Source organism: Novosphingobium sp. BL-S-24 (genome assembly GCF_055521575.1).
In genome coordinates this window covers 815,001-872,671 of sequence record NZ_CM145487.1, presented here as the reverse complement: position 1 = coordinate 872,671, position 57,671 = coordinate 815,001, and the positions used below count along the sequence as shown (strand labels likewise).

General features: G+C 63.2%; 47 protein-coding genes and 1 riboswitch (2 of these 48 cut by a window edge). Of the genes, 22 read left to right on the top strand and 25 right to left on the bottom strand.

What is annotated here, in order from left to right:
• Together ACZ1JM_RS03920 and ACZ1JM_RS03915 are read right to left on the bottom strand one after the other, a co-directional pair.
• Positions 1-802: the 5' portion of a DUF535 family protein gene (locus ACZ1JM_RS03920; protein ID WP_465131823.1), read on the bottom strand. It extends 188 nt beyond the left edge of the window; the window shows 802 of its 990 coding nt (coding positions 1-802); it begins with the start codon at positions 800-802; the stop codon falls past the left edge of the window.
• A gap of 436 nt (positions 803-1,238) precedes the next feature.
• Positions 1,239-1,457: a response regulator transcription factor gene (locus tag ACZ1JM_RS03915; RefSeq protein WP_465131822.1), complete on the bottom strand. Its 219-nt coding sequence runs from the start codon at positions 1,455-1,457 to the stop codon at positions 1,239-1,241.
• Positions 1,458-1,730: 273 nt separating this feature from the next.
• Here ACZ1JM_RS03915 and ACZ1JM_RS03910 point away from each other — a divergent pair, with 273 nt between their 5' ends.
• The 3 genes from ACZ1JM_RS03910 to ACZ1JM_RS03900 all read left to right on the top strand — a co-directional run bounded on the left by ACZ1JM_RS03910 (position 1,731) and on the right by ACZ1JM_RS03900 (position 5,097).
• Positions 1,731-1,976 carry a response regulator transcription factor gene (locus ACZ1JM_RS03910; protein WP_465131821.1) on the top strand — a complete coding sequence of 82 codons (246 nt, stop codon included), beginning with the start codon at positions 1,731-1,733 and terminating at the stop codon, positions 1,974-1,976.
• Positions 1,977-2,445: 469 nt separating this feature from the next.
• A complete protein-coding gene (locus tag ACZ1JM_RS03905) occupies positions 2,446-3,510 on the top strand; it encodes a choice-of-anchor A family protein (RefSeq protein ID WP_465132574.1) in 1,065 nt (354 codons plus the stop codon).
• 90 nt (positions 3,511-3,600) lie between these two features.
• Positions 3,601-3,842: riboswitch (cobalamin riboswitch) on the top strand.
• Between the two features lie 256 nt (positions 3,843-4,098).
• Complete coding sequence (locus tag ACZ1JM_RS03900) at positions 4,099-5,097, top strand: HoxN/HupN/NixA family nickel/cobalt transporter (RefSeq protein WP_465132573.1); 999 nt, start codon at positions 4,099-4,101, stop codon at positions 5,095-5,097.
• Positions 5,098-5,107: 10 nt separating this feature from the next.
• Here ACZ1JM_RS03900 and ACZ1JM_RS03895 read toward each other — a convergent pair whose 3' ends face one another.
• From ACZ1JM_RS03895 to ACZ1JM_RS03885, 3 genes are all read right to left on the bottom strand, one after another.
• A complete protein-coding gene (locus ACZ1JM_RS03895; RefSeq protein WP_465131820.1) occupies positions 5,108-6,121 on the bottom strand; it encodes a nitrilase-related carbon-nitrogen hydrolase in 1,014 nt (337 codons plus the stop codon).
• A 43-nt stretch (positions 6,122-6,164) separates the two neighbouring features.
• Entirely contained in the window at positions 6,165-7,631 is a 1,467-nt protein-coding gene (locus tag ACZ1JM_RS03890) for an MFS transporter (RefSeq protein WP_465131819.1), read from the bottom strand.
• A gap of 106 nt (positions 7,632-7,737) precedes the next feature.
• Positions 7,738-10,110: a TonB-dependent receptor gene (locus ACZ1JM_RS03885; RefSeq protein ID WP_465131818.1), complete on the bottom strand. Its 2,373-nt coding sequence runs from the start codon at positions 10,108-10,110 to the stop codon at positions 7,738-7,740.
• Between the two features lie 280 nt (positions 10,111-10,390).
• Here ACZ1JM_RS03885 and ACZ1JM_RS03880 point away from each other — a divergent pair, with 280 nt between their 5' ends.
• A complete protein-coding gene (locus ACZ1JM_RS03880) occupies positions 10,391-11,341 on the top strand; it encodes a LysR family transcriptional regulator (protein WP_465131817.1) in 951 nt (316 codons plus the stop codon).
• Between the two features lie 24 nt (positions 11,342-11,365).
• Here ACZ1JM_RS03880 and ACZ1JM_RS03875 read toward each other — a convergent pair whose 3' ends face one another.
• Positions 11,366-12,361, bottom strand: coding sequence for an alpha/beta fold hydrolase (locus ACZ1JM_RS03875; RefSeq protein ID WP_465131816.1), 996 nt, complete (start codon positions 12,359-12,361; stop codon positions 11,366-11,368).
• Positions 12,362-12,611: 250 nt separating this feature from the next.
• Here ACZ1JM_RS03875 and ACZ1JM_RS03870 point away from each other — a divergent pair, with 250 nt between their 5' ends.
• The 3 genes from ACZ1JM_RS03870 to ACZ1JM_RS03860 all read left to right on the top strand — a co-directional run bounded on the left by ACZ1JM_RS03870 (position 12,612) and on the right by ACZ1JM_RS03860 (position 15,040).
• A complete protein-coding gene (locus tag ACZ1JM_RS03870) occupies positions 12,612-13,697 on the top strand; it encodes an LLM class flavin-dependent oxidoreductase (RefSeq protein WP_465131815.1) in 1,086 nt (361 codons plus the stop codon).
• A 93-nt stretch (positions 13,698-13,790) separates the two neighbouring features.
• Complete coding sequence (gene gntA / locus ACZ1JM_RS03865) at positions 13,791-14,450, top strand: guanitoxin biosynthesis heme-dependent pre-guanitoxin N-hydroxylase GntA (protein ID WP_465131814.1); 660 nt, start codon at positions 13,791-13,793, stop codon at positions 14,448-14,450.
• Entirely contained in the window at positions 14,447-15,040 is a 594-nt protein-coding gene (locus ACZ1JM_RS03860; protein WP_465131813.1) for a DUF1989 domain-containing protein, read from the top strand. Before gntA ends, ACZ1JM_RS03860 begins: the two co-directional genes overlap by 4 nt.
• A gap of 15 nt (positions 15,041-15,055) precedes the next feature.
• Here the strand turns inward: ACZ1JM_RS03860 and ACZ1JM_RS03855 are convergent, their stop codons facing one another.
• From ACZ1JM_RS03855 to ACZ1JM_RS03840, 4 genes are all read right to left on the bottom strand, one after another.
• Positions 15,056-16,696 (bottom strand): FMN-binding glutamate synthase family protein, encoded by a 1,641-nt coding sequence (locus tag ACZ1JM_RS03855; RefSeq protein WP_465131812.1) that lies wholly within the window; start codon positions 16,694-16,696, stop codon positions 15,056-15,058.
• On the bottom strand, positions 16,693-18,402 hold the full coding sequence (locus tag ACZ1JM_RS03850; RefSeq protein ID WP_465131811.1) for a thiamine pyrophosphate-dependent enzyme: 1,710 nt from the start codon (positions 18,400-18,402) through the stop codon (positions 16,693-16,695). The genes ACZ1JM_RS03855 and ACZ1JM_RS03850 overlap by 4 nt, the downstream gene beginning before the upstream one ends.
• A 104-nt stretch (positions 18,403-18,506) precedes the next feature.
• On the bottom strand, positions 18,507-20,237 hold the full coding sequence (locus ACZ1JM_RS03845; RefSeq protein ID WP_465131810.1) for a DUF4153 domain-containing protein: 1,731 nt from the start codon (positions 20,235-20,237) through the stop codon (positions 18,507-18,509).
• 28 nt (positions 20,238-20,265) lie between these two features.
• The gene (locus tag ACZ1JM_RS03840) at positions 20,266-20,679 is read right to left on the bottom strand and encodes a nuclear transport factor 2 family protein (protein WP_465131809.1); all 414 of its coding nucleotides are present in this window, start codon (positions 20,677-20,679) and stop codon (positions 20,266-20,268) included.
• A gap of 110 nt (positions 20,680-20,789) precedes the next feature.
• Between ACZ1JM_RS03840 and ACZ1JM_RS03835 the strand changes: the two genes are divergently transcribed.
• The 3 genes from ACZ1JM_RS03835 to ACZ1JM_RS03825 all read left to right on the top strand — a co-directional run bounded on the left by ACZ1JM_RS03835 (position 20,790) and on the right by ACZ1JM_RS03825 (position 22,692).
• The gene (locus tag ACZ1JM_RS03835) at positions 20,790-21,797 is read left to right on the top strand and encodes an NADP-dependent oxidoreductase (protein WP_465131808.1); all 1,008 of its coding nucleotides are present in this window, start codon (positions 20,790-20,792) and stop codon (positions 21,795-21,797) included.
• 28 nt (positions 21,798-21,825) lie between these two features.
• A complete protein-coding gene (locus ACZ1JM_RS03830) occupies positions 21,826-22,176 on the top strand; it encodes a Rieske (2Fe-2S) protein (RefSeq protein ID WP_465131807.1) in 351 nt (116 codons plus the stop codon).
• Between the two features lie 87 nt (positions 22,177-22,263).
• Positions 22,264-22,692, top strand: coding sequence for a nuclear transport factor 2 family protein (locus ACZ1JM_RS03825; RefSeq protein ID WP_465131806.1), 429 nt, complete (start codon positions 22,264-22,266; stop codon positions 22,690-22,692).
• 49 nt (positions 22,693-22,741) lie between these two features.
• Here the strand turns inward: ACZ1JM_RS03825 and ACZ1JM_RS03820 are convergent, their stop codons facing one another.
• Together ACZ1JM_RS03820 and ACZ1JM_RS03815 are read right to left on the bottom strand one after the other, a co-directional pair.
• On the bottom strand, positions 22,742-24,817 hold the full coding sequence (locus ACZ1JM_RS03820) for a M13 family metallopeptidase (RefSeq protein WP_465131805.1): 2,076 nt from the start codon (positions 24,815-24,817) through the stop codon (positions 22,742-22,744).
• Positions 24,818-24,994: 177 nt separating this feature from the next.
• On the bottom strand, positions 24,995-27,472 hold the full coding sequence (locus ACZ1JM_RS03815) for a TonB-dependent receptor (protein WP_465131804.1): 2,478 nt from the start codon (positions 27,470-27,472) through the stop codon (positions 24,995-24,997).
• A 150-nt stretch (positions 27,473-27,622) separates the two neighbouring features.
• Between ACZ1JM_RS03815 and ACZ1JM_RS03810 the strand changes: the two genes are divergently transcribed.
• The 6 genes from ACZ1JM_RS03810 (at position 27,623) to ACZ1JM_RS03785 (ending at position 33,930) form a co-directional block, all read left to right on the top strand.
• Complete coding sequence (locus ACZ1JM_RS03810) at positions 27,623-28,630, top strand: NADP-dependent oxidoreductase (protein ID WP_465131803.1); 1,008 nt, start codon at positions 27,623-27,625, stop codon at positions 28,628-28,630.
• A complete protein-coding gene (locus ACZ1JM_RS03805) occupies positions 28,630-29,421 on the top strand; it encodes a ThuA domain-containing protein (protein WP_465131802.1) in 792 nt (263 codons plus the stop codon). The genes ACZ1JM_RS03810 and ACZ1JM_RS03805 overlap by 1 nt, the downstream gene beginning before the upstream one ends.
• Before the next feature lie 129 nt (positions 29,422-29,550).
• Positions 29,551-29,889 carry a hypothetical protein gene (locus tag ACZ1JM_RS03800; RefSeq protein WP_465131801.1) on the top strand — a complete coding sequence of 113 codons (339 nt, stop codon included), beginning with the start codon at positions 29,551-29,553 and terminating at the stop codon, positions 29,887-29,889.
• Complete coding sequence (locus tag ACZ1JM_RS03795) at positions 29,886-31,040, top strand: class I SAM-dependent methyltransferase (protein WP_465131800.1); 1,155 nt, start codon at positions 29,886-29,888, stop codon at positions 31,038-31,040. The genes ACZ1JM_RS03800 and ACZ1JM_RS03795 overlap by 4 nt, the downstream gene beginning before the upstream one ends.
• Positions 31,041-31,228: 188 nt before the next feature.
• Positions 31,229-32,983: a copper resistance system multicopper oxidase gene (locus ACZ1JM_RS03790; RefSeq protein WP_465131799.1), complete on the top strand. Its 1,755-nt coding sequence runs from the start codon at positions 31,229-31,231 to the stop codon at positions 32,981-32,983.
• Positions 32,980-33,930, top strand: a complete 951-nt coding sequence (locus ACZ1JM_RS03785) for a copper resistance protein B (RefSeq protein WP_465131798.1) — start codon at positions 32,980-32,982, stop codon at positions 33,928-33,930. Before ACZ1JM_RS03790 ends, ACZ1JM_RS03785 begins: the two co-directional genes overlap by 4 nt.
• A gap of 15 nt (positions 33,931-33,945) precedes the next feature.
• Here the strand turns inward: ACZ1JM_RS03785 and ACZ1JM_RS03780 are convergent, their stop codons facing one another.
• From ACZ1JM_RS03780 to ACZ1JM_RS03750, 7 genes are all read right to left on the bottom strand, one after another.
• A complete protein-coding gene (locus ACZ1JM_RS03780) occupies positions 33,946-34,371 on the bottom strand; it encodes an acyl-CoA thioesterase (RefSeq protein WP_465131797.1) in 426 nt (141 codons plus the stop codon).
• A 50-nt stretch (positions 34,372-34,421) separates the two neighbouring features.
• The gene (locus tag ACZ1JM_RS03775; RefSeq protein ID WP_465131796.1) at positions 34,422-34,739 is read right to left on the bottom strand and encodes a hypothetical protein; all 318 of its coding nucleotides are present in this window, start codon (positions 34,737-34,739) and stop codon (positions 34,422-34,424) included.
• A gap of 119 nt (positions 34,740-34,858) precedes the next feature.
• Positions 34,859-37,006 carry a M3 family metallopeptidase gene (locus tag ACZ1JM_RS03770; RefSeq protein WP_465131795.1) on the bottom strand — a complete coding sequence of 716 codons (2,148 nt, stop codon included), beginning with the start codon at positions 37,004-37,006 and terminating at the stop codon, positions 34,859-34,861.
• A gap of 180 nt (positions 37,007-37,186) precedes the next feature.
• Positions 37,187-37,570: a reverse transcriptase-like protein gene (locus ACZ1JM_RS03765; RefSeq protein WP_465131794.1), complete on the bottom strand. Its 384-nt coding sequence runs from the start codon at positions 37,568-37,570 to the stop codon at positions 37,187-37,189.
• Positions 37,567-39,030, bottom strand: coding sequence for an efflux transporter outer membrane subunit (locus ACZ1JM_RS03760; RefSeq protein WP_465131793.1), 1,464 nt, complete (start codon positions 39,028-39,030; stop codon positions 37,567-37,569). The genes ACZ1JM_RS03765 and ACZ1JM_RS03760 overlap by 4 nt, the downstream gene beginning before the upstream one ends.
• Entirely contained in the window at positions 39,030-40,598 is a 1,569-nt protein-coding gene (locus ACZ1JM_RS03755) for an MDR family MFS transporter (RefSeq protein ID WP_465131792.1), read from the bottom strand. Before ACZ1JM_RS03755 ends, ACZ1JM_RS03760 begins: the two co-directional genes overlap by 1 nt.
• Position 40,599: 1 nt before the next feature.
• Positions 40,600-41,778: an HlyD family secretion protein gene (locus tag ACZ1JM_RS03750; RefSeq protein ID WP_465131791.1), complete on the bottom strand. Its 1,179-nt coding sequence runs from the start codon at positions 41,776-41,778 to the stop codon at positions 40,600-40,602.
• 364 nt (positions 41,779-42,142) lie between these two features.
• Here ACZ1JM_RS03750 and ACZ1JM_RS03745 point away from each other — a divergent pair, with 364 nt between their 5' ends.
• The 5 genes from ACZ1JM_RS03745 (at position 42,143) to ACZ1JM_RS03725 (ending at position 49,345) form a co-directional block, all read left to right on the top strand.
• A complete protein-coding gene (locus tag ACZ1JM_RS03745) occupies positions 42,143-43,282 on the top strand; it encodes an alpha-hydroxy acid oxidase (RefSeq protein ID WP_465131790.1) in 1,140 nt (379 codons plus the stop codon).
• Positions 43,283-43,412: 130 nt separating this feature from the next.
• Positions 43,413-44,123, top strand: a complete 711-nt coding sequence (locus tag ACZ1JM_RS03740) for a response regulator transcription factor (RefSeq protein ID WP_465131789.1) — start codon at positions 43,413-43,415, stop codon at positions 44,121-44,123.
• A gap of 13 nt (positions 44,124-44,136) precedes the next feature.
• On the top strand, positions 44,137-45,711 hold the full coding sequence (locus ACZ1JM_RS03735) for a sensor histidine kinase (RefSeq protein WP_465131788.1): 1,575 nt from the start codon (positions 44,137-44,139) through the stop codon (positions 45,709-45,711).
• Positions 45,712-46,019: 308 nt separating this feature from the next.
• On the top strand, positions 46,020-47,201 hold the full coding sequence (locus ACZ1JM_RS03730; protein WP_465131787.1) for a mechanosensitive ion channel family protein: 1,182 nt from the start codon (positions 46,020-46,022) through the stop codon (positions 47,199-47,201).
• Between the two features lie 113 nt (positions 47,202-47,314).
• Positions 47,315-49,345, top strand: a complete 2,031-nt coding sequence (locus tag ACZ1JM_RS03725; RefSeq protein WP_465131786.1) for a transglycosylase domain-containing protein — start codon at positions 47,315-47,317, stop codon at positions 49,343-49,345.
• A gap of 178 nt (positions 49,346-49,523) precedes the next feature.
• On the opposite strand, the gene ACZ1JM_RS03720 is transcribed toward ACZ1JM_RS03725, so the two are convergent.
• Together ACZ1JM_RS03720 and ACZ1JM_RS03715 are read right to left on the bottom strand one after the other, a co-directional pair.
• The gene (locus ACZ1JM_RS03720) at positions 49,524-50,318 is read right to left on the bottom strand and encodes an ABC transporter ATP-binding protein (protein ID WP_465131785.1); all 795 of its coding nucleotides are present in this window, start codon (positions 50,316-50,318) and stop codon (positions 49,524-49,526) included.
• Positions 50,312-51,322, bottom strand: a complete 1,011-nt coding sequence (locus ACZ1JM_RS03715; RefSeq protein ID WP_465131784.1) for a FecCD family ABC transporter permease — start codon at positions 51,320-51,322, stop codon at positions 50,312-50,314. Before ACZ1JM_RS03715 ends, ACZ1JM_RS03720 begins: the two co-directional genes overlap by 7 nt.
• Before the next feature lie 71 nt (positions 51,323-51,393).
• Here ACZ1JM_RS03715 and ACZ1JM_RS03710 point away from each other — a divergent pair, with 71 nt between their 5' ends.
• A complete protein-coding gene (locus tag ACZ1JM_RS03710; RefSeq protein ID WP_465131783.1) occupies positions 51,394-52,269 on the top strand; it encodes an ABC transporter substrate-binding protein in 876 nt (291 codons plus the stop codon).
• Here the strand turns inward: ACZ1JM_RS03710 and bluB are convergent.
• The 4 genes in view from bluB to cobW are tightly spaced (at most 2 nt apart) and all read right to left on the bottom strand, a layout consistent with a single transcriptional unit that may run on beyond the window.
• A complete protein-coding gene (gene bluB / locus ACZ1JM_RS03705) occupies positions 52,256-52,900 on the bottom strand; it encodes a 5,6-dimethylbenzimidazole synthase (RefSeq protein ID WP_465131782.1) in 645 nt (214 codons plus the stop codon). The two genes, ACZ1JM_RS03710 and bluB, sit on opposite strands and share 14 nt — an antisense overlap.
• A 2-nt stretch (positions 52,901-52,902) precedes the next feature.
• Positions 52,903-53,511, bottom strand: a complete 609-nt coding sequence (gene cobO / locus ACZ1JM_RS03700) for a cob(I)yrinic acid a,c-diamide adenosyltransferase (RefSeq protein WP_465131781.1) — start codon at positions 53,509-53,511, stop codon at positions 52,903-52,905.
• A 2-nt stretch (positions 53,512-53,513) separates the two neighbouring features.
• A complete protein-coding gene (gene cobN, locus ACZ1JM_RS03695; RefSeq protein WP_465131780.1) occupies positions 53,514-57,257 on the bottom strand; it encodes a cobaltochelatase subunit CobN in 3,744 nt (1,247 codons plus the stop codon).
• Positions 57,257-57,671: the final stretch of a cobalamin biosynthesis protein CobW gene (gene cobW, locus ACZ1JM_RS03690; protein ID WP_465131779.1), read on the bottom strand. The gene runs 635 nt beyond the window's last position; 415 of the gene's 1,050 nt are visible here — the last part of the coding sequence; its start codon lies off the right edge, out of view; its stop codon occupies positions 57,257-57,259. The genes cobN and cobW overlap by 1 nt, the downstream gene beginning before the upstream one ends.

Sequence of the window (57,671 nt, the reverse complement as noted above, 5' to 3'; positions counted from 1 at the left end):
CAGGGAGTTCAAACATGGTGTCATCAATGCGCACGGCGCCGCGTTCAATCCACACTTCGTCATAACTGACGCGGACTTCCGCCCTGCTATCGCCAAAGTACGGTGCGCGATGGTGCTGGTACTGATCGGAAACCAGTAGTATCCGCGCTACGCCCAGTTGTATGCAAAGCATGCGGAACAGCTCGATCAACAGATCACGGGGCCGCATGCCATGTGCCTGACGGGTGAGATCGCGGTAAATGTCCATTATCTCGGGAATGTCCCTTGGATTGCGGCCCTGTACCGCGCCGACATGGGCAATCAGGTCGCCAGCTTCCCGTCGCAAGGCGAAAGCGATCGAATAGATGCGGTCGTCTCCCCGGAACAGGTTAAGCACCAGCGGGCCTTCGTTCTTGAACCAGATCGCCTCATCCAGGACCAGGCGTAGGCCAGGGTCGATCGCGGACAGATCGCCGATCATCGTCTCCCGCTGCTCATGCGGGTCGAACAGCCATCGCAGCCTGACCATGGCGTCGTAATGATCGCGAAGTTTGGTCAACCGCGTACGCGCATTCCAGTTGGTCGATTGGTAGGGATGGATGACCGCGTCCAGCATCGTGGGCCGAGCGCGTAAGCGACGACGGAAAGGCGTGTCTTCGTCCTGGCGGATCGCGGAAAACAGCAGGTCTTGGTTACGCCAACCGGAATAGACGAAACGCGCACGCTGAAACGCGGTGTTCAACATATTGCTTTCAGCGACAATTGCCGATGATCGGCAAAGCCAGCTGAAATACAGGACCATGGCCGAAAACCCCGACGCCATGACTAGTATAGCAAGTAAAACTGTGAAGACCGGGACGGCATATCATAGCGAAGGCCGCCGGCTTCCCGATCTTTTAGTGTTGCGACTCGGGTGCAAGCGCCTCCGCGAGCGAGCGGATGGACCGCCCGCAAGCCCCCCGATCTGCCTGATCCCTGACGTCTAGTCATTCAGTCCCCGCTGATATTCTCGCTTTGGGAAAGTTGCACATGATTGATGCCCTCGACATAGGACCAAGTACCTAGGCATTATGCCTCATGAAATGTGGTGAGTCGGAACAATGGCCTGAAAATCAACAAGGCGAATTAAGTAAGCGCCACTCACAATAGATCAGTGAAATTGTGCACATAACCAAGAAGAGGAGGGAGTTGGATTGCAAATGCGAACATCAACCCTGCCCTCACCGGGGCGCACAAAGGCGTGTGAACTGCCGCAACTCTCACACCAGCCCGTTCGCAATGGCGAAGGCTACCATGTGGGAACGGTTTCGCGTCCGGGTCTTGAGACGGATGTGGTCGATATGCCGTTCGACGGTTCGGGGTGCGATCTCGAGCTGTTTGGCCACTTCCTTGGCGGACAGGCCTTGAGCGATCGCGCGAAGGATCTCCGACTCGCGATTGGTCAGCGTTTCGAGGATTGTGTGCCGATCTTCAATCATTGGCCCGAATCCAGTTGGCAGCAAATTGAGTCAAAGCGCGTCTCCATCAAAGCTGATCAATCTTCGTGGCAAGAGCGGACGGGCGCAACGGCAATAGATGTACGTAAAAATCGGACTTAAGACTAAACTTGTACTATTTGGTTAAGGCGTGTTATATAAAAATATCAATCGTAGAATCCACTAGGGTCGCCCCACAACACATATCGCATACCCGGATTACCGAGCATTTAAATCGGTGATTCTGAGGGATTTTCACGCATATAGGGGGTTATCATGGATAAACTTAACAACTTGCAGCTGACCGTCCGTGAGTCCGAAGTAGTCGGTCTGGTGGCGCGAGGCATGTCTGCCAAGGAAGTTGCAATTACGCTGTCGATCGCGCCGTGCACGGTCGAGCGCCATGTTGAAAACGTGCGACTAAAGACCAGAACGCGCAATCGGGTGCACATGATCGCCTATGTCATCCGTAACGGCATGCTTGGTGACGGAACGTCAGGGTACATCGTACACGCCGCCTGAGCATCGGTTCATCAGGCTGCAGCTGGGTTTTTGGACGAGAGGCCGGCACAATTTGACGTTCGTCTACGGACGTACCGTCAACGTGTTCACGCCGGCCTTTGTCCAGGCCAAATAATATCTTTGCGTGCCACTCGGTCTCCTGCCTCCTTTCAAGGATGACAGTCGTCCGATGCTCCTTTTCGTTCCATCTGGTGCGGTACGGTCTTTTGACCCCTCACTTTATCCAGCCGCTGGAACGCTTTAACTACTATGGCCATCCCCAAACGGTGTCCAGAATTAGTGCAACCGCAATGGTTTGAATTTGGCGCTCGTTCTTCGGGAGGAGCAGGCCACCACCGGGTATCAAGATAACAGGTAATAGCTGGCGTGTTCCGCGAAGGGACACCGCCAAAGTGCGACTTTCCAATCGCACCGGCTGCGATACGAGGGCCTCGGCACTTCCGCCACGTGAGACCCACCCGTGACAGCAATTCGTATCGCTTCCTTGTCCGTCGCGGCCATTGCCGCTGTGATTGCTGCCAGTCCGGTTCTTGCCAGTTCGGGTATGATTGCCGGCACCGATGTGCTGCGCAACTGGAACCTCGTGGTTCTGGGCGATCTGACGTCGTCATCCGAGGTGGAAGGGCGCACGTTCGTCGGCGGAAACCTGGAAGGCAATTCGTCGAACTATCAGATTCAGCCGCTTCCCGCTTCCAACACTGGCACGCCGGGCCTGACCGTGGTGGGCGACGTCAACGGCGGCCACAAGAACCTGAACAACGGTTCCGGCGCGATCGTTGGCGGCAACGTCAACAGCGGCCTTAATCTCAATGGCGCCGCGCAGACGGTTCTGGTTGGCGGCTCGATCAGCAACACCAACGTCAACAACAACACCGTCACGGCGGGCCTTGCCGCCAGCGATCCAGCCTTCGCGCAGAACCTGACCCAGCAAAAGAGCCTGATCGAAACGTCGATGACCGGCCTCAGCGTATCGATGAGTAAGCAGACGGCTAATAGCGACCTCACGATCAGCGGCAATCGCGGCACGTTCGATGCCAAGCCGGATGGCAGCGGCGTTGCCGTTTTCAACATCTCGGCCAGTGACCTGAACAAGATCGGTGAGATCCAGTTCAATCTTAACGGCGCGGACACGGCGATCGTCAACGTATCGGGCGGTGCGATCAAGCTGGACGACAACTTCCTGGGCGGCACCCAGAACCTGGGCGAACATGTGATCTGGAACTTCCCGGATGCCAAGGACCTTTCCTTGACCACGGCCTGGGGCGGTTCCGTGCTCGCCCCCGGCGCGGCCGCCAGGACTGCCAATTACATCCAGGGATCGGCCGTATTCGGCAGCCTGGTGCAGAACGGTGAAATGCATATCGGCACGTACACCGGCGGTTATCAGGTTCCCAGCGATCCGGGTACGCCCAGCACTCCCGGCGGAAGCTCGGGCGGCTCCCCGGTGCCGGAACCGGGCGTAATCGGCCTGATGGCTTTGGCGACCGGCGGTCTGATGCTGCTTCGGCGTCGTCGTCGCACCCCGGCGAACTGAACCTTCCGAAAGCCCGATACCCGCGATCCGGCCTTGCGGCCCGGCGCGTGTACGACTAGGTGCGATCGTGTCGATCCGGCTTTGAGGCGGGTCGGCATTGATCGCGTCGGTGCCCCGAAAGGGGCTTAATAGGGAACGCGGTAAGAGGGGTGCCCCCTCGAAGCCGAGGCTGTCCCTGCAACTGTAAGCGGCGAGCGCGATGCATAGGCCGGCGACCAACGCGGTACGCCGGCAGCCACTGGGCCGGACGCTGAAACATGCGAGGCCTGGGAAGGCCATGCATCAAGCATTGACCCGCGAGCCAGGAAACCTGCCGGCGTCTGGTCGCTCTTGCCGTGGCCCAGGGGTTGGCCAAGGCACGGATACTCCGTCTGAGCGACGTACGTGCGGCGGGGCCGCACCGGCATACCGTGCCGGCCGCTGATTGGCGTCCGTCCGGCATGGATGCGCCGGCCGCTTGTGCGGAAGCCCCTCCGTCAGGTTCGCTGACGCCCGGGGTATCGATGAATGCAATACCTGAACGACGCGCCCGGCGCGCCTTCGCAACGTGGGAGTCGGACGGCTTCCCATCGAGGCGCCGGTCCCCGGCTGCGCTCTCGTGCCACCGCGATTATATCGTGCCTGATCGGGGCGAATCTCCTGGTATGGGGGTGGGCGTTCAGCGTTTTCCATTCCAGCCCGGTACTGCTGGGAACCGCCTTGCTCGCATGGAGCCTGGGGCTGCGCCACGCCGTGGATGCAGATCACATCGCGGCGATCGACAACGTGACGCGCAAGCTGATGCAGGACGGCCAGCGACCACTGAGCGTCGGGCTATGGTTCGCGATCGGCCATTCCGCCATCGTCCTGATCGCGGCGACGACGATCGCCCTTGCCGCCAGTACGCTCGACGATTTTGAGGCATTCGGTCGGTCCGGTGGCGTGATCGCGACGATTATCTCGGCCGCATTCCTGTTCGTCATTGCCATCATGAACCTCGTCATTCTGAGAGGCGTCTGGCAGCGGTTTCAACAAGTTAGGCGCGGTGGCAGGATCGTGGAGGACGATCTTGACATGCTGCTGGCCGGGCGCGGTCTGATCGCCCGCATCCTTAGGCCGGTGTTTCGGCTGGTGCGGCATCCCTGGCACATGGCGCCGCTTGGTTTTCTTTTCGGCCTGGGCTTCGATACCGCGACCGAGGTGGCGATACTCGGGCTGTCGGGCGCCCATGCAGCGGATGGGATTTCGCTGGTGACCGTCCTGGTATTCCCGGTGCTGTTTGCGGTCGGCATGGCGCTGGTAGATACCATCGACGGCATCATCATGCTGGGTGCTTACGAATGGGCATTCGTGAAGCCCATTCGCAAGCTCTATTACAATGTCGTCATCACCGCGATTTCCGCGCTGGTAGCGCTTGTGATCGGTTCGATACAGACGGCGGCGCTGCTGTCTGACAAGTTCGGGTTGGAAGGCGGGGTATGGTCAGGTGCGGCCATGCTTTCCGAGCATTTCAACACCCTGGGTTTCCTGATCATCGGGCTATTCATATTTTGCTGGATGGCCAGTTACGCCGTCTATCGCTGGAGCGATCTCGACTCAGTGGGCTGATGGGCGAGGTTCAGACCGACTTGCCACCATTCCAGTGAGATTGGATCTTTCGCCAGGCGTCCCGTTCCACGTCGATGATTTCGTCGAACTGTTCGGGAGCATGATCGGGCCATCGGTCACTGGGCCAGTGGCCTGTCATGGCAGCAGCAATCGTGGTCTGTGGCTGGATCTGCGCGAGGAAATTGGCTGCCGCTTCCTCTCGCCATTTCCGCAGGGCCGGGATGTCCACGCGCGCCAGCATGACGGTGGTATCCGCTGCCACATTTTTGCCGATCTGCTCGCCTTTGTAATCGTAGATCGTTGATGGCGGTGACTGTGGGCCACCGTCGAAATTGGGGCTGGCGAGATAGACCATGTTCTCGAACGCGCGGGTGGCGCGTACGTGAAACGCGCCTGCACGCTCCAGATAATCGAGGTGGGTTCCTGCCGCCGCGATGGGATTGACGATTACCTCCGCCCCTTTCAGCGCCAGCGAACGGCACGCCTCCGGCCAATGCGGCTCCGCCCCGATCGTGGCCGCCATCCTGCCAAGGGGGGTGTCGATCACCGGGAAGAACGCGTCCTCGCCAAATGTCTCGATGAATTTGGAATAGACGTCGATCGGGCTGGTTCGCAGCGACAGTGAATAGCTCTTGCGATGGACGAGCGCGAGATTGCCGTCCGGCGCGATGATCGCGCACGACAGGAAATAGCGGCCAGGGAAAGCGGCGTGACGTTCGGGCGCCTGAACGACGATCCACGCCCCCATTCGCCGCGCCGCCGCGCCGATACGGTCCAACTCCGGCCCCGGAAATTCCAGCGCGGCGTCATGCCACACTTCCGACGATACCATGGCGTGCCCGCTGATGCCGAACTGCGGAAAGACGATCAACTTTGCGCCGTGGTCACCGGCGACTCGTTCAGCAACAGCGATGGTGTGGTCGATATTCGCCAGCAACTTTCCACGATCGGGCCGCCCATCCACAAACATGGAGTTCGGCACCACACGGCAGGCGGCCATCGTATAGGGTTCAATCTGAGACATACCGGTTTCCAACGTAGTGAGGGCAGGGCGGTCTACCCATTTGTCAGGTGATCGCACCAGCGGGATCGGCGGCGGGGTCGACAGCACTTTCGGTGGAAGGTATCGCTTCGTCGTGGCGCTCTGCCGCGGCGAGTTCGTCGGCGTCCAGCTTGTAGAAGCACATTGTCAGCAGCGCACCGGCCATCGCCAGGGCAGGGATGACCGATTCGCAAAGCATGATCGCGCGAATCGCTTCCGGTCCTTGCTTGCCGACCGCCCCATTGCCTGACGAAACATATCCCATCACCGACAGAAACGCGCCCAGCGCGGCAAGCGATGCGGCAGAGGACAGCTTGTCCAGCAGCGTCGTGATGCCGGCAAAAGCCCCCTCGCGGCGCTCGCCACTCCGCACGAAATCAAAGCGAACGGCATCGGAAAGCAGGGCGTAGGCGCAGAGGATCATCCCGCCTCCGGCAAGGCCGCCGATCACGGCGCGCGCGCCGATGCCGAGCAGACTTTCCCCCGGCCCGGCCAGAAGCCACGACAGGTGCGTCGATCCATAGACCGCCAAGGCAATCATGTAGCACGCGCGCCGACCCAGATGACGCGATGCGAAGACCCACATCGGCATCGAGAACACCATCGCCACGGTGGTCAGCATGAAATAAGTGCCCAGCACCTGATCGCCGACATTCAGAACGAATCGCGTGAAATAGGCAAAGCTCGCGGATCCGATCACCGTCCCGAAAAGCAGGAATACGTGGGCGATCGCCAGCACACGAAACGGTCGATTGGCCCAGACGACCACGAACTGGCGCCATACGTCGAACCGCGGGCGCTTTGCGGTGGCGGCGGGCGGCACGGTGCGAGGCGCGTCCTTCAACAGGCGGACGGCAGCGAACGTGGCGACAAAAACGATCGCGCCGACAAGGATTGCCAGCAGCAAGTGGCTTTGTCGGCTTGGCCCGATCATCCCCAGCATCCACGTTGGCAGAGTGGACCCGAGCAGCGCACCGATCGCATTTCCATACGTGCGCCACGCCATCAGCCGCGCGCGTTCGGTGGGATCGGTCGAGCTTTCGACGACCATCGCGAAACCGGGAATGGTCATCAGCGTGTAGCCGGACGCATGGATGGCCAAGGCCAACGCCACAAATATCTCGGTCAGCAGTATCGACTGAAAGTCGGGCGCGCCGAACAGCATCACCACGCCGAGAGGCATGGCTAAGCCACCGGCAAACAGGAACGGCAACCGTCGCCCCCACCGTGATCGTGACCGATCGCTCCACGCGCCGACGGTGGGGTCGAGAAACCCGTCGTAAATCTTGACGAGGGCGAAGATCAGGCCCGCCGTTCCGGCCGAAATGGCAAGGCTGTCGGTCATGAACCGCAGGCCGAGTACGGTGACGACGTTTTGCCCTGCCGCATGAGCGAGTGGGATGCAGAGCGAGCCGATCCTGATGCGCCACGCCTGTTTCCCGGACGAGACGGGCGGCGGCGCGGTCATGGCCGGGGCAGACAATGAAGCCACGATGTTCTCCTGATGGTCGCATTCTCGACCATGATGTGCCGACAGATGGCTTCGCAGACGTAGTTAGCCTGCGCGGGCTTCGGACGGCACGCGCAGGCCAGATCGATCAGAACCGCACGCCCATTTCGAAACCGACCTCAAGCGGGCGACGGGGGGTGGCGTGGAGGCACTGCTGGTTGGAGCCATAGAAGGCCGTATTGGTCTCGATAAAGCCGCATGTGGTGGTGCCGCCGGCAAGCCCCGCGCCCATCGTGCGCCGGTTGTTCAGGAGGTTCCGGCCGAACAGCGCGAAGTCGACCGCCGGGGTCGTCCAGGCGATTCGCGTGTTGAGCGTCCAGGAAGAACGAACGGTCACGAGATTGGCGGTGTCGGCATAGAACTTCCCGCGATAGGCGGCGTCAGCGCGGAAGGTGAGATCGCCGGTGTCCATCGGCACGGCATACTCCGCGCCGATATTGCCGTTCCACCACGGCACGTTGGCCTGCGTCTTGCCTTTCATGATGATCGAACCGTCCGCGCTTGGCGGGAATCCGACTGACGAACTGGCTGCCAGGATGACGGGATCGGCATTGGTGAACTTCTGCTTCGCGTATCCCAGCGTCCCCGTCAGCGAGAAGCTTTTGGTGATGGCCAACCGCGATTCCGCTTCGAATCCCCAGATATCCGATGCGCCGATATTGTTGGTTGCCGTAACGAAGCTGGTCGCTCCGTTGACCACATAGGGAGTAGAGCTGGTGATCTGCTGATTGGTGACCCTGTTGAAGAAGCCGGTAAGGTTGAAGATCATCCGGTTGTCGAAAAATGCGTTTTTCGTCCCGAATTCATAGTTGTCCAGCTTCTCAGGCCGGGCGTAGATCAGTGTCTGCGGCTGCCCTGGCGGTGTCGCGTTGGAGAAGCGCCCGCTTTTCACGCCGTTCGAATACAGCGCGTAGATCATGTTCTCCGGCGTGATGCGGTAGCTCAACGTCACGCGAGGTGAGAAGGTATTCGCGGCGCGCTTGCCCTTCGTATTGTTAGGGATCGCGCACGTCGTGCACACCGGATAGATCTGTTCTTCGCGGGCGTAACGCGCTTCGCCGCTCAGGGTGAGATCGGGGACGATGTCCCAGTCGAAGCCACCAAACCCGGCTATGTTCGACACTGATAGCTTGGCGACCAGTCCGGTCGGGTTAGCTGGCGTGGCGAAGCGTAGCAGTTCGAAGACGTTCTCTTCCCAGAAGTAATAGGCGCCAACCCGCCAGCGCAGGGAAGAGGCTCCGGGCGACAGAATTTCGATCTGGTGGCTGGTGTTCTGGAATTCTTCACGCGATTCGCTGAAGCTGTCAGCGATGGCGGTGACGGTTACGACCGGCGGTGTTCGTCCGATCAGGTCGCCATAGATCGGGTCCTGCCCGGGTCGCGATGCGCGCATGAAGCTGGGATTGTCCCGGAATTCACGGCTTTTGAAGTAACCCCCGCGATAGGTAATCGTATAGTCGCCCAGCTCTTTGGACACGATGGCCGATCCGAAATAGCGATCGCGTTTGGTGCCCTTGCGTCCCTTGTCAGCGACGAGATCATAGTCGGCGTCCGGCATCGTTTCGGGAAGGAATGATCCGTTTCCGCGCGGCAGTGTCACCAGATCGATTCCGGCGGTAACCCAATCACGCGGAGTCTGGATGACCTGCGCGGGCACCGTGTCGCGATCATGGCTGTAGTGACCGCGCAACCTTACTGAAAACGTGGGATCGGGCCGCCAGAACAGGGTTGCCGTCGCAATGTCCGACCGTTCGCGTCCGATCGGGCGGCCGGTATCCGTAGCGCGGGTCAGCTTACCGTTGCGCAGCGTGGTTGCTGCCGCGCTCAACCAAAGATGGTCCTGCACCAATGGCGCGGTGATTGACGCGTTGTAGAAATAGCTCGGCTCGTTGGTCCCTTTGGTGAAGCTGGCCCGAACCCGGCCGGACCCGGTGATGGTGTCAGCGGTCGGTTCCTGGGTGATGAAGTTGACCGCCCCGCTGTATGTGGCGCGGCCGAAAGTGGCGCTTTGCGGCCCCTTGATCACTTCGACCCGCTCGATGTTTTCCATGTCGAGCGAGGCCAGCTGCCCCGAAAGCGGTACGCCATCGAGGAAGAACGAAATGCCCTGATGCCGCTCGTCCGACGTGTTGGCGGATAACCCGCGTACCGACCACGCGGTGGGCTCGTTGCGGCCGGTGCCGGTGAAGATGCTGAGGTTGGGCGTTACGCGCTGCAGATCGTTGATGTCCCTGATTTGAGCATTGCGCAGATCGTCTGACGATAGAGCGGTGATCGAAAGAGGTACGTCCTGAAGCTTTTCCACGCGGCTTTTGGCGGTCACCAGGATTTCGCCCGGGGCAAGATTGCCGCCGAACCCATCCGAACTTTCTTGAGCCACGGCAGGCTGTGCGGCCAGCAATGCCATTGTACAGCAGATGAGACTGGTCGTGGTCAACGCCTTTGATTTCAGCCGGTTCATGGGTCTATCCTCATGTTTGACGTGTTGTTCTTGTTCTTCCTGCGACACACGTTCTTGAATTATTGATATCGTGTGGACTCTACTGCCGCGACGTTGAGTGGACTGGCTGATCAGGCGCCCGGGAACGTCACATCTATTTCAGCATCATCAAACGTCTGGTGATCGTGATGACTTCGATGCGTGATCTATTGGGACGCAGGATTGAGAACTAACCAGTGATAGGCCAGACGAATTATCCTTGGACTTATGCGTTTATGCTATAAGCTGGCAAAACGCCGGGATGCAGCAATGGAATGGCAACATGGACCTTAAACAACTGCGAAGATTTGTGTCCGTTGCGGATCTTGGCAGCTTCAACAGAGCGTCGGAGGTTCTCAGCGTTTCGCAGCCTTCCTTGACGCGCAGTATTCAGCTGCTGGAAGAATTTCTTGATGCACGTCTATTCGATAGGGGGCCACGTGGTATCGAGCTGACTACCGTGGGGCATGAACTGCTGCCACATGCACGCGTGATCCTCAGCGAGCGGGATCGGGCCGTCGCCACGATCGATGCGATCCGCGGGCGTCGTGCGGCCGCCATCTCGATCGGGGCGGAAGCATCGTTTGCGATGCAGGCGCTGCCAAAAGCGATTTGCGACATGGCGGAACGCTACCCCGAAGTGCAATTGCATGTGCGAGAGGGCATGCTGCACGAATTGCTGGACGCGGTGCGAGAAGGTCGCCTGTCCTTTGCCCTCGGGTCACGCGCTCCTTATCTGGATTGCCGGGATGTAACATTTGAGCCGCTTGTCAACGAACCCGCCAGCATCCTCCTGCGGCCGGAGCATTCACTGTTGAAAGGCCTGAAGAAAGGAGAAGTCGCCGATGTCGCGCTTCTGTCCAAAGGCCGCTGGATCGTATCCGACAATGCCTTGATCATGGAAGGCTGGGCATCGATGTTTACACGCGCCGGGGTCTCACCACCGCAGGATTTGCTGCGTACTTCGTCACTGCTCATAACCAAAAGCTGCCTGTTGGGAGGCGACTTTATTTCCTTGGGCGATGTTGGCGCGTTCCAGAAGGAAATTGCCGAAGGTCGCCTGATCCGGCTCGATCTCCAGGTGCCCGCCTATAGCCGACCCGCCGGGCTGTTCCGCCGTACGGAAGCGAAGCCGTCACCGAACGAGCGCGCATTCATGCAGATGTTGCGCGCAGCGTTCGGAACAGGTCACGCAAAGGCCGGCAGCGCCTGAACAATTCGCCGGCCTGCGATATCCTTAGCGGGACATCGCCGGTTGGGTCGGTGCCTTGGCGCTGGATGCGGTGATCTTGTCAATGAAGGCCATCAGGTCCTGACCTGTCTTTTCCGGCAGTTCCAGCATCGGGTAATGGCCAACGTCGGGATAGTGAATGACCTGAACCGGCGCGTTTGCAAAGTCCTTCACGGCCTTGTCGGCCAGGTTCGTTGGCAGGACGATGTCCTTGTCGCCCCATTGCAGCAGGATGGGCACGCGCACTTGCGCAGCATCCTTGCCAGCGCCCCTCTTCCACAAGCTCTTCAGGTTGGCCTGATAGTATTCGCGTACTCGTGCGTAGCCGCCTTCGAGGTTGTTGGTCTGGTAATACCAGTCCACTGTTTCAGGCTTCAACCGTGAAGGCGTACCGTACAATTGGCTCAGCGACGTCTTGTAAAAATAGCGGGGGTAGTAGTTCGGGACGATATTTTCATGCGTCCACACGAGAAAGTCCGTCCACGGAGACACTTCGGTCGGCGGAGGAGCGGCAAGTGGCAGCGCGGAAAGCGCGAGAGCGCGTACACGGTCTGGATGCTGCGCGGTGTAGAGCACCGACAAGGTCGCGCCGCTGGAACTGCCGACCAGCGTGATGTCGCGCAGATCCATCTTGTCTACGAACTGTTCGACAAGTTCGGCGACGCCGCGTGATCCGCGCGAAGGTTTCGGGTCGACGGTGAGGCCATACGGAGGCCAATCCATGCGTACAACGCGATACCGCGTCTTCAACTGGTCAGCCCATCCATCCCAGATCCGCAGATTCGTCATCGAACTATGCAGCATCAGGACTACGGGACCCGTGCCTTCATCGCGGTAATGTACATTGACATCGCCGATCTTGATGAATTTCGACGGCGGTGTTGCCTGTGCGGCTTTCACGTCTTCGTAAGAAGGATTAAAGAAGCCGAGCCGCAAGATGGCCAGATACACAGCCAGGCAGCCGATTAATGCCGCCAATACGATCCCCGTCCAACGCAACATCGTGCAGTCCCCATCGTCGCTTTTCGCCGATCACGGACGATGCAGGGTGGGTTGGGCCAGGGCCAATCGAATTACTGATAGGGGTATGTGTTTTCGCGATAACTGGCCCTATCAGCTTTCTGTATAACTGAACGCATAAATCTACTGGTCGATCGCGCTGTTGATGCAGACAATCGAACCGACACGGACGCCTTCCGGACTCGGGAGGTGCAGCGAAACGGAACACTCAGCAATGCACCCCGCAGACGACATGGACCTGGAATTCGTCGGTATCGTGAACCATACGTCGAGTGCGGCGGGTGAACCGCCGTCTGCGCTGGATTTCGACCCGGAGCATATTCACCGCGCGGCGCTGGCGCAAGAAGCGGCCGGGTACGATCGCGTGCTGATCGCCAACACGGCCATCATGCCGGAAAGCTTCGTCATCGGTGCCAACCTGGCCAGCGTGACCTCGCGGCTCGGCTTTATGCTCGCGCATCGGCCGGGGGTGATGCCGCCGACCCTTGCGGCGCGGCATCTGGCGACGATCGACCGGCTGAGCAATGGCCGGGCGGCCGTCCACATCATCGTTGGCGCAGATGATCGGGAAGTGCAGGCCGATGGCCTCTTCAACACCAAGGAAGAGCGGTACCGTCAGGCGGGCGAATACGTTGAGGTGATGCGCCGCGTCTGGGCGAGCGATGCACCTTTCGATCATGACGGGGAATTCTACACGTTTCGCGGCGCACACGCCATCGTCCGTCCGGCCGGTGGAGCGATACCCGTATACTTCGGCGGCACGTCCGACCTGGCGCTCGACGTGGCGGGGCGTTGCGCCGACGTCTATGCGCTTGCGGGGGACACATTCGCGGGCGTTGGCGAACTGACGGCAAAGGCCCATGCTGCCGCTGCTCGCCACGAACGCGCGATCAAGGTCCTCATGACCATGGTCATCATCGTTGGCGAGACCGAGGATGCCGCATGGGAACGTGCCCGCGCGCTGCAGGCGAAAGTCGAGGCAGCGATGGAAAAGATCGCCGGTCCTGCGCCGGATCGCGAAAATCACGCTGCGCAGCAGTGGCAGCGGCTGATGGACCGCGCCAAGGAAGGCGACCGGCTGGACCGTTGTCTGTGGACCGGCCTGAATCAGGCCTACCGGGGCCGGGGCAACAACAGCGTGCTGGTCGGGACGGCAGACCAGATCGCCGATACGCTGATGGAATACCGCCGGCTTGGGGTTACCCGTTTCCTCTTGCGCGGCCCCGATCATGATAACGACGCGGCGATCATCGGGCGCGAACTGTTTCCGGCGGTCCGCGCTAAAATGGCGGAGCGCGCGGGCATGGAGAAAGCCTGAGCCACCCCCGATTAATCTGGGTTAGGCGTTATCTTCCTAAAACTGCGACACCTTTTGCAGCCCGGTTCGTTGGTGCGGACTGGAGAAGGCAAAATGATCGAAAGTCTGGAAGACGAGTTCTTGGAGAACATCCGCGACCCGTCGTTTCCGTGCGTCGGCGCCAAGGCGGCGATGGCCAAGGGGATGCTGAAGGTCGTTCCGGCGCGGGATTTGACCAGCGCCTGGAACGACGTGGTGATCCACCGCGAACTGCTCGCGTGGAGCCACAGCTATAAAGACGAGCGGGAGGGCCTGCGCAGTCTTGCAGTGGTGTTCGAAGGTCCGTTCGATCTGAGTGAGAAGGAATTCGAGGCGGCGATGTGGGAACGCATCCAGTCGCTGTCGGACAAGGATGCATGGCTGGGACAGCCCTATGACGTGACCGTCAGCTCCGATCCCGATGATCCGCATTTCTCCCTAAGCTTCGGTGGATGCGCCTTCTTCGTCGTGGGATTGCACCCGAACGCGTCGCGTCCGGCGCGGCGGTTTTCAAGGCCGGTGATGGTCTTCAATCTGCATGAGCAGTTCGAACGATTGCGCGAGGAAGGGAAATACGAACGCATGCGCGAGCGTATTCTCGAACGCGACATCGCTATCGCGGGCTCCATCAACCCGATGCTTTCGCGCCACGGTGACTCCAGCGAGGCCCGGCAATATAGTGGCCGGGTTGTCGGCGAGAACTGGGATTGCCCTTTCAAGGACCCCCGTGCGTGAGCGAACGCCAGACCATTCCACCACGCAGCGGCGCGGCGTTTCGGCTGAATGCTGGAGAGATACTTACCGTTTACGACCCGCTGGGATGCCAGGTTTCGGACCTGCTGGCGTTCGCTGCCGACGATGTGCGCGAAGTCATCTCGAACGGTCGCACGTTCGATTACGAGGAAACGATCCTGCTGACCACGGGCAACAAGCTGTGGTCGAACCGGTCGAACGTCCTATTGGAAATCGTCGATGACACGGTCGGTCGACACGATTTCCTGCTGACCCCGTGCAGCGATGCGACATTCGTCCACTTCTACCCCGACAAGCCTGTGCATCGGGGCTGCTTTGGCAATCTTGCAGAAGCGCTGGCGCCTTATGGCGTCGAACCGGACGCCATTCCCACGGCCTTCAATCTGTTCATGAACGTGCCGGTCAAGGAAGACACCGGCCAGCTTGAAGTCTTGCCGCCGACAAGCAAAGCGGGCGATTACATCAAGCTGCGGGCCGCGCGGGACTGCATTATCGGGCTGACCGCATGCTCGGCCTATGCCTCCAACGGAGGCACGTTCAAGCCGATCGACTACATCATCACCACCGAGTGAGCGGCTCGGAGTCCATCAAGCCACGCGGCGCTTGAAGGACGCCGGGTCGGCTTGCGCCCACCAGCGCGCCAGGCGCGCATCGCGCGGACCGGCCAGCAGTTCACCCGGCTCCACGAACGGATACAATTCATCCATCGACCGCATTTCCACTGCGCTGATGCGTTGACGCAGACCGTCGGGCGTGAATTCATCCGGTGTATTCAGGCCGCAAGCAACGACGATGTCATGCAGCGCGTCCAGAGTGGCGCGCTGGAACCGGGCCACCCGCTCGGCCTTCTCGGGCACGACCAATGCCCGCTGTCGGGCAGGCGATTGGGTCGCCACGCCGGTCGGGCAGGTGTCAGTATGGCAGCGCATCGATTGCACACAGCCGAGCGAGAACATGAACGCGCGGGCCGCGTTGCACCAGTCCGCCCCAAGCGCCGCGTTCATAGCAAGATCGGCACCGGAACTCACCTTGCCGGAAGCGGCCAGTTTGACCTTGCCCTTGAGATTGGTGCCGACCAGCGCATTGCGCGCCAGCATCAATCCTTCCCGCAGCGGCATGCCCACCCGGTCGGACAGCTCGGTTGGCGCTGCCCCGGTGCCTCCTTCGGCCCCGTCGATGACGATGAAATCGACGAGGATACCCGTTTCCACCATGGCCTTGGTGACGGCGAACAACTCGTGCGGATAGCCGACGCAAAGTTTTATGCCGACCGGCTTGCCGCCGGACAGGTCACGCATCCGGGCGGCGAATTCCAAGAGTTCGATGGGAGTCGAAAAGGCACTGTGCCACGCGGGGGACAGGCAGTCCTCTCCAACCGGTACATCACGCGTCTGGGCAATCTCCTGCGTGACCTTCGGACTTGGTAGGAGACCGCCGTGGCCGGGCTTCGCGCCCTGGCTCAGCTTGATCTCGGTCATCTTCACGGCATCGTTAGCGGCACGCTCCGCGAAATTGCCCGCATCAAAACGGCCGTCCTTATCGCGACAGCCGAAATAGCCCGAGCCGATTTCCCATACCACGTCGCCCCCGTGCTTCAGATGATAGGGCGACAGGCCGCCTTCGCCGGTATCGTGGTAGAAGCCGCCATGTTTGGCGCCCAGGTTCAGCGCCTCGATCGCGTTGGCACCGAGCGAACCGAAACTCATCGCCGAGATATTGAGCCGCGCGGCGTCATAGGGCTGCGAGCACTGATCGGTCCCCACGCGCACGCGGGTTTCCTTCGGTGCGGTTTGGGATGGGGCCATGCTGTGGGCGAGCCATTCGTACTCGTCCGAATAGACGTCAAGTTCGGTGCCGAACGGATGGGCCGATACGTCCCCCTTGGCGCGGGCATAGACCAGCGAGCGGGCATCATGGCTGAACGGCCTTCCGTCCAGATCGCTTTCGACGATGTAGGCGCGCAGATATGGCCGCAGCCATTCGAAGAACCAGCGGAAGCGGGCGGAAACCGGGTAATTGCGCCGCAACGCGTGGTGCGTTTGGGACAAGTCCACGGCCGCGAGCACCAGTAGCGGGACGAACAGGATCAATGCCCACAACGCGCCCGGATGGCGAAGGCCGATCACGAGGACGGCGATGGTCCCGGCCAGTCCCATCAGCAGCAGAATGTTGCGCGACAGGGCATGATCGCGGGTGAGGGCGGATAGCAGCCCGGGCTTCGTGCTCATGACAGCAAGTTGCGGAACATGCCCACAACGTCTTTTCCGCGCCCGCCCAGTACCGCTTTCGCCGAGTATAGCGCCATGCCCGCAACCTGACCGGCCTCAATCTTCGGCGGCATCACCAGTTCGAACCTGTCGGTGACGACGTCCAGCAGCGCCGGGCCGGGGGCGGCGAGCCACGCCTGGACCGCCGCGTCAAGGTCGTGCGCCTGTTCCACCCGCTGCCCCCAGAAGCCCATCGCCTCCGCGACTTTGGAGAAGTCGGGATTGACGAGAGTTGTGTAGGCGTCGAGCAGACCTTCGACTTTCTGTTCTATTTCCACGAAGTCCAGTGCGCTGTTGTTGAACACCACGACCTTGATTGGCAGATTTTCCTGAACCGCGGTCAGCAGATCGCCCAGCATCATCGCAAGCCCGCCGTCGCCCGACATGGAAATAACGGTGCGGGAGGGGAACGCCGCCTTGGCGCCCAGTGCCTGGGGCATGGCGTTGGCCATGGTCCCGTGGCTAAGGCTGATGACGGTGCGGTTCTGGCCAGTGGATGCGACGTGACGCAGGCACCAGACCATTGGCGATCCGGCGTCGGCGGTAATGATCGCATTGGCTGGCGCGTGTTGGGAAATCAGCTCGGTCAGGTATTGCGGATGGATCGCGCCGCCTTTGCCGACATCGGCGTGCTTTGCCTGCTGCTCTTCCATCTTTGCGCGATGGTCGAGGCACTCGTCCAGAAAAGCGCGATCCGTCCGAGGCGCGATGCGCGGTAGAAGGGCGTCGAGGGTCGCGACAATATCGCCTATGACACCCACGTCCACCGGGTGGCGACGGCCAAGGTGCGTTCCATCCAGATCGACCTGCAGGATCGTCGCTTTGGATGGGTAGAACTGACGCCAGGCGAAATCGCAGCCGAGAAGCAGGAGGGTGTCGCACTCCATCAGGGCATGATAGCCCGCCTCTCCACCGAATATCCCGGTCATCCCGACGTTGAAAGGATTGCCGTGCTCAAGGAAATCCTTGGCCCGCGACGTGTGGGCGACCGGCGCCTGCAATGCAGTGGCCAGCGCGACGACTTGATCATGCGCGCGCTCACAGCCAGAGCCGCCATAGATTGCGACCTTGCCGCCTTTGCCGAGTTCGGCGGCGATCCGGTCCAACTCTGTGTCAGAGGGGCGGACCACGGGATTGGCCCGATGCACTGCGAAGGGTGGTTCGTCCGGGGCCTTGGCGCTGGAAACGTCAGCAGGTACGATCAGCACCGCGACGCCGCGCCGGGCGAGTGCTGCCTGCGCGGCCATGGCCGTCTTGCGCCGCGCCTGGGCGGGCGTGCGGATTTCCTCGCAAAAGACGGAGCAGCTTTCGTAGACCGACTTGAAATCAACTTCCTGCGGGAAGTCGAAGCCCAGTTCGTCACGCACGATCTGGCTGGCGATGAGCACGACCGGGGCGCGATTGCGATGGGATTCGAACAGCCCGTTGATGAAGTGAAGGCTGCCCGGTCCGCATGAACCGGCGCATAGGGCCAGTTCGTCGGTCAACAACGCGTCGGCTCCTGCCGCGAAACCGCCTGCTTCTTCATGGCGGACATGCACCCACCGGATGCCGCTTTCGCACAAAGCATCGGTAATGTGGTTCAGTGTGTCTCCAGGCACGCCGTAACATCTGCGTGCGCCGGCTGCCTCAAGTGTCTCGACGATCACTTGCGCCACTGTGGTCATTGCGTATTTCCCGATTGTTTCCGATTGGCTCTGGTCAAAGCGCCCGGGAGGTCGGGGTGTTCCGCGAAAAATGCGGATTACCGATGGAAATCGGGCATGTTCGCTCAGTCGAACTCATCGCCCACCGGCACACCGTCGATGAAGACCTGTTGGCGAGTAACCGGCCGAACCTCCACGCGTCCGGCCTTCAGGCCCCGCTCGATCCGTTCGACCATGGGCTTGTCCCGTACGAGCGGCGTTTTGTTGACGGCGGCCCATGCCCCGTCCTTGCCGCGCCAGATTCGGGCCTGGCTTGACGTGACGATCAGCGCTTCCTTTCCGCCGGGATCGAGGCGGACCAGGCAGGGGCCTTCAGTGAAGCAGGCGTCGTATTCAGCCAGCCGATCGAGCAGCGCCGCAGGAATGCGGGCGCCGCTCGGTTGCACGATAAGCCGGGAGCGGTCGATCGGGGGCGACGATCGCTGAGGGAAAGTGGGGAGGAGCGTCCACCGATCCTTGGCGCTCAACGCCTTGGTGGCAAGGCGACGTATCTGCGTAGAGCTACCGCTTTGCGCCAGATCGCGGGTACGTGCTTCCCCGGCACGGCCGAAATCAAAACGGAGCGCCACCCAGTCGAATTTTTCCGGTGCAACCCTGCCGCTACTCAGCCGGGCGACCTGATCCGCTGCGGAAAGCGCGCCGAAATTGATGATGGGGGTCGCGAGGAGAAGCGCCAAACCGCAAAGTCCGATCGCCAGTCGCATGTTGGCTGTGCGAAGGTGCGGCGCGGCCACAAGTCTCCACCGCAGGATCGTGACGAGATAGGCCAGGCCGTAAGCGCAGGCGATGGCGGCGAAGATCGTTGCCCACAGGCGGTCCGGCGTCAGTCCGTATTGCTGGATGCGCAGGCCGGTCGAAACAGCGGCGATGATGCCCAGCGGCAGTGTGGCCATTCCCAGCACGGCGACGCTGGCGCGCATCAACGGGTTACGCGTTTCGTGCCCGGCATGATCCCCGATCACCACCGTGGGGAGACAGAGCGCGCCTGCCACACAGGTCAGCAGTATCGGGCTGGTCGATCGCGTGGCATCCCACAGCGGTGTCAGGCCGGTGAAGGGAATCGCGACCAGAAAAAGCAGCAGTCCAAGGGCCAGTAATGGCGCAAGTACGGCCAGCACTGTCGTCACGACCCGTTGAATCACGTCCAGAATACGATCGCGATCGCGCAGCAGCCCGATGGCGGCACCGAGCGCAGCCCCGGTCAAGGTTAGCGCCATCCACTCCTTGCCCAGAAGATCACTCAGGAAGTGAATGCCGATCAAGCGGAACAATTGACCCAGCAGAAACGCCATCGCCCAGACGACGCCGGTGAAGGCCCATGCCGCCAGCCATAGCACCACGTTGGTCCAGACATGACGATACGCTTCTTTATACGGGAGCGACCAGTTCCACGGCTGGCCTTCCACCTGCTCGCCGCGCCAGGTCTGGAACAGCGGCGCGGCGATGGCGACGGTCACCAAGGCGCAGGCGATACGCCAAGGCTCGTCGGCGCGGGCACCGCCGAACGGCCCGTTCCAGTATATCGTAAAAGCCAGCAGCAATCCGCCGACGATGGCGAAAGCCACGCTCCAGAAAACGCGCGTACGCTCGACGAGGAAAGCGAACAGCAGCGCGCCAGTGCCGATGAAGGATGCCGCCGCCACGCGAAAGTCGGCGTGGGCACCCTTGGCCAGCGGGCGGTCGGGCTGGCCGATCCAGAAGATCAGCAGGCCGCATAAACCGCCGAGTATGGCGAGCCCCCACGAACGCCAGGGCCAGTCAGCTTCGGGATTTTCAGGCAAGGCGGCGTTATTCATGCCGCCGGTTGTAACCTCGCCAAGCCTGTCAGGCGACTGCTTTCGCCTTGGCCTCCGCCGCTGCGTGGAATACGCCCGGGTCATAGTAATAAGGCTTGATCTCGCAGCACAGACCATCGCGGAACGTGAACATTTCGCACAGTTCCGCCGGCTCCAGCGATGGGTCGGCAAAGCGCATCGTCAGGATCGCGATCGCGCGGTCGTTGCCGAACGCCAGATCGGTGCGATCAAGCCCGGCGACATCCACCAGCCCCATCGCTGTCCCGAACAATTCGCGCAAACCACCCTTGCCGCGAAAGGCTCCGGCCATCGGCAGGGCATTCGATTCGTGCGCGACGAAATCGTCAGTCAGCATGGATTCGGCGGTTTCCCAGTCACCGACCCCGCAGGATTCGTACAGACGATCGACGAAAACGGCCATCTCTTGAGGCGTCATGCTCATTCATCCTGCTCCGCTGTGTTTGCGCGGGAGTTTGACCATAGGCGGGGGGCAAGCAAACCTAGCGTTTAGACCAGCCTTTCGCCATTCTCTCACGCCGCTAAGCAGGACGGATGGGAAAGGTACGACAGATATTGCTGGCACGGCGTCCGGAAGGAATGCCCGTGCTTGAGGATTTCACGCTGGCAGAAGCGGACATGCCGGTTCCGGGGGAGGGCGAGTTTCTCGTCGCCATGCGGGTCGGCTCAGTCGATCCAGCGATCCGCGGGTTTCTGGACGATCGGCCCAGCTATATAGAGCCAGTCGCGATAGGCGCGCCGATCAACGGCATGTCGCTGGGCGAGGTCGTGCAGTCCAATCACGCGGATTACCCGATAGGCACGTTCGTTCGTGCCTTTGCGACATGGCAGGATCACTACGTCCTGTCGGGAGAAAGCTGGGGCCTGGAAAAGGTGCAGCAGCGCCCGGGCACTGAACTCTACCATTACATGGGGGCGTTGGGGCCGGTGGGGCTGACCGCCTGGGTCGGCCTGTTCGCGGTGGGAGAGGCGAAGCCTGGGGAGACAGTGGTTGTCAGCGCCGCCGCTGGAGCAACCGGATCGACCGTGGGGCAGATCGCCAAGGCCAAGGGTTGCCGGGTGATCGGCATCGTCGGGTCGCCGGAAAAAGTGGACGTGATCCGCGACCTCGGCTTCGATGCAGCAATCGATTACCGCGCTACGCCGGACATCGCCGCGGAAATTGCCCAGGCGGCGCCAGAAGGCGTAGACGTCTATTTCGATAACGTCGGCGGGGAAATGCTGGAGGCGATCCTGCCCCTGATGCGCCTGCATGGTCGTGTTTCCGTGTGCGGCATGATTGGACAGTACAACGACGCCGATCATCCTTATGGCGTAAAAACGCTATGGCAACTGGTCGTCAATCGCATCAGGATGCAGGGCTTCATCACCTTCGATTATCCCGATGTACTGGCGCAGGCCCAAGCCGAGCTTGACGAATGGGCCGCGCAAGGCAAGCTGCGTCCGCTGGCGAACGTGCGCGATGGCTTTGAAACGCTGCCGCAAGCCTTCATCGACTTGATGTCCGGCCAGACCATTGGCAAAACATTGGTCCGGATCTGACCGGACCCCTTCGGATCGCAAATCATAAATGACTGAAACCTATCACCCAATGATCGCTGAGAGCGACTTTCCTGAAGAAGGCAAATACGCCTCTCGCCTGGCTGGCTGGAGCGTGCTCGTCATCAAGACGGACGACGGTTTCCGCGCCGTGAACGATCGCTGCACGCATCAGGCGGCGTTGCTGTCACCCGGCCGCGTTCGACGCGGCGCGATCATGTGCCCGCTGCACGGCGCACGGTTCGAAGCCGCGACCGGACGCTGCATCGGTGGTGCCTATGCAGACCTTCGCGCTTTTCCACTACGCATCGAAAACGGCATGATCGAAGTGGCCGTGCCCGATGCCGCGCCGGGGCCTGACGAGAGGCCGGTCGGGCTGTAGGGCCTGCCATAAGGCACAGGTTCGCTTCGGCGCGGCCCGCTCTAGCATCGCATCATACTAAGCGTGACACTTTGGGAGAATGCGCAAATGCCGTACACTGGCCCGTTCGAGGATCGCCTCGCCATCCGTGAGTTGCTGGAAACCTACGCCGACGCGGTGACGCGGCGGGATGCGCAGGCGTGGGGCGAAACCTGGGCGCAGGATGCGGAGTGGTCGCTGCCCGATTATCCGCAGCTTGGGACCACAAAAGGCCGCGATGCCATCGTCACGATGTGGGTGGAAGCCATGAAGGCATATCCCGGCATCATGTTCGAAGCGTGGCCGGGCTCGATCGAAGTGAATGGCGATAGCGCGATCATGCGCAGCTACACCTCCGAAGTCTACGATCAGGACGGCGTCACCATGCGCGATCGAGGCATATACGAGGATACGTGCGTGAAGGAGGGCGGCAAATGGCTGTTCAAGAGCCGCTCGTTCCGCAACATCCACCGCCAGCACGCCCCGAAAGGCGTCTGAATTCCAATCGCGGGGATGACGACCACGTCGTCGCCATCCCCGCAACTGCTCACCAGAGGCGCACGCGCTTAGCAGGGGGCAGATACAGCGCGTCGCCCGGCTTGACGCCGAACGCATCATGCCACGCATCGACATTGCGGACCGTCAATGCGCGGTACTGGCCGGGGGCGTGGGCATTGCCGATCACCTGACGGCGCAACGCCCCGTCGCGCTGCTTGCTGGCCCAGCTCTGCGCGAAGGCGATGAAAAAGCGCTGGTCTCCCGTATACCCATCCACGACGGGAAGCTCTTTGCCGTTCAGGGCTTCACGATAGGCGTCGTAGGCCGCCACCAGTCCCGCCACGTCCGCGCCGTTTTCGCCCAGTTCCAGCTTGCCGTTGAGATGCAGGTCGGGGAACGGCGTGTATGCGTCATACTGCGCGACGAGTGCCTGGCTCTGCTGCTCAAAATGAGCGAGGTCTTCAGCCGTCCACCAATTACGCAGCAGTCCCTTCGCATCGACGAGCGCGCCGCTGGAATCAAAGCTGTGGCTGATCTCGTGTCCGATCACAGCACCGATCGCGCCGTAGTTGGATGCGATGTCTGCCTTGGGATCGAAGAACGGCTGCTGCAGGATGGCGGCCGGGAAATTGAGCGCGTTCTGGACCGGGAGGTTGACCGCATTGACCATCTGCGGCGTCATCCACCACTCGGCACGGTCCTGCGGTTTGCCCAGCTTCGCCAGTTGCTGCAGCGTGCGGCCGCGGATCGCCGACATGCGATTGGCATAGGCCGTGTTCGGCTTGATCGTGACCATCGAATAATCCTGCCAGCGGTCGGGATAGCCGACGCTGACGACCATTGCGTCCAGCTTTGCGCGCGCTTCCTTGCGGGTGGCAGGTGCCATCCAATCGAGCGTATCGACGCGGCGGGCGAAGGCATGCTTTATGTGCTTCGTCATCTCCGCGACTTGCGCTTTCGCCGAAGCGGGGAAGTGTGCCTCTACGTACAGCTTGCCGAACGCATCGCCGAGATCGCTGTTGAGCGACGCCAGCGCCCGTTTTTCGCGGCTGCGCTGCTGCGGCGTGCCGGACAGCGTCGTTTCATAGAAGCCGAAGTGCAGCGCATCGATCTTCTGGGTCAGCACATCCGTGTTGGCGTTGATGCGGTGGAACGCGAGCCAGTCTTTCCACGCATCCAGCGGTTCCGATCCGACGAGTGCGGCGATCCCGGTGATGGCCGACGGGCTATAGGCATCGAAGATCTGCTGGCGCGGCATGCGTGCTGCTGTGAAATAGGCGTCCCAATCCATGCCAGGGGCCTTGCTGGCGAAATCCGCTCGGCTCCACAGCGTGCCGCCGTTGGCGAAGTCCGCCGTTTCCGACTTGGTGGCGTGGGCTTTGGCAATCCTGGTTTCCAGATCGAAGATCCGCGCGGCGCGGGCTTCGGGTTGATCGATGCCTGTATGGCGCAGCAACTCGGCGATGTATGTCTTGTACTGCCCCCGCCAGGCGACCATCCGTGCCTCGTCGGACAGGTAGTACTCGCGATCAGGCAGTCCCAAACCGCCCTGGAACACATAAGGAACCACATCGTCGCTTTTCAGCGCCTTGGTGATGAACAAGCCGAACAAGTTTTCCGTCGCCATGTCGTTGTTGTTATTGAACAGATCGACATCGCTCTCGGTCTGGTCGCCGAGCACGCGTACGAGTTCGGCCTTGTCGGTGATACGACTGTACCGGGTCAGGTCGGCGCGCAGAGGTTCGATCCCCGCCTGGTCGATGGTCTTCACATCAAGGTAGGCACGCCAGTAATCGCGCAGCCGCGCCTTGTCCGTCCCCGCCGCCGGCTTTTCGGCGATGACTTTCCGGATCAGCTGCAGCTGCTGGCTGTCGGTCTTGTCGGCCGCAACGGTGTGTGACCCGATGCGGCTGCGATCCGCCGGGATCGTCGCCCGCGCAAGCCAGCCGCCGTTGGAAAACAGGTAGAACTCGTCCCCCGGCTTCACACTCTTGTCCATCGCCGTCTCATCAATGCCCGCGGACGCCACGGATTGCGCGGTCTTCGGAGCACGATCGGCCGCCGAAAGCGTGAGCGGGAGAGTGCAGGACAGCAGCAGAGCGGAAAGCAGGCGGGTTGGCTTCATGGAAAAGACGATCCTTTCGCCGCGGGACGTATGTTCGTCCTCATTCGGAATACCCCAAGATAGCCCTTTGCAGTCCGATCGCCAACAGCGGAAAAGCGATAAATTGCGCGATCACGCAATAAAAAGAGGCGAGGCATTTGCATGCCCCGCCTCCCTGCGACCCGATTATGTTGATCTTTAGAAGCGCTTCGTCACTTCCACCATGACTGTGCGCGGCAGCGTGCCAAAGCCGAGCTGGTCGGCCTTGATGCCAGCCGGGGTACCGGTGCCGCCGCCGGTCGACGGACCATCGACCACGCCGGTGACATAGAACTGGTTGGTCAGGTTCTTGCCGATGACGGCGAACTGCCAGTTGTTGTCTTCGGCGCCGAAGCGGATGCCCGCGTCCAACGTTATGTACTTGCTCTGGCGCGACAGCGGATTGCCGAAGCCCGAGGCAAGGTAGCTGGCGGAATACTTGGAGTCGATGTTGAAGCCCAGCTTGTTGGACGATCCGACCGACATTTCGTAGCTGATGCCAAGGTTTCCGGTCCAGCGCGGCGCCACGGAAAGCGGGGCACCATCAAGGCTCTGGCGGGAATTGCCAACCAGGTTGCAGCCCTCCGCCGGGGTCTGGCCAGCGTAGCACGGCGCCAGCGGGAAGTCGGTATACCGCGCCTTGTCGTAGTTGATCGAGCCGTGGATGTCGAAGCCGGGGACGCCATTGGGGGCGAACTGGAATTCAGCTTCGATACCCTTGGTGCGGGCATCAGCGGTCAAGGTCTGGAACGCGAAGATGGGCGAGTTGAAGAAGTCCACCTGCAGGTTCGAATACTTGTAGTTGAACGCCGTTACGTTGAACCGCAGCTGGTTCGACAGCAGAGTGGACTTGAAGCCGATTTCAAAGCCCTCGGCCTTTTCCGGGTCAAACGTAAGGTCCGCCGTGGGATCGGTCGAGAACTTGGAGTTGATGCCGCCGTTCGAGAAACCGCCGGACTTGTAGGCGGTCTTGTACGCGCCATAGATCATGAGATCAGGCGTGGGCTTCCAGGTCAGGGTGGCTTCCGGCGACCAGTTGCGGAAGTGCTGCCGTGCGGTGACTACGCCCAGGCCGTCCGGATCGTTCTGATCGCGGAAAATGCCCAGAACCAGCGGGTTATTGTATGGCTGCGTGAAGAAGCTGTTCTTCGTCTCATCCGTGTAGCGCGCACCGCCGGCCAGTTCCAGATCGGGCAGGATCTTGTAGGTCAGCTGCCCGAACACGGCCATCGTTTCACCCTTGGTGAAGCTGGTCTTGGCGGTGGTCACATATTCAAAGCCCGCCGGTGCGGCCGAGTTGGATACGCCGCCGGTCAGCACGTACTGTTCGAAGTCGCGCTTGGTGTTCTGATACAGAAGGCCGACCATCAGGTTGAGCGGGCCGTCGAGCTGGGTGAGCGCGCGCAGTTCCTGGCTGAATGCCTTCCACGACGAGTTCTCGGTCGCCCAGGTGGCGCCGGGGCCAGTCCCGCTGTTGCTTGACTGGAAGTCGCATGCGCAAGTCCAGCGGTTGTTGTTCCACTGATAGTTGGTGACTGACGATACCTGCAGCAGGTCGGCGTCATAGGTGATGTTCAACGTGCCGCTGGCCGAGCGATACTTGTTGTAAAGCTGGCCGTCTTTCCTGGCGAAAGGATAGGTCGCCGCGATGTCTGTCGGCATGTTGTTCTGGTGCGTGACGAAATCCTTGCCGCACGCATAGCCGTTGAGCTGCGAGGTCGAACCGTTGCCGCAACGATACGCGACGTAGTTCCACGACGAGTTGTTGACGGTGCTGGTATCGACGGTGCCCTTGAGGCTGACGGTCAGGTTGTCTGTCGGCTCCCACTTCAGGGTGCCGCGCGCTAGGAATTCTTCTTCACCCGGCGCTTTGCGGGCGGCTGGCTGGGCGATGTGTGACGTCGGATCACCGGTACCGCCAGCGAGGATGCTGGCAGCGTCGATCTCGGTATAGGTGATGGGATCGGCGACGTTGCGATAATAGCCGCCCTCCATCTTCGTGTAACGCGCAGCAAGGCGAATGCCGAGCGTTTCGGTCAGCGGCATCGAGGCGTAGCCTTCGACGCGGTACTGCTCGCTCTTGAACTCGTAGCCGCCCTTGATCATGAATTCGGGCTTGTCGCCCGGATCGGCAGTGGTGATCGAAATCACGCCGGCGGTCGCATTCTTTCCGAAGAACAGGGCCTGCGGGCCTTTCAGCACTTCAACCCGGGCGAGGTCGAAGAAACCTTCCTGAATGACGCGGCCCTGGCCGTAGTATGCGCCATCGACGACGACGGCGACCGACTGTTCGATACCGATCGAGGTGGAGGACGAACCGATGCCGCGCAAGGTCAGCTGCGCGCCCGATCCGTTCGATGCGCGGCCCACACTGAACTGCGGCGCGATGGCGGTGATCTTTTCAACGCTGGTGACGTCGCGGTTGACGATCTGCTCTGCCGAGATCGCCGTCACCGCAACCGGTACGTCCTGCACCGTTTCCTGGCGCTTACGAGCGGTCACGATGATGTCGCCAAGACCGCCTGCCTGCGGTGTGGTGGCCGTTTCCGCCGCCGTATCCTGCGCCATTGCCGGAGCGGCGCTCAACGCGATGCCCAGCACCGTCGAGCCGAGCAGCATGCTTTTGGTAAATCGCACCTCAGTAACCCTCCCTGATTTCATTCTTCTTGTGCGCACAACTAGACCATGAAATCGGGTCCAATGTCCTGTGCAAACGGATAGTCCTAGCAATTTAATCAGGTGGCGGACGTGCCGTCGCAGGCAAGGGTCAGGAAGAGGAGACCTGAATTGACCAACTGCCGATACTGGCGCCTGGATAGCCACCCCCAGGGCAACACCGATTTTGGCCGCTTCCTTAGTCTGCATGAGGACAGTTTGCCGCCATTGGCGGACGGCGAGGTGCGCATCGCGGTCGAGTGGCTGTCGATGGATGCGGGCACGCGCATGTGGATGAGCCCGCGCACCGATGGCTATCAGCCGCCGCTGCCGCTGGGTTCCAGAATGGTCGGCCTGGTGCTGGGCCGGGTGATCGCCAGCGCCGATGCGGCCTATCCTGAAGGCGCGCTGGTGCGCGGCTTTGGTCAGTGGGCCGATATCGCCACCGTCGTCCCCGCGCTTACCGGGCTGGAAGTGGTGGACGATACCGTCGCCGATCCGCGCCAGCACTTCGGCGCGCTGGGCCTCAATTCCTGGACGGCGTATGTCGGCGTCAAGGAAGTGGCAGCGGTCAAGGCAGGTGAATGGTTGGCGGTCTCCGCTGCAGCGGGGGCTACCGGCAGTCTCGCCTGCCAGGTCGGCAAGAACCTTGGCGCGAAAGTCGTCGGCATCGCGGGCGGGGCGGACAAGTGCCGCTTCCTGACCGAAGAACTGGGCGTCGACATGGCCGTCGACTATCGCAACGAGGATGTTGCCGCGCGGCTCGCGGAAGTTCCCGGCGGTATCAACGCCTTCTTCGATAACGTGGGCGGACCGATCCTCGACGCGGTCCTTTGCAACATGGCGCACTACGGCCGGGTTGCCGTATGCGGCATGATCGCGGGATACGATAACGATGCCCCGATGGCGGGTCCCGCCCAATTCGATCAGGTCCTGATGCGTCGCCTGCGGATCGAGGGATTCTTCATCCCGGACTTTCTGGAGCGTGGCGCGGAATTCATGCCGCAGCTGCGCACGTGGCTGGATGAAGGCAAGCTGTCCGTGCGTTTCGACGAAACGGAGGGTCTCGACAACGTGCTCATCGCATACGAGCGAATGTTGACGGGCAAGAACATCGGCAAGGTCGTGGTAAAGCTCTGATGCCTGCCATCCGCCACCGCGCGCCGCTGCAATGCCTGGTGGCGGTACGCGGCCATCCTTTCGACCGCACTGCATTCGACGCGATGTTCCAGGCGATGGACGGCATCAGCGCCACCATGGTGGACCAGCCCGCAGCAGCGCGGTTGATGAACCCCGATGGGATGCGCGGCTTCGACGTGCTGGTGCTGTACGACATGCCGGGCCTCGATTTCGAAGCCGAGCAGGATGCGCCGCTTTACCTCGATCCGCCGGAAGGGTTGCCAGAGGGGTTCCGCGCGCTGTTGGGAGCGGGGAAGGGCGTCGTCGCCCTGCACCACGCCCTGGCGGGTTGGCCGACCTGGGGTGATTATCATGACTGGCTGGGCGGCCAGTTCCTGTACAAGCCGGGGGTCTTGCATGGTCAGCCGGTGCTCGACAGCGGCTACGCGCACGGCGTAACCTACGAGGCGCAGGTCGTGGGCGACCATCCGGTCACGGCCGGCCTGCCGCAAACCTTTACGCTGACCGACGAGCCGTATCTGGCGCAGGTATTCAGTAAGGATGTCACGCCCCTGTTGCGGGCGGATATGCCGTTCACGCGGGACGGCTTCTTTTCCGCCAGCCTCGCGGTGCAAGGGCGGATGTATGACCGCGACGGCTGGGAGCATGCGGAAGGCAGCAACCTGATCGGCTGGACGCGGCAGGCGCTGAACAGCAAGCTGGTGTACCTGCAGCCCGGCGACGGGCCCTCGGTATATGACGACGCCAACTATCGCCGCCTGCTGGAAAATGCGATCCGCTGGGTGGCGTAAGGAGTAGCGCGGCTTCGGGGTACAAAAATGTCCGACCGGCGATAGAATTTCCATTCAGGTGCGCATCGACCGGGCCGAGACCCTATATCGGCAGGATCACGCGCCACGCTGACGAGGAACGACGCCCGAATGACACGATCCATGCTGCCACGCACGCCCAACCGCCTCGATGCGATCGACAACGGCAGGCCGATGGACGAGCAACTACTGGCGATGATCGTAAGCTTGACGTCCGAACTGACTGTCATGCGCGCCAGGCTTGATGCGTGCGAGCGGCTCCTCTCAGCCGGGGGTGCGTTGGCCGAAGGCGCTGTTGACGCATTCGAACCCAATCCGCAGGCTGCCGCCCAACGCGAAAGTTTGCGGCGGGCGACATTGGACAAAGTGTTTCGCCCCTTGCGTGAAGCGGCGCAGGCCGAACTCGCGGCGTTGGATGCAAAACCGAACCAGCAGGAGATCGAAGCATGAGCGAACAGATGTCCGAACGCCGCGAACAGATGGACCACCCGCTGATCGCGGTTCCGAGCCATGACGAACTGGCCGAACAGCTCTTCGTCCGCGATCTGAAGCTCTACGTCATGGGCGAAATCGAGCCAGTACAGGCGCGGATCGCGGCGGCCGAACAGCAACGCGCTCGCGGTGAAGGCGGTAACAACGATGCCGGCGCGCTGCGCACACGCATGGCGGAGCATCCCAGCTTCGCGACGTGGCTTTCACTGAAGCGCGAATCCCAGCGGCAGCTGTGGGCCAGCGTCGCCACCAGCGTGGAACGGCAGGCCGATCGTCTGGAGGAACTGGCGGACATAGCCATGCCGCTCGGTTCGGTGCGGACGAACCCCGCCTTCCCGGTGCCGGACTACATCGCCCGGGGTGACATTCACCTGATGCCGGGCGGCAACGCCCATGACGATGGCTCCATCCTGCAGGGCGCGGTCATGGACAGGGGCGGGGCAGTCTACATGCTGGGTCGCAACGGCGGTATGCTCAACGACCTGCGCGGGCAGACCGCGATGGCGCATGTGCTGACCCGCTTCCCCGATCTGAACCCCCGGCGTATCCTCGACATGGGCTGCGGCATCGGCACCAGCACCGTCCCCGCCGCGCAGTGCTTTCCTGAGGCCGAAGTACACGGGATCGACGTTGGCGCGTCGATGCTTCGCTATGCCCATGCGCGGGCAGAACATCTGGGGGCAGGCGTCCACTTCTCGCAGCAGAATGCCGAGAGCACTGATTTCGAAGATGGCAGCTTCGACCTCGTATTCAGCTGCGTGATGTTCCACGAAACATCGCAGGCGGCCAGTCTGGCGATCGTCGCGGAAAGCCGTCGCTTGCTGCGTCCGGGCGGGGTCGCGGTCCATCTTGAAGTGCCTTTGCTCCACGACAATACCGATGCGTGGGTCGAACTCTCGGGCGAACTGGAAGCACAGTACAACAACGAGCCGAACTGGCGCGGCGCGCTGACCACGGATTACAAATCGCTGTTCGAAGCCGCCGGGTTCAATTCAGTGGAAGTCGGCTATCAGGCTACCAGCCCAGCTGCGCGCAGCGGTCCACTGCGCTTTGGCCCCGAAAGCGAAGGCGTGTTCCGTTCATGGTTCGTGGCATCAGGGGTCGCCTGAACAAGATCCCGAGGCTTATTTTCGTAAGCCTCGGGATAGTTGCCTTGAAACCAAATTGCGTTTCCAAGGGACACGCGGCGCCGATAGTTGCGGCCACGGCGTGGCGCATCCCCAAAATTGAGTATGCCGTCTGAAAGTCTTTCGTCGATCCTTTGGCGTTCGATATTCGATGCGTATATAGCGCCCGCATGACGATCCCGCCTTCCCACCAACGCTCGCTTCTGCACTCTCGTCGCAGGGTTCTGGCGTGGGGTGGAGCGCTGGCGGCGGGCATGGGCAGCAGTGGGCTTTTTCCCGCTTGGGCGCGCAGCGGCACTTCGGGCACCGCCCATACTTCCATGCCGTCACAGACCCTGTCCGGCGACGCGATTGCGCTGCAGATCGCCGACAGTCATTTCCGCACTGGCGGTCGTTCCGCCCATGCGGTGACCGTAAACGGCACTCTGCCGGCTCCCCTGATAAGACTGCGCGAAGGGCAGACTGCCCGCATCGCCGTCACCAACCGGTTGCGTGAGCAAAGCTCGATCCACTGGCACGGCCTCCTGGTCCCGTTCCAGATGGACGGGGTGCCGGGCATCAGCTTTCCCGGGATCGATCCGGGGGAGACGTTCACGTACGAATTCCCGGTCATCCAGTCGGGCACGTACTGGTACCATTCGCACTCCAACATGCAGGAGGGGGTGGGCCTGTACGGACCGATCATCATCGATCCCGCCGGCCCGGATCCGCTGGCGTGTCCGCGCGAGCATGTGCTGGTCCTCAGCGACTGGAGCCCGATCCATCCGCATGAACAGTTGCGGCGGCTGAAGATGGCCAGCGGCTATTTCAACCGGCAGAAACAGACGCTTGCCGGGCTGCTTGCAGGGAAGGACCAGTCCCTGTCCGAGCGGCTGGAATGGGGCCGCATGCGTATGGATGCGACGGACATCTCGGACGTGACGGGATCGACGTACAGCTTCCTCATCAACGGCCATGGCACACCTGAAAACTGGACCGGGCTTTTCACGCCGGGTGAGCGGGTGCGGCTGCGCGTGATCAACGCATCGGCGATGACGAACTTCAATTTCCGCATCCCCGGCCTGCCGCTGAACGTCGTCGCGGCGGACGGCAACACCGTACAGCCGGTCGAAACCGATGAAGTCCAGATCGCGATTGCCGAGACGTACGATTTCATCGTCGAGCCGGGGGATCAGGAAAGCTACGCCATCGTTGCCGAAGCGATCGACCGTTCAGGCCTGGTACGCGCCACCCTGGGGCAGCGGCCGGGCATGGCGGCACCGATCCCGCCCCTTCGCTCCCGGCCCGTGCTGACCATGCGGGACATGGGCATGGATATGTCAGGCACGGACCATGGCGACGGGGCGGGACACTCGATGGCGATGCGTGACCCATCCGTTGCGCCGAATGTGCCGATGGGCCCGGGCGTGGCGATGCTGTCGCCGATGCCGGTGGACCGGCTGGCCGATCCGCCGACGGGGCTGGAAGCGGTCGACCACCGGGTCCTGACGTATGCCCAGCTTCGCGCAGCTGATCCCAATCCGGATACCTGCGTGCCCAGCCGGCAGGTAGACGTGCACCTGACCGCCAACATGGAACGCTACATGTGGTCCATGGACGGGGTCGCGATGTCCGAAGGGGCAGCGCCGATCCCCTTCCGTCTTGGCGAGCGCGTGCGCGTGAACCTGATCAACGACACGATGATGCCGCACCCGATTCACCTCCACGGCCATTTCTTCGAACTGGTCAGCGGCGAACCGGGGCATCGCGCGCGCAAGCATACGGTCAACGTGCTGCCGGGCGGCAAAGTCTCTTTCGACCTGACCGCCGATGCCGAAGGAGACTGGGCGTTCCACTGCCACATGCTGCTGCACATGCACGCAGGCATGATGCGGGTGGTAACAGTTCGACGCGACGATGTCTCCACCCACGCGGAGCACGGATGATGGCGCGACGAACGTTGGCAGCGCTGCCGCTGTTGGTGGCGCTGGCTCCACTGGCGGCGAAGGCTCAGGACATGAGCCAGATGGACCATTCGCAGATGGACCATTCGGACCATGGCATGGAACCCATGCCGATGCCGGAGCAGCCCGATAACGCCGCCCCCGATCCGCACGCCGGGCACAACATGGCCCAGGCGACGTTGTCCGACCGGCCCGGTGATGCGCCGCCACCGCCCGTGCCTGCCGATGCTGCCGCCGACCGCGTCTTCAGCACGGCGCGAATGGACGCCGCGCGCAAGACCATGTTCGACGAAATGCGCTTTTCAACGTTCGCGCTTCAGGTCGATCGGCTGGAATACAGGGCGGCGAAAGGCAGGGACGGCTTCGGCTGGGAGGGTGAGGCGTGGTATGGCGGCGATCTTGATCGGGTCGTTCTGGCCAGCGAGGGCGAAGGTAGTTTCGGCGAGCGCGCTGAACGTATCGAGTTGGCCGGGTATTGGCGCCACGCGCTGGATCCCTGGTTCAATCTGCAGCTTGGCGTGCGGCATGATTTCCGCCCCGACCCGCAGCGCACGTACGCGTTGATCGGAATCCAGGGCCTCGCGCCATACTGGTTCGAGGTTGGCGGACAGATCCTGGTATCGAACCGCGGTGATATTCACGCGCGGGGCACCGCATCGTACCAGCAGCGCATCACGCAATCACTGGTGATAGAGCCTGAGACGGAGTTCGATTTTGCGTTTCAGGACGTGGCGGACCTGAACGTCGGCGCGGGGTTCGAGCGTATCGAACTGGGCGCGCGCTTGCGCTACGACCGCAACCGCTCTTTTGCGCCGTACCTCGGCGTTCACTGGGAGCGCAAGCTGGGCCAGACGGCCACCATCGCGCGCCGCCGGGATGATGGCGTGTCTGGTGTATCGATGGTGATGGGCGTGCGTGCGATGTTCTGACCGGGCCGATACCGGTCAGCGCGCGACCGCCTCACCGCTGGAATCCGCCACGAAGAAGCGCTGGATAATGTCGCGGGCGAGCCGGGCCGGGCGCATCGTGTCCGCGTCCAGGCAGCACCAGCTCGATTTGACTTCGGCAAGCACTTCCTCGCCCCGCCGGATCACGGTTTCATAAAAAGCGCGCGCGCCCTGCACCTTTTCCAGCAGTACCGTCGCGATCACGTCGTCATCGATGAACGCCGGCCGCCGGTACGTGATTTCGTGCTTGAGGGCGACCCACAGGTGCTGGGCGACGGCCTCCGTCGGCGCCAGCGCGCGCCAGTGATCCAGCACGGCGGCCTGCACCCATTTCAGATAGCTGGCGTTGTTGACATGACCCATGAAGTCAATGTCCTCAGAATCGATGCCGACCTGATAGAGATGGGGAATGGCGTTGCTCACCCGTGCAGTCTACCATCCCCGGGCCTTCGGGGGTAGCGCGAAAAGGCCGCCTAAGCCTGCTGCGCGCATTCCTCTTCCTCAAAGGCGAAGCCTTCCGCTTCACCAAGCTTCTGTTCACCGGCAAAGATCGAATTCAGGCGAGCGCACACGTCGCGGCGGTATTCCTGACGCAGGATGGCGCGCGGTGCGGTCAGCGCGATTTCATCCGCGATCGCTTCCTTGATGCGCGATACGGCGGCTTCTTCCAGCACGCCCACGCTTTGCAGTTCCTTGCAGAGTTGAACCAGCCCTGCAGCGGTCGCCTGGGCGCGAAGGCCTACATTCTTCAGGTCGTAGTGCAGCTTGCGCTGTTCAATGCCTACGGTCATTTCCATCTCCTTATCTTTGTTCCCTTGTACCACAGATCCCCAGTACAAGGTAGGGGCTGTCCATAACGGCATGTAGGGGATGGCCTGCCGCCCCATTGTGCGACAGGCCATAGGCAGCGCTACTTGGCGGTAGTAAGTCCGCGTGCTTCCAGCATCGGCTGCACTTCCGGGTCGTGCCCCGTGAAGTCGCGGAAAAGGACGGCGAAGTCCTTGGTATGGCCCTGGCCCAGGAACGATTTGCGGATGCGATCGCCGTTGGCGCGCGTCATGCCGCCGTGCTTTTCAACCCAGTCCCACCCGTCGTGCGCCAGCATTTCCGTCCAGATGTACGAATAATATCCGGCCGCATAGCCGTTGTCCCAGATGTGACGGAAGTACGGGGTCTTGTAGCGTGGCGGGATCAGGTTGGTCGCAAGACCCGTCGCTGCCAGTGCCTTCGCTTCGAACGCCATCGGGGGCTGAGCGGCCTGTTCCGGCGTCAACTGGTGCCAGTTGATGTCCAGCATCGCGGCCGACAGCGTTTCGCCAAGGCCAAGCCCCTGGTTGAACGTGCGGGCGGCCTTGATCTTGGCGACAAGAGCCGCAGGTATCGTCGCGCCTGTCTGGTAGTGCTTGGCGTAGTTGTTCAGCACTTCCGGCAAAGTCGCAAAGTTCTCGTTGAACTGGCTGGGGAATTCAACGAAGTCTCGCGCCGTATTGGTCCCGGAGAGTGAAGGGTACTTCTGGTTGGCGAACATGCCATGAAGGGCATGGCCGAATTCATGGAACATCGTCTCTACGTCGTCGTAGCTTGCCAGCGCTGGCTGACCTTCGGCGGGCGGCGTAATGTTCAGCGTGTTGCTGATTACCGGCTTTTGGCCAAGCAGCGCGGACTGCTCGACGAAGTTGTTCATCCATGCGCCGCCCTTCTTGTTGGAGCGGGAATAGGGATCGAAGTAGAAGATCGCCAGTTGGCTGCCATCGGCGTCCATCACTTCGTAGGCACGCATGGTAGGGTGATAGACGGGCAGATCGGTGCGGCGCTTGAACGTGATGCCGTATGTCTTGGTGGCGGCGAAGAACACACCGTCTTCAAGCGTGCGCCATACCTCGAAGTAGGGTTTGATCTGGTTTTCATCCAGATCGTACTTCGCCTTGCGGACCTTCTCGGCGTAGTACGACCAGTCCCATGGCTCCAGCTTGATGTTCTGGCCGGCGGACTTCGCGGCCGCTTCCAGCATGCCCGCTTCCCGGTCCTGCGTGGCGCGCAGGGCGGGGACGAAGCCCTTCATGAACTCCATCGCCTGTGCCGGGGTCTTCACCATGCGGTCGTACATCTGGTACGTCGCGAAGTCCGACGCGCCGAGCAGCTTGGCCTTTTTCGCGCGCAAGGTGGCCATCTGCGTGACCATGGCGGTGGTATCGTATTGATCGCCGCCTGACGTGCGGTTGATGCTGGCGTCCCACAGCTTCTTGCGGCTGGCGCGGTTGTCGAGGCTGGTGAGCGCGGCCTGCTGCGTGGTGTTGCCCAGCGCGAGCATGTACTTGCCCGCGTGACCCTTCTCGGTGGCGAGCTTGGCAGCGGCGGCGATATCCGCATCGGACATGCCAGCCAGTTCGGCCTTGGTATCGAAGATCGGAGCCTTGGCCGCCGTGGCGGTCGTCAGCTTTTGCGAGAACGCCGTTTCCAGCTTGGCGATCTCAGTGTTCATCGCTTTCAGTTCGGTCTTCTGCGCCGGCGAAAGCATCGCGCCGCGATGGACGAAGCTGTCATACGTCGTCGACAGCAGCATCGCGTCCTCGCCGGTCAGCGCCTTGCCCGCTGCGCTGTCGTGCACTGCCTTCACCCGCGCGAACAGCTTTTCGTCAAGGTAGATGTCATCGTTGAGTGCAGAGATCTGGGGGCTGAGGGCCGTGTCGACAGCGTCCAGCTTGTCGCTGGTGTTGGCGGACGTCAGCTGGCCAAAGACCGCATAGGCACGATTGAACAGCGATCCGGCGCGTTCCATGGCGACGATCGTGTTCTCGAACGTGGGGGCGGCCTTGCTGTTGGCGATCGCCTTTATTTCCGCGCGTTTGGCGGCGATGCCGGCCTCGATCGCGGGCTGCCAGTCGTTATCGGTGTACGCGGGGAAGTTCGGAGCTTCCAGGGGCAGGGTGCTGGGCTGGGCGAAAGGCCCGGTGTACGTGCCTTTGACGGCAGCGGCCGGCTTGTCCTTGGCGGTCGCGATCACGGGGAATCCTCCAAGCAGGCCCGCGCTCAGGACGAGGGGGGCGGCAGCGGCCATAAGCCGGTTTTTGATCAAAACATCTCTCCTGCATTCGGCAAGGCCGGGCGATGGCAGATCCATCAGCCGCAAATTTTCCTTTGCCGACATAGTCATGGCCGGATTTGAAGCGCAGAATGCAAAGGGTTGCAAGAGGCGCCTGCACGGAAACGAGCGTTCGCCCCCGGATTGCCCCCGCCTTTAACGCGGATGACGCGCCGCGAGGGCGATCCCGGCCAGGTTCTGAGCGCGCTTGATCCAGCGGACCCTCGCGGGGCGCATCTGCTGGCACGCGGTGAGGAAGGCTTTGGCGTGATCGCTGTCGGCAATGCCCGATCGAAGGGCGGCATCGGCTTGCGTGACGATCTGCCGCGCGTCGCCCAGCAGAACGGCATCCCGCACATCGAGTTTCGCGCAAAGCTCCACCGCGCGGATCAAGGCCAGCCATTCGGCGTCCTCGTTGCTTCCGGCACCGAGATCATCGGTCAGATGCACAACCCCGCGAATGACGACTGCGACCTCGATCGGCCCGGGATTAGGCCTGCACCCGCCGTCGAAGAAGACGCGGGGCCGCTCCCGGCTCAAGGCTGTTGGCTGGTCGGCTCGCTCCAGCCAAGGCCAAGCGCCTTTTGCACGGCGATGTAATCGATCGTCAGCTGCGCGCGCGTCTGCGCGACGGCGCTGGTAGCGGAAAGTTGCTGCCGTTCGATATCCAGCTGGTCGATCAGCGTTGACGTGCCTGCCTGGAAACGCTGGCGATTGAGAGTCGACGCACGCTCTGCGCTGGCCAGCGCGCCGCCGAACTGCGCCAACTGTCGGCGCGTGGCGCCGAAGCGGGCGAGGCTGTCCTCGGCATCCTGCAAGGCGGCCAGCACGGCGCGGCGGTACTGCGCTTCCGCCCCGTCGCGCTGCGCCTCGGCCTCGCGGATCGCCCCCTTGCTCCGGCCGAAGTCGAGGATGGGCCAGCTCAACTGCGGGATCAGCAGGGCGGCCAGACTGCCCGGATCGAAGACATCGCCCGGCTTTGTGCCGCCAAGGCCAAGGATACCGGAAAACTTGATGCCCGGCATCGCCTGCGCCTTGCGCACACCGATGTTCGCGGTGCTGGCGGCCAGTGCTCTTTCGGCAGAGCGCACGTCGGGGCGATGCGCGATCAGGGTCGCCGGATCGCCGATCGGTACGGATGCCGGAGGCAGCGGCACGGGGGTCGGGTTAGACAGCAGGGGATCGAGTTCGCCTGGCGTTCGGCCGGTCAGCACCGCCAGCGCATTTCGGTACGTGGCGATCTGGGCGGCAAACGGCACGTTCTGCGCATCGGTCGAGGAAAGCTCGGACTGTAGCCGCTCCACCTGCAGGCGTGATGTGGTGCCGGCCTCCAGCCGTTGGCGGGTCAGATCGAGTGCCTGACGCTGCAACGCGCTGGACCGGGCATTCAGCCGGGCGCGCTCTTCCACGTCGCGCAAGTTGACATACGTCTGCGCCAATTGAGCGCTCAGCGAGACTTGCGCATCGGCCAGATCAGCAAACCGCTGATCGACGGTATCCTGCGCCGCTTCGACATTGCGCCGCTTGCCGCCGGTGAGGTCCGGTTCCCACGACACGTTGGCGCCCACGTTATAGAAGTTAAGCGACGAACTGGATGACGAATCGCCGTCTCCGCCTTCATCCGAGGACGAGCCGAGGCCGGAGCCGGGCAGCCGGGCATGGACGAACAACGCATCTGCCGCAACAGAGGGCAACTGGTTTGCGCGGCCTTGCTGCAACTTGGCCTGCGCTTCGCGGATGCGGGCCTGCGCGGCGTCGATATCGGGGCTTTGCGCCAGCGCATCATCGACGATGCGGTTAAGAACCGGATCACCCAGCGTTTCCCACCAGCGGGCAACACCGGGGGTGGCGTTCAGCGCGGGATCGTCAGCCCGCACGAAAGTGCCACGATCCGCCGCGACCGTCGCCACCTTCGGCGGTCCGGCGTAGTCCTTGCCCGCACTGCAAGCCGCCGTGGCGGCGATGGCGCAGGTGGTCAGCAGGATAGATATGCGCCGCATCAGTGCATCGCCGCCATCTTGCCGCTGCGGGGCAATGGCCGCAGGAACAATACCAGCGGCATCACGCATACGGTGACCATGCTCATCGCGAAGAAGATATCGTTGTACGTCATGACAAGCGCTTGTCCCTGGATTTGCTGCCCCAGTAGCCGGATGCCGGCGTCAGGGTTGCCGACGGCCTGGCCAAGCCCGGCAAGATAGCCCTGAACTTGCGGCGAATTGGCGTTGAGTGTCTCCTCAAGTCGCCGGGAATGCAGCCACACACGATCCTGCTGCAGGATGGAAATTCCGGCGAGCGCAAAGCTGCCGCCCAGGTTGCGCATGGAGTTGAACAGGCCAGACGCGTCGCCCGCGTCATCGGGCGGAACCGACTGGACTACGGCCTGGCTCAGGAACAACATGCCCATAATCTGGCCGATCCCGCGCATCAGCTGGGATTCGGTAAAGTCTACACCGGACGAACCGATGGTCAGTCCCGATTCCAGCCAGGCCGAAAAACCCATGATCCCCATACCGAAAGCGACTGCGATGCGGATGTCCAGATAGCGTAGCAAGATCGGCACGAACGGCATCAGCATGATGCTGGGTATGCCGGACAGCAGGACGACTTTGCCCGATTGCAACGCGTTGTAGTTGGCGATCGCGGCCAAAAACTGGGGGATCGCATAGGATGTGCCGTACAACACTACGCCAAGCGCCATGCCCATGATCGCGACCGAGCCGAATTGCCTGTCCAGCAGCAGGCTAAGCTTGATCACCGGTCGTTTTGCGGTGACCTGCCCGTAGAACAGCAGCATGAAACCGCCAGCGCTGATCGCCGCCATCGTGCGGATCAGGGAAGAAGCGAACCACTCCTCTCGCGATCCTTCCTCCAGAAACACGGTCAGTCCACCCATGCCGAGCGCGAGGCCGAGGATGCCGATCCAGTCCGCTTCGGCGAGCAGATGCAGCTTGGACGGCTGGTGCGGCAGGCCGACCACAAGCAACAGGATGAGGATGAAGGATATCGGGACGTTGAGGAAGAAGGCGTAATGCCAGCTGACGTTCTCCGCCAGCCAGCCTCCGACCAACGGCCCCAACAGCGGGCCGAGGATGGCGACGATGCCGAAGGCGGCGGTGCCGATCGATTGCTGGCTTCGCGGCAGGCGCTGGGCGATGATGGTCTGCGCGGTGGGGATCATCGCCCCGCCGGTAATCCCCTGGCCGACGCGGCCGATGATCATCACTTCCAGCGAGTTCGCGAATCCGCACAGGATCGAAAAGCCGGTGAACAGGGTCACCGATATGAGCAGGAACGTGCGCAGGCCGAGAAGTCTGGTCAGCCAGCCGGACAGCGGGATGATGATGATTTCCGCCACCAGATAGGACGTGGCGACCCACGCGCCTTCGGTGCCGGTGGCGCCGATCTCGCCTTGGATGGTCGGCAGCGCGGAGTTGACGATGGAGATGTCGAGCATCGCCATCAGCGCGCCAAGCGTTCCGGCCGCGACCGCCAGCCATGCGCTCAGGTCTGCCTTCTGTTCCTGCGCTGGCAGGCGGGAGCCCGCAGGAAGCGCGCTGCTTGCCACGTCAGCGGCCCTTCGTCTCAAGCCGCTCCTGATCGTCCTCAATCCGCTTCAACTCGCCTTTTGCGCCGCGTGTATCGACCGTCACCCTAACGGACAGGCCCGGGACCAGGATGCGGCGAGCCGAGGCCGGGGCCTCGATCGCCAGGCGCACGGGCACGCGCTGCACGATCTTGGTGAAGTTGCCGGTCGCATTTTCAGGAGGAAGGATCGAGAACTGCGCGCCGGTGCCGGGGGAGACGCTGGCGACGCGGCCGTTCACTTCCACGCCGTCAAGCGCGTCGACCGAAATCTTGGCGGGCTGACCGGGACGCATGAGCGCCAGCTGTGTTTCCTTGAAGTTGGCGACGACATAGAGCCTATCCAGCGGCACTACTGACATGAGGCGCGTACCAGCCTGCACGAACTGGCCCAGCCGCACCGTCTTGTCACCGATGCGCCCGGCGATCGGGGCGGTGAGGCGGGTGGCGGACAAGTCTATCCCGGCGGCTTTCAACTGCGCCTGTGCGCCTTCGCCCTGCGCCAGAGCCTGCTGGACCTGAGCCCGTAGGCCCGGAACCCGGCGGCGCTGCATTTCGAGTGCCGCCTGCTGCTGGCGGACCTGCTGCGCCGATTCGGCTGCCGCGAGCCGCAGCTGGGCAAGCTGCTGGCGGGTTTCCGCTCCACTGGCGACCAGCGGGACGTAGCGGGCGACTTCGGCGGCATCGTGCGCGGCCTTGGCGCGGGCGGCGGCCAATTGTGCGTCGGCCTGGGCGATTGCCGCTTGCTGTTCGGAAATGGCGGCGCGAGCGTTCTCGGCACCGGCGGTTGCCTGCGCGATCTGGGCGCGGGCCTGCGCCACCTGCGCGTCGTAGTTGCCCGGGTCGATCCGCGCCAGCGCTTCCCCTTGGGTGACGTCCTGATCGTCGCGGACCATCACCTGCGTCACGTATCCGCTGACTTTCGGCGCGATGGCGACCGCATCGGCGCGGATCTGCGCGTCGTCGGTTTCCTCGAAATACTGGCCGTAGGTCGTGTAGCGAAAATACCAGATGCCGACGCCCAGGATCACGACGATCGCCGTGATCAGCAGGAACCGCTTGGTGCCGGGCGTAAGGCCGCGTCGCTTGGGCTCTGGCGCATCGCCCTCGACTGTAACGTCGCGATCGGCGGCACCATCGTGCGTAGAAGCATTTTCAACCATCGCGACGGCTGATCGCGCGGGCTGACCGGGCCGTCAAGGACGTAGTGCCAAATGTGCGCAAAACCGCAGCTGGAGTTACATATCCGTTCCTTGTCAAACACTCCGAAGCGGAATACTTTCGTGTCGTCAGAACGAGAAGTCGTGGAGACGGACGCATATGGAAAGGTACGATGCCAACCTCCATCAATGCCCGCTGCGCATCCTTTTGGCGATGAGCACGGCGGCATTGTTGTTATTCGTGGCGGCCTTGCTGTTGCTGGGGTGACCGCAGCAGCCTGATGGTTGCGTAAATATCCCTCGTCGCTAACGACGGTGGTCCCGGCGATCAGGAGTTTCGCCGCCAACCTTTGATGGACCATCGACCATGTCGGACACTTCGCCAGCACGCGCGGCGCCGCTTCCGCCGCTGACCGCCATTCCCGGTGATGTGCTCTCCCTTGCCGATTACGAACGCCGCGCGCAGGCGCATCTGCCAGCCGCCTCATGGGATCACGTTCAGTCCGGGAGCGGCGCCAATTGGACCTTGCGCGAAAATCGCGCGGCGCTGGATCGCGTCGCGCTGATACCGCGCATCATGCGCGACCTTCGGCAAGGCGGCACGGCGATCGACCTGCTGGGAGAGCGTCACGCGGTGCCCTTCATGCTCGCGCCGGTTGCCTATCACAAGCTGGCGCATCCCGATGGTGAACTGGCCACGGTGCGGGCGGCGGTCGCGCTGGACGTGGGGATGACGGTCAGCACTCTGTCCAGCGTATCGCTGGAGGATATTGCCACCGAGGCGCAGGCCATGGCCGAGCAGTTCGACCGTCCTGTGCCGCCGCTGTGGTTCCAGCTTTATCTCCAGCCGGAGCGCGACTGGACGCTCAGCCTTGTCCGCCGGGCGGAAGCGGCAGAGTACCGGGCGCTGGTGCTCACTGTCGACGCCGCCATGAAACTGTCCTCGTTCCCACTGCCCGACGGGGTGGAGGCCGTGAACCTGCGCGGCATGGCGCGGCCTGGGCACACCGCCATGCCGGGCGACGCAACGATTCTGTTCGGCACGCCGCTGACCGATACCGCGCCGCGCTGGGAAGACCTTTCGTGGCTGCGCGCCAACACGCGACTGCCGATCATCCTGAAGGGGCTGATGTCGGTTCACGATGTCGACGCGGCGATCGAGCATGGTGCGGACGCCATCGTCGTCTCCAATCACGGCGGACGGGTGCTGGATTCGATGCCTGCGTCCCTGTCCGTCCTCCCCGCCATCGCGGAGCGTGTCGCGGGCCGGGTGCCGATCCTGTGCGACAGCGGCTTTCGCAAGGGGGCCGACATGGTGAAAGCGCTGGCGCTCGGCGCGAACGGCGTGCTGATCGGGCGCCCGCAACTCCACGCGCTTGCCGTAGCCGGGATGATCGGCGTGGCGCACGCCCTGCATCTGCTCCGCGCCGACCTGGAGCTGGCGATGGCCCAGACCGGGTGCGCCACCGTTGCCGACATCGACGAAACGATTGTCTTGCGCCTCTAACCTGCACTGCATCTGCACCGAATATCCGCCGTCGCTCCATTCCTGTCGCCACCGTTTCTGCTCGCGGGGAGGTGCATGGTTTCCATAGCCCGCGTTGACAGGAGCGTTTATGGAAATGATCTTGTGTCCCATGCCCAGCACGATCCTGATCGTCGACGACGATCCCCATATCCGGCAACTGCTTGTCTTCGCTTTCGGCAAAGCGGGGCTGGAGACGATCGAGGCGGCCGATGGGGAGGAGGCGCTGGCGCAGGTGGAGCGGCGATCGCCCGATCTGGTGATCCTGGACATCAACATGCCGCGCATGGACGGGCTGGAGGTGTGCCGCCGCCTGCGCGCGGGCAACGACGTGCCGATTTTCTTCCTCTCTTCCCGCGATGACGAGATCGACCGCGTGCTGGGGATCGAACTGGGCGGCGACGACTATGTGGTGAAGCCGTTTTCCCCGCGCGAGGTCGTGGCCCGTTCGATGGCGATCCTGCGCCGCACGGCCACGCGCCCGCCCGCGGTCGAGAATGTCTCGGTGATGCGCTATGGCCTGCTGGCGCTGGACCCGCAGAGCTGGACGGCGCAGTGGGACGGGCAGGAAGTGGCGCTGACGGTGACCGAATTCACCATCCTGCGCACATTGCTGGCGATGCCGTCCCGCATCTTCTCGCGTGACCAGATCATCGACCGGTTTCGCGGCCCCGGTTTCGCGCTCACCGATCGCACAGTGGACAGCCACGTGCGCAACCTGCGCCGCAAGTTCGCCGATCTGGGCGGGAGCGACGTGATAGAGACGCGCGCCGGCATCGGCTACCGGCTGGGCGGATGCGGCGGAGTTGCGGCTCAGTCATGATCCCGATCCCCGCATGAGGACGGTCGACCGCGCGAAGTCATGGATCGGTGGTCACTGGCCGGTCCTGCGCCTGCGCACGATCCTGCTGAGCACACTGCTGTTCGTTGCGGCGTTGCCGGGGTTTGGTGCGATCTTCCTGCGGGTGTACGAGAATGCCCTGGTCCGCCGGACCGAGGCCGAACTGGTGGCTCAGAGCGCGGCGTTGGCGGCTGGTGCTTCTATCGTGGCGCGCGGCATTTCCATGCAGCCTGATCCGTCTCCGCCGGATCGCTATCACGACCGGGTGACGGAAGTGGACTTGCGGTCCACCCCGATCCTGCCACCCCGGCCGCGTGGCAGGATTGTCGATACGAAGCCTGATCCGGCGGCGCTGGTCCTCGCACGGCAGATGATGCCCGCTTTCATCGAAACGAAAGTGACGACGCTCGCCTCGATCCTGATGCTCGATCGGCAAGGCATCCTGCTGAACGGACGCGATGCCGGGCGCAGCCTTGCCAATCTGCCGGAAGTCCGCTCGGCGTTGAACGGCACCGCCATGACCGTGCTGCGCGACAACGAAGGCTACATGAACCGCCACGCGCTGGAATGGCTGAGCAGAGCGGCGAACATCCGGCTCCACCATGCGCGCCCGATCATCGTCGATGGCAAAGTGGTGGGCCTGCTGCTGGTATCGCGATCGCCACGCGCGCTGTTCCTTGGCCTGTACGAGGATCGCGGCAAGATCATCTTTGGCATCGCCATCATCTTTGTGCTGTTGCTGGGGCTGTCGGCGGTGCTGTCGCGAACGATCGTGCGCCCGGTGGAGCGGTTGAGCCAGGCGACGCGCGAACTCGCTTCGGGGCGCCGGGTCGCAGCCCGGCAACCCTCGCTGCAAGTCGTCGAAATCCGCGCGCTGTTCGCAGATTTCGAGCAGATGGCCGACAGCATCGAGAAACGCTCACGTTATCTGCGCGATTTCGCCTCGTCGGTCAGCCATGAGTTCAAGACACCGCTCGCCGCGATCTCCGGCGCGATCGAGCTGTTGCAGGACCATGGCGACGAGATGGCTCCGGCGGATCGGGAGCGGTTCCTCAAGAACATGGCTGCCGATGCGCAGCGCCTTTCGCGTCTGGTGCGGCGCCTGATGGAGCTGGCGAAAGCGGACGTGATGGTCGGTGAGCGCGACGCGAACGCGCGGCCCGGCGATGCGCTGGCCGCCGTGGCCGATGCGATGACGCGCGACGGGTTCGCCGTGTCCCTCCACCTTCCGTCCGAGCCGACCGCCGTTTCCATGGACGGCGGCGCTCTCGAAGCCGTGCTGACGACCCTCGCTGAGAACGCGCGGCAGGCGGGGGCGGGGCGCTTGGACATCACCGTGAAGGGCGATGAACGATGGGTGCGGATCGACCTTGTCGATGACGGTCCCGGCGTGCCCAGTGGCGACAGCGAGCGGGTGTTCGATCCCTTTTTCACCAGCAAGCGCGCACAGGGCGGCACCGGGCTTGGCCTGCCCATCGCCCGCTCGCTGCTCGATGCCTATGGCGGTGACCTGCAACTGGTGCCTGCAACACCGGGTGCGCACTTCCGGCTGCTTTGTCCGGCGGCCTAAACGGAGAGGGCGGGCGATTTTCCTACATCGCCGGATGCTGCTAGGATCGGGACGGATCTTTCACATCGTCATCGCCAAGCCTGGGTTTCGGCCTATGAACAGGGCCGTTGTGCATGTGTTTCATCAACTAAACCCGCATCGGACTGCTCTCGCCCGGCGGCAGGGAACAATCCGGGGGTAAGCAAACTTAACAATTTTCGCGCCGTCGTCCTGTCTTGACCGGCAGGGCGTCGCGGATCGACCGGTTGGCATGATAACGCAGCCTTCGGATCGCCGCTGACCAGACAACGCAGGATGATTATCACGCGATGAGCGTAAGCAGCACTACCCCCGCCAACGGCCCGGCCACTCCCAGCCGCGTCGTCCCCGACATTTCCGGCGAAATACAAGAGGTCTGGACCTCTACTCAGGCATGGTTCCAGACCTACTGGTTGCAGATTATCATCGCCGGGGTGATCGCCGTTACCATCGTCACCGCGCTCTACGCGTTGCGGCGATTGGGGATGAAGCTGTGCAGGCCGGAGAGGGGCCGCGCCGACTGGCTGCGAATTCTGGGCCGCGTCATCTCGAAGACCACCAATTACTTCATCATCATGGTGGCCATTCAGGCAGTCGATGGATACGCCCAGACTCCCCCGGCGCTGGACAGGTTCATCACCTTCTTCTTCACGCTGGCTGCCGTGGTACAGGGCGCAATCTGGGCGCGTGAATTCATCCTCGGCGCGATCGAGCACCGTACCGCGTCCGAGCATTTCCAGGGTGAAGCGATCATCAACGCGATGGGCCTGATCCGCCTGCTGGTCAGCGTCGTGGTGTTCGCCGTGGCGGCAGTGGTTCTGCTCGACAACTTGGGCGTGAATGTCACGGGTCTCGTCGCAGGACTTGGCGTCGGTGGCATCGCGATCGGCCTCGCGGCACAAGGCATCTTCGCCGATTTGTTCGCCGCGCTGGCCATCATATTCGACCGGCCCTTCAGCAAGGGCGACCAGATCAGTTTCGGTACAAGCTCCGGCACGATCGAAGCGATAGGCCTGAAATCAACGCGCATTCGTGCCTATACCGGCGAATTGCGCATCATCGCCAACAAGAGCCTGCTCGATAAGGAAATTCTGAACGTAAGCGGCAGAGACCACATCCGTCTGTCGTTCACCATCGGCGTGGCTTATGAAACCCCGCCGGAAACCTTGGCCCGTGTGCCCGATATTCTCAAGGAACTGGTCGAAGCGGCAGGCGGCAAGGCTGCTCGCGCCGGATTCGAGACATTCGGCGCAAGCTCGCTCGATTTCGCGCTGCTGGTGGACGTACCGGGCAAAGACTGGTCGATCGCGCACCCATTGCGGGACCGGTTGATGGTATCGATAATCCGGCGTTTTGCGGAAGAGGGGATCTCCATCCCCTATCCCACCCAGACGACCTTCACCGCTGCGCCGGATGGGAAGCTGATCATGCCATATCACGACCGAGATGAGGCAACCTTCCAGAGAGTGTGAACCGAACGCAGGGCAGCCGGGCATGTCGTTGATCAGATGACATCGGCCCCCTGACGATCAGGGCGCGGTTCTCGGATGCGCTTTGTTCGAGAATCGTATATCGATGCGAACCAATGGAGCTTTCAGGACATTTTCCGGCCGACCCGCACGCGTCAATAGCGCCCAATGCGGTGTTGACGACGGTCACGCCGCCACCGGAAAAACCGAAATGGTCGCGCTGGAAGCGGATCAAGATGCTCCTCACGGCTATAGTCGTGATCCTGTTGCTGACGGTCGGCTATCTGGCCATCACCGCTCCGCTGTCAAAGTCGCTGCAGCCCATCGCGCCGCCGGAGATCACGCTGCTTGCTGCCGATGGCACGCCGATTGCGCGAAACGGGGCGATTACTGCGGCCCCCGTCGATATATCCACGTTGCCAGCGTATGTACCCCACGCCTTCCTGGCGATTGAGGACCGGCGCTTCTATTCGCACTGGGGCATCGATCCACGCGGCATAGCGAGGGCGGCGTGGAGTAATGTCAGCGGCGGCAGCACCCAGGGCGGCAGCACCATCACGCAGCAGTTGGCGAAATTCACGTTCCTGACGGCCGAGCGGTCCCTGACCCGCAAGGCACGGGAATTGCTCATCGCATTCTGGCTGGAAGCGTGGCTGACCAAGGATGAAATCCTTGAGCGCTATCTCTCGAATGCCTATTTCGGCGACAATACTTATGGGCTGAGGGCAGCATCCCTGCACTACTTTCATCGCCAGCCTGAGAAGCTGACGGAAGGTCAGGCGGCCTTGCTGGCGGGGCTGATGAAAGCGCCATCGCGGCTTGCGCCGACCAACAACTTCGAATTGTCGCAGAAGCGGATGCGGGTCGTCCTCCAGACAATGGTGGATGCTGGCTACATGACCGCCCAGCACGCCCGTGCCGTTCCCACGCCCCGTCTGGATGTGCGCAATCGCAGCGAATTGCCGACCGGGACTTACTTCGCCGATTGGGCATTGCCGCAGGCGCGGCAGATCGAGGCGGCGGGGTATGCCGGGCAGACGTACCGCACGACGCTCGATTCCAGACTGCAGGCGGCGGCGCACCGGGCGATCCGGCAGGCCGGCGCGGGAAAGACGCAAGTCGCGCTGGTGGCGATGCGCCGGAACGGCGAGGTTGTCGCCATGGTCGGCGGGCGGGACTATTCTGCCAGCCCGTTCAACCGTGTGACGCAGGCGCGGCGGCAACCGGGGTCCACCTTCAAGCTCTTCGTCTACCTCGCCGCGCTGAAGGCGGGGATGGAGCCGGATGACACCATTCCGAACACGCCCATCGAAACCGGATCCTATCGACCGCAGAACGCCGGTGGCAGCTATTCGCGCACGATCACGCTGGAGGATGCGTTTGCCCGGTCCAGCAACGTCGCGGCGGTGCGCCTGTTCAATCAGGTGGGCGACGAGGCGGTGATCGACATGGCGCGGCGGTTCGGCATCAAATCGCCGCTCCCCGCTGGCGACCCCAGCCTTGCGCTGGGCACGGCGACGATGACGCTGCTGGAACTGACATCGGCCTATGCCGGGGTGGCGGCCAACAGCTTTCCGGTGATGCCGAGGGCGTTTCCAGCTCCCGAGCGGGGATGGTTCGACTGGCTGCTGGATGGCAAGCGCAGCCTTTCATCGCACGATCATGAAGCGATCGAGGGTATGCTGCGCGCCACCGTCAACCGCGGGACGGGTCAGGCAGCGGTGCTGCGCGGTCCCAATTTCGGCAAGACCGGGACCAGCCAGGAAAACCGTGACGCGCTGTTTGTCGGCTATTCCGGCGATCTCGTCGTCGGCGTTTGGATGGGCAACGATGACAATTCCCCTCTGAATGGCGTTTCCGGCGGCACTGTTCCAGCGCGTATCTGGCGTGATTTCATGCGTGACGCCTTGGGCGAGCGGCCTGCGCCTGCAAGGCCCAGAGCTGCCGATCCTGAAGGGCCGGTACAACCGCTGGATGTCCCGGAGATCGAGGATATCCCGGTCGGCGACGACAGCCGGATCAAGATCGAGAACGGTCAGGCGGTCATCAGCACGCGGGTGCAAGGTGTGCCGTTGGACCTTCGGATTGACGGGCAGGGCCTGCAGATCGGGTCAGACGAACCGCCGCCCCCCGAAGCCGGCCCCTGAAATTATTTTGCCCGTTCCATCCGGTTGACCGATTGGCCCGATCACAAGGGTTTTAGTTCATAAAGTACACGCGGCGGGGCCGTCCTTTATAGGCGGGCGGCGCGATTCTGGTCCACGGATGCAAAGAGCCGAGGCGATGATACCCGAGTCGGCCGATGTAGGAAAACGCGCTCGCCGCCTACTCGAACTCGTCGCGATGCCGATGTCGGTGCAGCGGGACCACCATGGGACTGTCGCCCCCCATGTCGATATGGCCGGTCACGCCGTAGACGGTGCGCAAGCGGTCGGCGCTGAGCACCTCGCGCGGCGTGCCTTCGGCCACCAGCATGCCTTTGTCGATCAGCAGCAGTCGGTCGCAGTACCTCGCCGCCATGGTGAGATCGTGGAGCACCGTCACGACCAGCGCGCCGCTTCGTGCCTCTCGGGCAAGCAGTTCCATCACATCGATCTGATGGCCGGGGTCTAGCGAGGCGAGGGGTTCGTCCGCGACGATTCCGCGCGCGCCGACCGCCAGCGCCCGCGCGAGCATCACCCGTGCTCGCTCGCCGCCCGACAGTTCGGTGACGATGCGCCCGGACAAGTGGCCGACGTCCGCCCGCTCCATCGCCTGACGCACGGCTTCACGGTCATCGCCCGAAATGCGCGACATCGGCGCGAGGTGCGGCAGGCGGCCCAGCGCAACCAGCCGTTCCACGCTGAGCGGCCAGTGCAGCGTCTGGCCCTGGGGAAGATAGGCGATCAGCCGTGCCAGTTCGCGGGCGTGCATGGAGCCGATATCGCGCCCGTCGATCGTGACCGAGCCCCCGTTGGTGCGCACCAGGCCAAGCATTGCGCGGATCAGGGTGGACTTGCCCGCGCCGTTCGGCCCGATCACGCCGGTCAGGGTGCCGGGCCGCAGGGTGGTGCGGATGCCGGTAAGAACCGCGCGGCGGCCAAGGTCGGCGCACAAGTGGTCGATTGCGATGGTCACCATACCCGGCGCTCCCGCAGCAGATGCACAAGGAAGACCGGAACGCCCAGGAATGCCGTTACGACGCCCAGCTTCAGTTCGCTGGAGGTGGGGATCAGCCGTACGAGAATGTCGGCGCCGGTCAGCAGGATCGCCCCGCCCAGCAACGACGGGACCAGAACCGCCGAAGGGCTGCGATCGGTCAGCGGCCGGATGAGGTGCGGCACGATCAGGCCGATGAACCCGATGGAGCCGGACACCGCCACCGCGCCGCCCACGCCGATCGCGACCCCCAGCAGCAGGCGCCGGCGCGTCCGGCGCAGGTCGACGCCCAGCGACCGCGCCCCATCCTCGCCCAGGGACAGCGCATCCAGCGCGCCGGGGTGATAGAGAAGCAGCGCTGCGCCGATGGTGACGCATGGCAGCGCCAGCCAGACGTGCTCCATCGTCCGGTTCTCGATCGAGCCCAGCAGCCACGCCATGATTTCCATGGCGGCGAAAGGGTTGGCCGACAGGTTCAGCGCCAGGCTGATCCCCGCCCCGGCGAGCGTAGAGACGGCAATGCCTGCAAGGATCAGCGTCAGCGGGCTTTCCGCGCGCCCTGCCAGCACGAACAGGATGCCCAGCGCGACCAAGCCCGCCAGAATGGAGAGCAGCGGCAGCATCACCACGTTCCATTCCGCTACCCCGAAATAGATCGCCGCCACGGCCCCGAGTGCGGCGGAGTTGGATGCGCCCAGGACGGACGGCTCCGCCAGCGGATTGCGCAAGTACCCCTGCAGCACTGCCCCGGCGAGACCCAGCATCGCGCCGACCAGCAGGGCGATCAGGGTGCGCGGCAGGCGCAGTTGCAGCAGGATCGCCTGAGCGATGGGATCGCCGTGCCCCGTCAGCGTCGCCGTCATCCGGGCAAGGCCCAGCGACACCGGGCCAAGGCTCATGGAACCAAGGCCCACGATGACGATCCCCGCAATCAGCACGGGGATCAGCGCAGGATGGCGCGCGCGTGGAAAAGCGTCTTCTGGCACGAATACCTCTGATTGGATCGGTTACCCGTCACGCTTGTGTCCCGGGGTCGTGTTGCTATGGATGCGCGGCAATGGCGCATACGGCTTATCTTCGTTTCGGCAAAGGCGCACGCGCCGGATTGGGCGCGGCTGCGGCCTGCCTTGTGGGCATCCTGTGTCTGAAGGCGGGTACGCTGGCAGCCGCGCCGCCTGCCCGAACGCCGGTGCCGCAGCGTATCGTCTCGCTCAACTTGTGCGCCGACCAGCTTGTGCTGGCGCTGGCGGACCGTCACCAGATCGCCGGGCTGACCCGCTACGCCACGGACGCCGCCATGTCCGACGCGGCGGCCGCCGCGCGCGGGCTGCCGGTGCTCCGGAATTCGGCGGAGGAGATCATGGCGATCAACCCCGACCTCGTGATCGGCATGCCCGCGCGGCGCAGCCCGGCGCTGGCGGTGCTCAAAGCCCGCAAATATCCCGCGCTCGATATCAAGTCGCCCGACAGCTACCCTGACATTCTGCAGTCCATCCGTGACGTGGCGAAGGCCGTGGGCCATCCCGAGCGGGGAGAGGCGCTGATCACGCGCATGAACCGCGATCTTGCGGGTCTGCCCAAATCCCACGCCGGAAAAGTAGCGGCCTATTATCAGCGGCGCGGGTACATGACCGGGACGGGCACGCTGATCGACGATCTGATGACCCGCGTCGGCGTGATCAATCTGGCGGGCAAGCTGGGCAAGCCCGCGCTGTCGCAGATGAGCCTTGAGGAGATGGCCGCCGCCCGGCCAGACTTCCTGATCGTCGATACCGCGACGGATCGGGTGGTCGATCAGGGCACGGCGATGATGCACCACCCGGTGCTGGCGGGGATACCTCGGATCGGCATCCCTCAGGCGTGGACGGTGTGCGGCGGGCCAGCCTATGTGAAGGCGGCGCGGGCCATGGCGGCGGGCGTCAACGCTCGCTGACATTTGCCCTCCAATCCAGGCGGTCTTGCCAGCCCTTGCGCTCCAGTTCGGGGACGGTGTCCGGCTCGGCTTCCCGGCCAAGGCAGAGCAGGGCGATGAAGCGCCAGTTGTTGGGCACTTCCAGCACCTGCTTTACGTATTCCGGCTCGGCGATGGATACCCAGCCCAGCCCCAGCCCGTGCGCGCGGGCCGCCAGCCACAGCGTGTGGATCGCCAGAACGACAGACCATTCGCGCGTCTGCGGCATCGTGGCCGCGCCAAGGCCGGAGCCGATCCTCGTCGCGTCGTCGCAGAAGACGGCGATTACTTCGGGCGCATGGTCCAGCCCGTGCAGTTTCAGCGCGGCATAGTCCGCGCGGCGCTCGGCCATCGCTTCACCGGCGCGGCTGACTTCCGCATCGACGTGGCGGGCCAGATCGCCGCGCAGGCTTTCACTGCGCACCCGCACGAAGCGCCACGGCTGCGAATTGCCGACCGACGGCGCGAGTTGCGCGGTAGCGAGAAGGTGCGCGACCACCGCCTCCTCGATCGGATCGGCGCGAAAATGGCGCACGTCCCGGCGCCACGCGAGCAGCGCGGCCAGTTCCCCGCGGAACGTATCGGAAAAGGAGGGGCCGGCGTCGCGCTCCATCGTCAGTATTCGACGCCCGCCTGTGCCTTGACGCCCTGCTCGCGGAAGGGGTGCTTCACCAGCGTCATCTCGGTGACGAGATCGGCCTTTTCGACCAGCGCTTCGGGAGCGTTGCGGCCGGTGACGATGACGTGCTTCATCTCGTCCCGCGCGGTCAACACGTCCACCACTTCGTCCACCGGCAGATAGTCGTAGCGCAGGACGATGTTCAGCTCGTCCGCCAGCACCATGTCATAGGCCGGGTCCGCCACCATGCGCTTTACCTCGTCCCACGCCTCGCGCGCCAAGGCGATGTCGCGGGGTCGGTCCTGCGTGTTCCAGGTGAAGCCTTCGCCCATCGGCTTGAACTCCACTTGCGCGGGAAAGGCATCGAAAACCACCTTCTCGCCGGTGGTCATCGCGCCTTTGACGAACTGCACCACGCCCACTTTCTTGCCGTGCCCTATTGCGCGCACCACCATGCCGAGGGCAGCGGTGGTCTTGCCCTTGCCCTTGCCGGTGTGGACGATCAGCAGGCCCTTTTCGTTGGTCTTGGACGCCATGATCTTGTCATGCGCGGCCTGCTTCTTCTTCATCTTCTCGGCATGGCGTTCGTCGGTGCGTTCGACCATCTTCAGGCTCCTGCAAGCTGGGCGAGCATCACGCCCGCGCTGTTCGATCTTGGTCTCCACAGCCCGCGCTCCAGCGCCTCGGCAAGGCGCGCTGCTGTTTCGCGAAGGGCTGCCGGGTTGGCCTCGGCCATGAAATCGCGCACGGCCTCATCCTCGATGAAGGCGGCGTGGACGGCGTCGAAATGGTGGTCCTTCACGGCGTGGGTCGTGGCGGCGAAGGCGAAGAGGTAATCGACCGAGGCAGCGATTTCGAACGCACCCTTGTAGCCATGGCGCATGACGCCCGCGATCCACTTTGGATTGGTGACGCGGGCGCGCACGATGCGGCCGATCTCGTCCTCCAGCGTGCGGACGACGGGGCGTTCCGGGCGCGAATGGTCGTTGTGATAGGACACGACGCGGCGGCCCTTCAGGTGCTCCACCGCAGAGGCGATGCCGCCTTCGAACTGGTAGTAATCGTCGCTGTCGAGCAGGTCGTGCTCCCGGTTGTCCTGGTTCTGGACCACGGCATCGGCCTGCGTCAGGCGGGCGGCGAACAGTTCGCGCTCGGCCACGCCCTCTACACCCGCGCCGTAGGCATAGCTGCCCCAGTCGAGGTAGACGTTGGCGAGATCGGCGCGGTCATGCCACAGCTTTTCGTCGATCATCGCCTGCAGCCCGGCGCCGTAGGCACCCGGCTTCGATCCGAACACCCGTGCCCCGGCGCGGCGGGCTGCGAGTTCAGCGCTTTGCCCCTGCGCCGTCAGCATCGCGGTTTCGGCGCGGTGACGTTCGGCAGCGGGATTGTCCCCCTCCGGCTCGTCCAGCGCCATCACCGCGCGGGCGGCGCTGTCGATCAGGTCCATCTGTTCGGGGAAGGCGTCACGGAAGAAGCCGGAGACTCGCAAGGTCACGTCCACGCGGGGGTGCCCGAGTTCGGCGACGGTCATCATCTCGAACCCGGTGACGCGGCCCGATGTCCATTCCCAGCGCGGCCGAACGCCCATCAGGGCCAGAGCCTGCGCGATGTCGTCGCCGCCCGTGCGCATGTTGGCGGTGCCCCAGGCCGATAGCGCCATCGCTTTGGGGTATTCGCCCTCGCGCTGCAGATAATCCTCGACCAGCAGCTGCGCCGACTTGCGGCCCAGGTCCCATGCGACGGCGGTTGGTACGGCGCGGGTATCGACAGAGTAGAAGTTGCGCCCCGTCGGCAGCACATCGGGCCGCCCCCGCGTCGGTGCGCCCGAGGGACCGGGCAGCACGAAGCGTCCGTCGAGGCCAGCGAGCAGGGCAGCGGTTTCGGCATGGCCGCAGCGATCCACGCCGGGCGCGAGGTTTCCGGTGATTTCGGTCAGGACCGCTCGAGTGCGGTCAAGCTGATGGGCATGGGAGGCAGGCGCCGCATCCTCCACCCACTCTGCCGCGAGCAGTTCCAGTCGCTCCACCGTATCGCCCAGCGTCCGCCACGGTTCGCCCGACACCGCCGCCAGTGCAGCGGGCCGGGGTCCATGGCAGCGGTCACCCATCCGGCAGTCCAGTGGGTCGAAGTCAAAACCGAAATCCTGCGCCATGGCTCGCAACAGCGAACCCTGTCCTGGTCCGTCATATCCGCGTGGCGTGCGGGCCAGCGCGACCAGCAGGTCCCGCCGCAGCCTGCCCTGCGGCGAATGACCGAAGACGTGCAGTCCATCACGGATCTGCAGTTCCTTCAGCTCGCACAAGTAGTTGTCGATCGCCGAAAGCGCGTCGTCGTCGTCGCCCGTCGCGCCGGCGTCCTGATCCAGCCCCTGTCCGCGCGCCAGATCCAGAATGTCGCGCCGCAGCCGCTCCAGCCGGCGCGGGTCCATGCCGGCGGCGAGGTAATATTCGTCTACCAACGCTTCCAGCTGCTTGAGCGGGCCATAGCTTTCCGCGCGAGTCAGCGGCGGCGTCAGGTGATCGATCACCACCGCGCCGATGCGCCGCTTGGCCTGCGTGCCTTCGCCGGGATCGTTGACGATGAAGGGATAGAGCTGCGGCAGCGGCCCGGCGCAAATCTCGGGGAAGCAGTCTTCCGATAGCGAGACAGCCTTTCCGGGCAGCCATTCCAGATTGCCGTGCTTGCCCACATGGACGACCGCCTGAGCGCCGAATTGCCGATCAAGCCAGACGTGAAACGCCAGATAGGCATGCGGCGGGACGAGTGCCGGATCATGATACGTCGCCTTGGGATCGATATTGTATCCGCGCGCCGGCTGCACCGCGAGCGCGACGTTGCCGAAGCGGTGTACCGCAAGCCGAAAGGCCCCGTCGCGAATGAAGGGATCGTCGGCGGGGTCGCCCCAACGCTCTACCATCGCGGCTTGCGCCGTGGGTGGAATGCGGGCGAAAGCCTCGCGGTAATCGGTCAGGCGCAGGCTGACTTCGCCGCCGCGATCCAGCGATGTCAGATCGTTGGTCACGCCCCCGGTCATTAGCCGCATCAGGCCGGCGCCGTCTTCCGGTGCCGCGCCGACATCGTATCCTGCACCGCGCAACGCAGAAAGAATGGAGGCCGCGCTGGCGGGCGTGTCCAGCCCCACACCGTTGCCGATCCGCCCGTCGCGGTTGGGGTAATTCGCCAGTACCAGGGCCACCCGCCGCTCGCTTGCGGGCGTGCGACGCAGCGCCGCCCAGTTCGCCGCGAGCTCGGCCACGAAGGCGACCCGCCCCGGCGCGACACGCGGGACGACGATGCCGCACTGGGTCACGTCGTCGAACCGTTCGGCGGCCTTGAAGGCGACCGCGCGGGTGAAGATGCGCCCGTCCACTTCGGGAAGCGCGACGTTCATCGCCAGGTCGCGCGGGCCAAGGCCGCGTGCGGCGGAAAGCCAGTCCGCCTCTTCCACACCGGCGAAGGCGACTTGCAGGATCGGGCAGTTGGCCCTTTCCAGGACGCCCGGATTGCGCGGCTCGCCCGAGGACGAGGACGCAAAGCTGGTGGCGTTGACGATCACGTCGGGCGCAACCTGCGCCATCAGGCCGCCCAGCCAGTCGATGGCGAAGGGCTCTCGCAAGGCGCGGACGTGAACGGCGGCGACATTGAAGCCGCGCTGTTCCAGAGCCGCCACCATTGCGTCCACCGCATCCATCGTCCCCGCGATCATCAGCGCGCGATAGAACACCAGCAACGCAACCGGGGCGTCTGGCCGCCACCGCGCCTGCAGATCCGCAAGACCGGGCCGATCAACCCCAGCTATATAAAGCCCCGCGTCGGCCACCGGCACCGGATCGTCCGGCGTCCCGCAATCCGCGCCGATCGTCCGGGCGGCGGTGCGCAGAAACGACAGGGCATTGGCGGTGCCGCCCTGCCGCAGATAGTCGCGCAGCCGCTCGACTTCGGCGGCGGGCAGGGTGCAGGCCCGGTCCAGGGCCGGGTCGTCCTCCCGACCATCGGCGATAGCGGCAAACACGATGCCGCGTTCGCGCGCGACGAGCGCGATCTCGTCGATTCCATAGGGCCAGTAACTTTTGCCTCCCAGCAGCACCACGCAGACGAACCGGGCGTGGGCGATCACCTTTTCGACGTAGAGGTCGATCGAATAGGGGTGCTTCAGCTGTAGCAGATTGGCCAGCCTGACGCTCGGGGCGTTTGCGGCTGTGTCTCGCAGTTCGGCCGCAGCCTTGGCGAAGCACGCCAGTTCGCTGTCCGCCACCGTCAGGATCACGATGTCGCCCGGCGACTGGTCGAGGTCGATCGCCTCGTCGCCGTTGGAGATGGTGCCCGGAGTGGCGGATAGCAGATGCATCAGGCGTCCACGGCCCCAAGCACGTCGGCCAGGCCGTGTTCGATTGCCGCCCGGTCCAGTCCCTTCTGGCCGATCACCACCAGCTGGGTCCGGCGCTGCTCGGCAGGCAGCCACGCGCGGTCGTAGAAATGCTGGATGCGCGGGCCTACCGCCTGGACGATGAGGCGGCTGGGCTTGCCCGCCACCGCGACCATTCCCTTGATTCGCAGCACGTCATGCTCCGCGATCAGCGCCGCCATCCGCGTGACAAGCGCGTCCACGTCGGCCACGTCTCCGCCTGCCGCCACGAAGCTGTCGAAGTCGTCATGGTCGTGATCCTCGTCCAGACCATCGATGTGGGACTTGCGGGAATCGAGGTCATCCTCGGCGGCGGCGGTGATGCCAAGCAGGGCGGCGATGTCCACCGCGCCATGG

What these genes read in the sequence shown, in the direction of transcription:
- ACZ1JM_RS03720 (WP_465131785.1), bottom strand. Translation starts at nt 50,318, where the DNA reads ATGGTGACCATCGCAATCGACCACTTGTGCGCCGACCTTGGCCGCCGC.
- ACZ1JM_RS03775 (WP_465131796.1), bottom strand. Translation starts at nt 34,739, where the DNA reads ATGACCGTAGGCATTGAACAGCGCAAGCTGCACTACGACCTGAAGAAT.
- ACZ1JM_RS03725 (WP_465131786.1), top strand. Translation starts at nt 47,315, where the DNA reads ATGGAGCTTTCAGGACATTTTCCGGCCGACCCGCACGCGTCAATAGCG.
- ACZ1JM_RS03790 (WP_465131799.1), top strand. Translation starts at nt 31,229, where the DNA reads ATGACGATCCCGCCTTCCCACCAACGCTCGCTTCTGCACTCTCGTCGC.
- ACZ1JM_RS03850 (WP_465131811.1), bottom strand. Translation starts at nt 18,402, where the DNA reads ATGACCACAGTGGCGCAAGTGATCGTCGAGACACTTGAGGCAGCCGGC.
- ACZ1JM_RS03795 (WP_465131800.1), top strand. Translation starts at nt 29,886, where the DNA reads ATGAGCGAACAGATGTCCGAACGCCGCGAACAGATGGACCACCCGCTG.
- ACZ1JM_RS03740 (WP_465131789.1), top strand. Translation starts at nt 43,413, where the DNA reads ATGCCCAGCACGATCCTGATCGTCGACGACGATCCCCATATCCGGCAA.
- gntA (WP_465131814.1), top strand. Translation starts at nt 13,791, where the DNA reads ATGATCGAAAGTCTGGAAGACGAGTTCTTGGAGAACATCCGCGACCCG.
- ACZ1JM_RS03800 (WP_465131801.1), top strand. Translation starts at nt 29,551, where the DNA reads ATGACACGATCCATGCTGCCACGCACGCCCAACCGCCTCGATGCGATC.
- ACZ1JM_RS03885 (WP_465131818.1), bottom strand. Translation starts at nt 10,110, where the DNA reads ATGAACCGGCTGAAATCAAAGGCGTTGACCACGACCAGTCTCATCTGC.
- ACZ1JM_RS03760 (WP_465131793.1), bottom strand. Translation starts at nt 39,030, where the DNA reads ATGCGGCGCATATCTATCCTGCTGACCACCTGCGCCATCGCCGCCACG.
- ACZ1JM_RS03820 (WP_465131805.1), bottom strand. Translation starts at nt 24,817, where the DNA reads ATGAAGCCAACCCGCCTGCTTTCCGCTCTGCTGCTGTCCTGCACTCTC.
- ACZ1JM_RS03735 (WP_465131788.1), top strand. Translation starts at nt 44,137, where the DNA reads ATGAGGACGGTCGACCGCGCGAAGTCATGGATCGGTGGTCACTGGCCG.
- ACZ1JM_RS03770 (WP_465131795.1), bottom strand. Translation starts at nt 37,006, where the DNA reads ATGGCCGCTGCCGCCCCCCTCGTCCTGAGCGCGGGCCTGCTTGGAGGA.
- ACZ1JM_RS03880 (WP_465131817.1), top strand. Translation starts at nt 10,391, where the DNA reads ATGCAGCAATGGAATGGCAACATGGACCTTAAACAACTGCGAAGATTT.
- ACZ1JM_RS03710 (WP_465131783.1), top strand. Translation starts at nt 51,394, where the DNA reads ATGGCGCATACGGCTTATCTTCGTTTCGGCAAAGGCGCACGCGCCGGA.
- cobO (WP_465131781.1), bottom strand. Translation starts at nt 53,511, where the DNA reads ATGGTCGAACGCACCGACGAACGCCATGCCGAGAAGATGAAGAAGAAG.
- ACZ1JM_RS03870 (WP_465131815.1), top strand. Translation starts at nt 12,612, where the DNA reads ATGGACCTGGAATTCGTCGGTATCGTGAACCATACGTCGAGTGCGGCG.
- ACZ1JM_RS03835 (WP_465131808.1), top strand. Translation starts at nt 20,790, where the DNA reads ATGGGAAAGGTACGACAGATATTGCTGGCACGGCGTCCGGAAGGAATG.
- ACZ1JM_RS03730 (WP_465131787.1), top strand. Translation starts at nt 46,020, where the DNA reads ATGAGCGTAAGCAGCACTACCCCCGCCAACGGCCCGGCCACTCCCAGC.
- ACZ1JM_RS03750 (WP_465131791.1), bottom strand. Translation starts at nt 41,778, where the DNA reads ATGGTTGAAAATGCTTCTACGCACGATGGTGCCGCCGATCGCGACGTT.
- ACZ1JM_RS03845 (WP_465131810.1), bottom strand. Translation starts at nt 20,237, where the DNA reads ATGAATAACGCCGCCTTGCCTGAAAATCCCGAAGCTGACTGGCCCTGG.
- ACZ1JM_RS03805 (WP_465131802.1), top strand. Translation starts at nt 28,630, where the DNA reads ATGCCTGCCATCCGCCACCGCGCGCCGCTGCAATGCCTGGTGGCGGTA.
- ACZ1JM_RS03825 (WP_465131806.1), top strand. Translation starts at nt 22,264, where the DNA reads ATGCCGTACACTGGCCCGTTCGAGGATCGCCTCGCCATCCGTGAGTTG.
- bluB (WP_465131782.1), bottom strand. Translation starts at nt 52,900, where the DNA reads ATGGAGCGCGACGCCGGCCCCTCCTTTTCCGATACGTTCCGCGGGGAA.
- ACZ1JM_RS03745 (WP_465131790.1), top strand. Translation starts at nt 42,143, where the DNA reads ATGTCGGACACTTCGCCAGCACGCGCGGCGCCGCTTCCGCCGCTGACC.
- ACZ1JM_RS03910 (WP_465131821.1), top strand. Translation starts at nt 1,731, where the DNA reads ATGGATAAACTTAACAACTTGCAGCTGACCGTCCGTGAGTCCGAAGTA.
- ACZ1JM_RS03875 (WP_465131816.1), bottom strand. Translation starts at nt 12,361, where the DNA reads ATGTTGCGTTGGACGGGGATCGTATTGGCGGCATTAATCGGCTGCCTG.
- ACZ1JM_RS03785 (WP_465131798.1), top strand. Translation starts at nt 32,980, where the DNA reads ATGATGGCGCGACGAACGTTGGCAGCGCTGCCGCTGTTGGTGGCGCTG.
- ACZ1JM_RS03840 (WP_465131809.1), bottom strand. Translation starts at nt 20,679, where the DNA reads ATGAGCATGACGCCTCAAGAGATGGCCGTTTTCGTCGATCGTCTGTAC.
- ACZ1JM_RS03855 (WP_465131812.1), bottom strand. Translation starts at nt 16,696, where the DNA reads ATGAGCACGAAGCCCGGGCTGCTATCCGCCCTCACCCGCGATCATGCC.
- ACZ1JM_RS03830 (WP_465131807.1), top strand. Translation starts at nt 21,826, where the DNA reads ATGACTGAAACCTATCACCCAATGATCGCTGAGAGCGACTTTCCTGAA.
- ACZ1JM_RS03915 (WP_465131822.1), bottom strand. Translation starts at nt 1,457, where the DNA reads ATGATTGAAGATCGGCACACAATCCTCGAAACGCTGACCAATCGCGAG.
- ACZ1JM_RS03895 (WP_465131820.1), bottom strand. Translation starts at nt 6,121, where the DNA reads ATGTCTCAGATTGAACCCTATACGATGGCCGCCTGCCGTGTGGTGCCG.
- cobN (WP_465131780.1), bottom strand. Translation starts at nt 57,257, where the DNA reads ATGCATCTGCTATCCGCCACTCCGGGCACCATCTCCAACGGCGACGAG.